Here is a 54,814-nt window from a genome sequence, read left to right as displayed (position 1 = left end):
AGACTGGTGAGGGACTCAGTACTGACCCGCGTATCGGCATGCACAAACCACAGGTACTCGCCACGGGCCACCGCCGCGCCGGCATTCATCTGCAGCGCACGGCCAGGGGCCGTTCTCAGCAACTGATCAACCCGCCCCAGCGCCAGTTCGCAGGTGCTATCACTGCTGCCGCCGTCGACCAGGATCAACTCGGCACCGATGGCACGCAAATCCGTCAGATCATCCAACAAGTCCGGCAACGCCTGGGCCTCATTGCGCACCGGGATCACCACGCTAAGCAGCGGCGTCATCCGCGCGACTCTGACTGAGCGGGCGGTTCCGCTGCAGGTTCGCCACCAGATTCTTGCACAACGCTGTTGTCGTGCATCTGCTCATGCACCACCTGTTCATCGACACGCGGATCGAGGGCGGCCGTCAGTGGCGAACTGGTGGTGCTGTCGGGCATGGGGATGTGGTGCAGCGGCGCATCGTCGACCTGATGCAGATGGGTAACGCGCTCCGGCCGGATACGCAGCACCAGAATCAAGGCGCAGGCGCAGACGAAGGCGTAGAGCATGTTGGCGCCGAGAAAGCGCATCAGCACGCCCGCCAGCAACGGCCCGATACTGGCGCCGACACCAAAGGTCACCAGCAGCATGGCCGTCAGCGATACCCGCCGCTCGGCTTCGACATGGTCATTGGCCAGCGCCACCGCCAGCGGATAGAGACTGAATTGCAAGGCGCACACGGCAAAGCCGCCGGCAAACAACAGCGGCAAGCTGGCTTGCGACAGAATCGCCAGGGGCAGCGCAGCCAGTGCCAGCAACGCGGCACAACCACGAATCAGCTGCACGCGGTCATGCCGATCAGACAACCAGCCCAACGGCCACTGCACCACCAGGCCGGCGATGATGCAGCACCCCATAAACAGACCAATCTGCTCGGTGGACAAACCCATGCGCGTGCCATACAGCGGGGCCAGGCCGTAGAACGAACCGATCAGCAGCCCCGCGACCAAGATAGTGGTCAGCGACAACGGCACGCGGTCGATAAAGAAGCGCATTTCCAGCGGCGCAGGATGCAAGGGCGCCGGGTGCAGTTTGCGGGTCAAGGCCACCGGCACCAGGCATAGGGCAAAGCACAGCGCCACCAGCATCAGCAGTTCAAGGCCCAGCGCCGGGTGCACCACCAGCACCAGCTGACCGAGGATCAAGCCCAGGTAGGAAGCCCCCATATAGCCGGCAAACACCTGGCCGCGCTGGCTGGTTTCCGCCTGCTCATTGAGCCAGCTCTCGATCACCATGTACTGGCACATCATGCCCAGACCAACCAGCATCCGCAGCAGCAACCAGCTGGGCAACCAATCGCTTAAGCCATGGCCAAGCACCGCTGCCGTCACCACACCAGCGCAGGCGACATAGGCGCGGATATGGCCAACTCGGGCAATCAACCGATGCCCGATCTTGCCGCCTAGCACCAAGCCCAGGTAGTTGGCCGCCATCAGCGCACCGACCCACAAGCCATCGGCCGTTTGCGCCAGCCGCAGCGCCAGGTAAGTGCTCAACAGACCCGAGCCCAACAGCATCAACAGGGTGGCGAAATACAGCGAACTAAATGACTTGAGGATCACAGACATGGGGCGGCGCATGGCTCCATAAAGGCCGCCGAACGCATGCTCGGCGGTAAGACTCTAAGCGTGGGCCGCCAATACACGGCGCTCCCACGGGGTAATTTCGTCAAAGAAGCTGGTGAGCTCCAACGTCTTGCTGGCAATGTAGCCTTCGATGAACTCTTTGCCGAACAGTTCCAGCGCCAACGTACTGCGCTTGAGACGCTCAATCGCAGCATGCATGGTACAGGGTAGCGCCAATTCATCCGGCACTTCGAACTCACCCTGGATCGGCGCGCTGGGCTGCAGCTGCTGCTCAATCCCATACAGACCGGCCGCAAGGCTGGCCGCCAACGCCAGATAAGGGTTGGCATCGGCGCCCGGCAAACGGTTCTCCACCCGCCGCGCAACCGGCGCGCTGGCCGGAATACGCAGGCCAGCGGCGCGGTTATCCTCGGACCAGCAGGCGTTGTTCGGCGACGCATAAGGGTGGCAAAGGCGCTGATAGGAATTTACATGCGGGGCAAATAGCAGGGTGAAATCGGCCATGGCCGCCTGCTGACCGGCAATAAATTGATAGAACGCCGGCGTTGCCTGGCCATCGGCCGCGCTGAAGATATTCTGCCCACTGCCCTGCTCCACCACGCTCTGATGAATGTGCATGGAGCTACCCGGCGTATGCGCCAATGGTTTGGCCATGCACACCACAGTAAGCCCATGCTTGAGCGCGACTTCCTTGAGCAGATGTTTGAACAGAAAAGTCTGGTCGGCCAGCAGCAGCGGATCACCGTGCAGCAAATTGATTTCGAACTGGCTGACGCCCATTTCATGCATAAAGGTATCGCGCGGCAGACCCAGGGCCGCCATGCACTGATAGACCTCTTGGAAGAACGGGCGCAGGCCGTTGTTGGAACTCACGCTAAAGGCCGAACCGCCATCTTCACGCCGGCCATCCAGGCCCAGCGGCGGCTGAAACGGCTGCAATGGGTCGGCATTGCGGGCAAACACGAAAAACTCCAGCTCGGTTGCCACCACCGGCTGCCAGCCATGGCTGGCGTAACGCGCAAGCACCTGCTTGAGCAGGCCGCGGGTCGACAACCCGGAGCTGCGTCCATCGAACTCATCGGCATCACAGATGGCCAGCGCGCGCGGCGTTTCACTCCAGGGCAGGCGATGAATCTGCGTCGGCTCGGCATTCAAGGCCAGGTCACCATCATCACTGCCGTAATAACACGGCGCCGGATAGCCACCCATGATGCATTGCAGCAACACCCCGCGCGCCAACTGCAAGCGCCGCCCCTCGAGAAACCCCTCAGCCGTCATCACCTTGCCACGCGGCACGCCATTGAGATCGGGCGTCACGCATTCGATTTCATCAACACCACGCAGCAGTTCAGCCAGGGCGGTGCGGTCGAGGGTACTCATTTGCTGTTGTCCTTATTGATGCAAGAGGCCGTAGTCGAACGGCGAGGCGTACAAAATACGCACCAGCCGTTCGATATTTCAAGCAAAGCCACATCTGACCTTAAAGTGCAGGCTATTGCGTTAAATACATCGATAAATTAGATATTAATGATCATGCACACTCGCTCCAAAAACCATCCTTAAAGTGTCAGAAAAATAAAATAACTACATGATTTATAAATAATTAATCAGACTATCGATAGCATCGATGATTACCATGCCCAGCCTGCACTTCTTCATCAAATTTTCACCCGTATCATTGGCTCCGTACTCACTTACTACCCGCCCTTACGAGGAGCCTGAACATGAAAAAGCAAATTCTTACCGCCCTGATCCTGAGCAGCCTGTCCATCAGCGCCTTTGCCCTGCCACAGAACAACCCGCAGCCATTGCTGGGTGAAAAGCAGGACAGTAGCGTCAAAACCCTGATGGGCTTTGGTAGCAACCTGCAAACTGAAGGTGGCGCTGAGCGCACTGGTGCAAACCGTGTCGCTGAAGGTGGCGCTGATCGTCTGCAAGAGCGTCTGCGTGTAGCCGAAGACGGTGCCGACCGCACTGGCGCTAACCGCGTCGCCGAAGGTGGTGCTGATCGCCTGCAAGAGCGTCTGCGTGTAGCCGAAGACGGTGCCGACCGCACTGGCGCTAACCGTATCGCTGAAGGTGGCGCTGATCGTCTGCAAGAGCGCCTGCGTGTAGCCGAAGACGGTGCTGACCGTACTGGCGCAAACCGCGTTGCTGAAGGCGGTGCTGAACGTACGCCAGGCCTGCGCTTTAGCTGATCACAGCTAATAGGCAACACAAAAAAGGTGCTCAATCGAGCACCTTTTTTGTTTATTGCGCAGGCGATTCCAACTGCGCCAAGCGCTCTTCCAGCGCGGCAATGCGCGCCTCCAGAGCCTCCAGGCGCTCATCCTGCTGACCACCCGCCGTCGCGCGCTGCGGCTCATTGGCCCTGGCCGCCAATGCCGCCTGCAAATCCGCCGGGTCACCCAGCAGGTGCATATAACGGTCTTCACGCTGTCCGGACTGACGCGGCAACAGGCAAGCCAGTTCGCGACTGATCAAACGTTCGAGGTGATGCTGCACCTGCTCGGCATCATCAAAATCATGCATGCGGCTGCTGCGAGTCAGCAGTTCGTTGATGGTCTGCGGGCCACGCAGCAGCAATAGGCCCAACAACACCACCTGCGCCGCCACCAGTTCCAGCGCCTTGTCGGCGCGGTGTTCCCAGCGATCCGCCCGACTGCCCATCACCAGGCGCGCCATTTCGCGCCCTTCCAGGCTACGCAGGGCCTGACCGACCTGGCCGGCCGTCAGATTCAGCACCGGCTCGCGGCTGGTTTTCTGATTGCAGGCCAGCACCAGGGCATTCAGCGTCAGGGGGTAGGCTTCCGGGGTGGTCAGCTGCTTTTCAATCAGGCAACCCAGCACCCGCGCCTCGATAATCGTCAGGATTTCAATCGTCGGTGCGCTCGTATCTTCGTTGGACATAACCACCTCATGGCCTCGCAAAGGCCCTAGCCTAGCCCGCCTGACGGTCGGTTGATAGGCATAAGCGCCGCTGGACGGGGCTCGCACTGCGCCAGCGCGTAACAGCGGGTCACTGTGATAGAGTCGCGCGCTATTTTTCAGCGTGGCCTTGTTTTATCCCCCGCGAAAAGCCTCATAACGCGCACCGCAGCTATGCATCCAGCCCCCGGCGCCCCAAGCCCGGCAGGCAATAGGAAGAGATCGCAGGCCTGCCCGCCAAGTAGAGATGCATGTCATGACCACTGCCCAACACCCGCTTGTCCAACTGCTCAACCGCACCAGCCTGGTGCTGCAAATTGCCATCGGCCTGATGGCCGGTATTGCCCTGGCGCTGTTCCTGCCTGAAGCCGCGGCGAGCGTCAGCTTCCTCGGCACGGTGTTTGTATCGGCGCTGAAGGCCGTGGCACCGGTGCTGGTATTCGTACTGGTGGCGGCGTCGATTGCCAACCATCAGCAAGGCCAGCAGACCCATATCAAACCGATTCTGCTGCTGTACCTGATCGGCACCTTTAGCGCGGCGCTGATCGCGGTAGCCGCCAGCTTTGCCTTCCCATCCAGCCTGACCCTGGTGAGCAACAGCGCCGAGCTGTCGCCACCCGGCGGTATCAGCGAAGTGCTGAAAACCCTGCTGCTGAATGTGGTGGATAACCCGGTCAATGCCCTGCTCAAAGGTAACTTTATCGGCATCCTGGCCTGGGCCATCGCCTTGGGCTTTGCCTTTCGCCACGCCAGCCCGAGCAGCAAGCAAATGCTCGCCGACCTCTCCGGCGCAGTCACCAGCATCGTCAAACTGGTAATCCGCCTGGCACCACTGGGGGTTTTCGGCCTGGTTGCGGCCACCCTGGCCGAGTCGGGCATGTCCGCCCTGCTCGATTACCTGCACCTGTTGCTGGTACTGGTGGGTTGCATGCTGTTTGTCGCGCTGGTGACTAACCCGGCGATTGTCTACTTCAAGACCCGCCGCAACCCCTACCCGCTGGTGCTGACCTGCCTGCGCGAAAGTGGCCTGACGGCGTTCTTTACCCGTAGTTCGGCAGCCAATATTCCGGTCAACCTGCAGCTTTGCCAGCGCCTGGGCCTGCATGAGGAAACCTACTCGGTGTCGATCCCACTGGGCGCGACCATCAACATGGCCGGCGCAGCGATCACCATCACCGTGCTGACCCTGGCCGCCGTGCACACCCTGGGCATCGCCGTCGATCTGCCGACAGCCTTGCTGCTCAGCCTGCTCGCCTCGATCAGCGCTTGCGGCGCATCGGGCGTCGCCGGCGGCTCGCTGCTGCTGATTCCATTGGCGTGCAGCCTGTTCGGCATCCCCAATGATGTGGCCATGCAGGTGGTCGCCGTCGGCTTTATCATCGGCATCGTCCAGGACTCGGCGGAAACCGCGCTGAACTCCTCCACCGACGTGCTGTTCACCGCCGCCGCTTGCCAGGCCGAACAACGCGGCTAAGCACCTGCCGAAACACGAAAAGGCTTACCTCATGGGTAAGCCTTTTTTATGCACACCACTTCTGGCAGCTACCTGCGGATCAGCACTCCAGGCTGTTTTTTATGACTCAACCGATAAACGTCACATGCACGGCGTTTGAATAGCCCAACGATTCCGGTAGGCTTTGCCGCTTCTTTATTAAGGAGTAACTCCCATGGCCCGCGCCACTGCCCGTCACATCCTGGTTGCCAGCGAAGACAAGTGCAACGAACTGAAAGCCGCAATCGAAGGCGGTGCCGACTTCGCCCAGGTCGCCAAAGACAACTCCAGCTGCCCGTCCAGCCGCAGCGGCGGTGACCTTGGCTCGTTCGGCCCAGGCCAGATGGTCAAGGAATTCGACACCGTAGTATTCAGCGCCCCGATCAACGTGGTGCAAGGCCCGGTGAAGACCCAGTTCGGTTATCACCTGCTGGAAGTGACCAGCCGCCAGGACTAATCCTGCTTGTTCGCTGGGCTGCCCAGGCCCGGCGAATCCCTTCGTTGCACGCAGCGCCGCCAGGCACAGCGTCACTGACCAACAACCGCAAACCTCGGGCAATAGCCAGGTATACTCGCCGGCCTTTTCTTCTCGCACCCGCGGACCTCGCCATGACCCAGACTCCAGCAGCTGAACCCACCCTCGCCGTTCAGCCTGTCGACAGCGCAGTGCCACTCACTGGCCAGGCTGCGCCTGTAAGTCCGCCTAAAGCCACTGGTTTTGCCTCACTGTTCGGCGCTGCCAAGGCAGCTTCCGGCAAACAGGACGATCAGCCCTGGCACCAGAAGGGCAACAAGTCGAGCCACGAAAAGAAGATTGGCCCAGCGCCAAGTGGTACCCGCCGTGCCATGGGCAAACGCTAAAAGCCTAGGCCCAGCGCGCGCGCAAACGCTCCTGCAACCAGCCGCCGCAAAAATTCAGCAGCAAGCCGAGCATCACCAGCAGCGCACCGACTAGCTGCAGGCTGCTCAGGCGCTCATCGAGCAGCAATGCCGAAGAGGTCAACCCGACCACTGGCACCAGCAGTGAGAAGGGCGCCACCTGGCTAGCCGGATAACGCGACAGCAAGCGGCTCCACAGGCCATAGCCAAGAATGGTCGCTCCGAATGCCAGGTAGACCAGCACCAGCAGCGTATCGAGGCTGAATCCACGCAGCGCTGACTCGATCACCTCGGGGCCTTCCATCAGCCAGGACAGCGCAAAGAACGGCAGCGGCGGCACCAGGCTGCCCCACACCACCAAGCCCACCAGATTCACCTTACCCAGTTTGCGCGTGACGATATTGCCCAGCGCCCACATGGCGGCAGCGCACAAGGTCAGCAGAAAACCAGCCAAGGTCATCAGGCCATTACCCTGCGAACCAATCAGCAGCAACCCTCCGGCCGCCACCAGCAGGCCGAACAGGTTGGCCAGGCGAAACCGCTCACCCAGCAACAGCACGGCAAACAGCAGGGTAAACATCGCCTGTGACTGCAGCACCAGCGACGCCAGGCCGGCCGGCATGCCAACGGACATGGCGGAGAAGAGAAAGGCGAACTGCCCCAGCGAGATGGTCACGCCATAGGCCAGCAGCCAGCGCAGCGGAATCTGCGGGCGCTTGATAAACAGCACCGCAGGAAAGGCTGCCAGCAGAAAACGCAACGCACCCAACAGCATCGGCGGCATCTCGTGCAGGCCGATCTTGATCACCACAAAGTTCATGCCCCAGACGATGATTACCACCAGGGCCAGCAGTAAATCTTTGGGTTGCATGGGCGCTCCAGATTGATCAATCAACGCCTATTAAAGCGGCCAGCCGCGCCATAACGCCCATACAGAAACCCGGCAAATAAGCCGTACAGCGCATCACTGATCGGCAGATTGCAGCGCCACAGGTGCCGCAAACGTCTCGAAGGGCTAGAATCGCAGCCCTTAGAATTTGTTTCGGATCTTGCGCAGCTCGAACGAGGCCATTTTTATCGCGGTAGCGCCGACACGCAGCAGGTCCGAGACCCACCTATTAACCCGCAACGACGAGATACCCCATGGGCGCCCAGTGGAAAGCCAAACCTAAAGAAGCCGCGGCCAACGCCAGAGGCAAGATCTTCGGCCGCTTGGTCAAGGAAATCATGATCGCCGCCCGCAACGGCGCCGACCCGGACCTGAACCCCAAGCTGCGTCTGGCGATTCATCAGGCGAAAAAAGCCTCGATGCCCAAGGAAACCCTCGACCGGGCGATCAAGAAAGGCGCCGGCCTATTGGGCGACACCGTGACCTTTCACTCCGCCACCTACGAGGGTTTCGCCCCCCATCAGGTGCCAGTGATCATCGAGTGCCTGACCGACAACATCAACCGTACAGTGGCCGAAGTCCGCGTGCTGTTCCGCAAGGGCCAGATGGGCGCTTCCGGCTCGGTAACCTGGGACTTCGACCATGTGGGCATGATCGAGGCCAGCACCGAGAACGGCGCTGACCCGGAAATGGCCGCCATCGAAGCCGGCGCCCAGGATTTCGAGCCAGCCGAAGACGGCAACACCCTGTTTATCACCGAGCCGACTGACCTGGACGCCGTATGCCGCGCGCTGCCGGAGCAGGGTTTCAGCGTCAACTCGGCGAAAATCGGCTATATCCCGAAAAACCCGGTGAGCAGCCTGACCGCCGAGCAACTGGAAGAAGTCGAAGCCTTCCTCGAAGCCCTCGACGCGCACGATGACGTGCAGAACGTCTACGTTGGGCTTTCCGGCTAAACAGAGGCCGACCAGGCCCGCAGCGTAGGATGCGCCGCGGGCCCACCAACTGCCCCCATCAATGTGCGCAGTTCGTCGAATCGGCCGATTAACCACTGCCCGCGCCTCACAAAGCGGGTAGAATCGCCGCCCGCCGCGCCACCAGTGCCCGGCGTGTACACAAGGACGTTGTCACACAGGAGTTTTACCGTGCACAAGTTTCTGATTCTGGCCGCCAGCCTGCTGCTCGGCGCCTGCGCCAGTAACCCGCAGACGACCTACCAGCAAGAGGTCAAGGCGGGCAAAAGCCCAATGGCCAAGAGCGCCCTTGAGGCCATCCACAACACCCAGGCCATCCCGTTGCCGCTCAATCCTGGCCTGCTGGCGCCGCAATGGCCGATCAGCGCCGATGAGCCGCGCCTGGACTTCGGCAGCTCGATCTCCAACTACCGGATCTTTTCCCTGCAGCTGAAAAAGGGCGAGCGTTACACCCTCAACGTGCATTCACTGTGCAACGAGCCGTGCATGGGCGTCAGCAAGTACGCCCTGAAACCACGCGCCATGCTGCTGGACGCCTACGGCGCAGTGATTGCCGACAAGCCTTCGCGTGCCGAAGCCGTGGTCGGGCAGATCAGCCTGAGCTGGGATGGTGAAGCCGCCGAAGACGGCACCTACTACCTGTTGGTGGCCGCCGACAACGACGACATCGGCGAAACCATCGTGATCGACGATGTCTGGGTCAACAATTCGCCGCTGATGGCAGTCAAGGTTGATATGCAAAGCGCACCGTTCGGCAAGATCAGCGCATTTTCCAGTACTCGCACCAAGTAACTATTCAGCACACTCGACAACTCAACACCCCGCTTCCCTCGCCACGCCAGGTCCCCATCTCAAGGTGCCTGGCGTGTCGTATCTCTGTGCAACACCTGATCAAGGATGAGCCATGAAAACTCTGCATTACCTTGTAGCCGCACTGTTCAGCCTGAGCCTGACCGGCTGTGTATCTTTCACCCCGGCCGGCCCGATTGGCGACCCTAAACAGCGCGCCAGTTACACCCAGCCCCGCGCAGTCATGGTCGATGACGTGCAGATCTCCGACAGCAAGCTCAACGACAACCTGCGCAAGACCTTGAGTAGCCAATTCACCGAACAGCTGAGCAACCGCATCGAACGCGGGGAGTACTTCGCGAAAGTCATCAGCTTCCCGGCCACCCTCGGCGAGCAGGATGTAACGCTCAAACTCAACCTCACCTCGCTCAAAGGCAAGCGCACACCTCACCCGGCTTATTTTCCCGGTGCCCTGCTGACACTGACCATGTGGATCTGGGTCAACGGTCCCATCTATGTCGACAAATATGACCTGGCCGGCGAGCTGTCGATTACCGATGCCCAGGGCAAGCTGCTCGCCAGCAGCCGCCAGCAGGTCAAGCTCGACCAGAACACCGGTCTCTGGGACAACGACTACTTCAACATGTCGCTCGGCTCAGACCAGCTCAACCAACTGGTCGAACAACTGCTGCAAGACAGCACCCGTCAACTCGCTCGCCCCTAACAAGGACGTTACACATGAAAGCACTGTTTGCAGCTCTACTCGCCACCGCCCTCCTCTCACTAACGGGCTGCCTGTCCTACTCGCACAAGGATCTGGCCCAAGTTGAGCAGTGGCCACTGACAGCGACCGAGCAACCTAAGCAGTCGGTCTACCTCAAGGTTGATAGCCAATACCTGTTCAATGACCAAACCCGCGCCGGCGGTTTCAACCAGGCAAACCTGGAGAAACTGATCGTCAAGCAGTATCAGGACAGCAAGCGTTTCAGCAACGTCACCACGGCCAAGCAGAACTCCGACCTGTATATCAGCGTACGAGTGAGCAACCATGAGCGCGGCAGTATTGCCAGCGCAGTCATCACGGGTGCCACGCTGTTTGTCATACCGGGCAAGTTCAGCAATGAGCTGAGCATGGAAACCACCTTCAAGGACGGTTCCGGCAAGGTATTGGGGCGTATCGAGAAGAGTGAAACCATTACCACCTGGATGCAGCTGCTGCTGATATTCGCCCTGCCGTTCAACGAGTCGATCGACCCAATCCTCGACCAGCTGACCCAGAGCAGCTTGGAAGAAGCCGCACGACAGAAGTTGATCTAGTCACACAGCACCCGGAACCACGGCCGCAATGGTCGTGGTTGCAAACAGCCCATCCGTCCACTTATTGATCCATCGCAAGATGCTCTGCCCCTGGCGCCTTAGCCTATGTCGATGACTTCCACTGCCATCGACGAGGTTTCCATGAGCATCACCTCTACCAGCATCTGCGCGGCGGCCGACCAACTGCAGGGTTTTGTCGGTTTCAATGCCAAGACCGGGCGCTATATCGTGCGTTTCTCCGAAGACTCCTTCGGCCTCGATGTGCTCGAACAGAGCATCACCCCCACCTGCGAATTTGTCTGGCGCGCCTTTGACGGCGAGCTGATGAACCTCGACCGCGCGCGCCTGCAACTGCTGCTGGAACAGAATATCGATGACCGCCTGGCTATCAGCGAGCCGCTGCGGGTCTACGTGCGGCGCAGCGATTTGCCGGAGATCAGCGCCGAGCGCAGGCGACTTAACGTCTGAGTGGTTAGCCGGTTTACGCGCCCATGGCCGAATAGACCCCAGCTTGTTCACTTACGCCCTCACAGCCGCCGCCGGCAGCAGACTAAGCTCGATTGGCCGAATTCATTCGCCCAGGAGCCTGCCGATGTTCGATGTGCTGATCAAAAACGCGCTGTTTTTCGATGGCAGTGGCGCGCCCGGCGTCGTGCGCCACCTCGGCATCCGTGACGGCAAACTGGCCTGCATCAGCGCCAGCGCCCTGGATGAAAGTGGCTGCGGCCAGGTGATTGATGCGCAAAACCGCTGGGTGACGCCCGGCTTTATCGACATGCACACCCACTACGACGCCGAACTGGTGGCCGCCCCAGCACTGAAGGAGTCGGTACGCCATGGCGTGACCACGGTGATGATCGGCAGCTGCTCGATCAGCATGGTGCTGTCCAGCCCCGAGGATTGCTCCGACCTGTTTACCCGCGTCGAGTCGGTGCCGCGTGAACATGTGCTGCCGCTGCTGCAGGCGCGTAAGACCTGGAACAGCGCGAGCGAATTCGCTGCCTTTCTCGATCAGCATGCGCTGGGGCCGAATATCTGCTCGTTCCTCGGCCACTCCGATTTACGCGTTGCCGTGCTCGGCCTTGCGCGCGCCGTAGACGCCAAGGTACGCCCCAGCGAACACGAGCTGCAGCAGATGGAGCGCCTGCTCGAAGAGGCGCTTGACGCCGGCCTGCTCGGCCTGTCGAGCATGACCAACCCCTGGGACAAGCTGGATGGCGACCGCCAGCGCTCGAAATCCCTGCCCTCGGTGTATGCGCCCTGGGCCGAGTACGCGCGGCTGAACAAAATCCTGCGCCGGCGCGGACGCATTCATCAGGGCGCCCCGAACCTGGTGACCAAGCTCAATGTGCTGGCCTTTCTCTGGGACAGCATCGGCGGTTGGTGGCGCAAGCCGCTGAAGACCACCCTGATCACCCTGATGGATGTCAAAGCCGACCCTTGGCTGGCGCCGATTCTCGGCCCACTGACGCGCTGGATCAATCGCCTGACCCGCGCCGACTTCCGCTGGCAAACCCTGCCGGTGCCGTTCGAAACCTATGCCGACGGCATGGAGTTCGTGGTCTTCGAGGAATTTCCCGCCGGCCAGGCCGCGCTGCACCTGGCCAACCACGATATGCGCAGCCAGCTGTTTCAGGACCCGTCCTACCGCCTGCGCTTTCGCCAGGACGTGGAGAAGAAATTCGGCCCACGGGTCTGGCACCGCGACTTTGACGACGCCTGGATTGTCGACTGCCCGGACGCCAGCGTGGTCGGCAAAAGCGTCGGCGAACTGGCCAAGGCCCGTAATGAACACCCAGCCGATCTGTTTCTCGACCTGCTGGTGGCCCACGGCCCGCGTCTGCGCTGGCGCACCCTGATCGCCAACCATCGCCCCGAGGTGGTGGAGAAACTGGTGTGCGAGCCCAGCACCCTGATTGGCTTTGCCGACTCCGGCGCGCATATCCGTAATATGGCCTTCTACAACTTCGGCGTGCGCCTGCTCAAACTGGTGCGCGACGCCGAGCTGCGCGGCCAACCGGTGATGCCAGTTGAGACGGCGATCTGGCGCCTGACCGGCGAGTTGGGCGAATGGTTCGATATCGATGCCGGCCGACTGTATGAAGGCGCGCGTGCCGATCTGGTGATCATCGACCCCAGCGCACTGGATGAATCCTTGGCCAGCTATCAGGAAGCGCCGATGGAGGCCTTCGGCGGCCTGCAGCGCATGGTCAACCGTGGCGCGGCGGTGGATGCCGTGCTGATCAACGGGCGCATCGCCTTTCAGCACGGCGAGTTTGCCAGCGACCTGGGGCATGCGCGCGGCTACGGGCAGTTTCTCCGTAGCAACGCCTAGCTCAGTTGCAGGGCATGCGACCTACGGCATAACGGCGGCGCGCCAGGCTGGCATAATGCGCGCCGCACAGCCCGGTCACATAACGCCGGGCCGGTATTGAAAGGACTCTAACCGAAATGCCCCGCACACTTTGGCAGGCGGCCTGGCGCTGGCTTTGCGGCCTGCTGCTAGTGAGCCTGCTAACCCCACCACTGCAGGCCGATGACAGCGGCACCCTGCGCTACCCCCGCAGGGCCGATGGCGATGAATTTCGCTCCATCTACGCCCTGGCGCAGCTACAACTGGCGCTGGATAAAGCCGGCAGTGCACTGCGTCTGGAGCCTTCGTACTACAGCATGGAGCAGGAGCGTGCCCTGGTTAACCTGGAGCACAACGCACACCTCGACATAGCCTGGAGCATGACCAGCGTTGAGCGCGAACAACGCCTGCTGCCAGTACGTATTCCGCTGGACAAGGGGCTGTTTGGCTGGCGTATCGCCCTGCTGCCAAAAAACCGCGCGCAGCTGCTAAAGGATGTGCGCAACCTGGCGGACCTGCGCCAGTTTTCCGCAGGCCAGGGCCACGACTGGCCGGACAGGGAAATCCTCCGCGCCCAGGGTTTGCCGGTCAGGGTTTCATCCAGTTACGGCAGCCTGTTTCGCATGCTGCAGGCGCAGCGCTTCGACTACTTTCCGCGCTCGGTGATCGAGATATGGGATGAGCTGGAGCACCCGCGCGGCAAACAACTGGTTGCCGATCCGCATGTGCTGCTGCACTACCCCACGGCGATGTATTTCTTCTTCTCGCCCAAGCGCCCGGAGCTGGCGGAAACCGTGCGCATCGGCATGGAGAAAGCGATTGCCGATGGCTCCTTCGAGCGGCTGTTTCAGCAGCACTTCGCCGCCAGCCTGCAGCGCGCGCAACTCGACCAGCGTCAGTTGATCGAGCTGCATAACCCACTGTTGCCCAGCGCCACGCCCTTGCAGCGGCGCGAGCTGTGGTTCACGGCGCCGTCGGTACGCTAGGCGCAGGTTGCGCCAGGGTGGTTTGCACCACGTTGCGGGTGTGCGCACCGAAGCGCTTGAACAGCTCGACCAGCAACTGCTCCAGCAGTGGATCGGCTTGCGCCTGGGCCAGCTGATTACCACCGCTAAAACCCGGAGCCGCCGCCGGCTTGCGCGCCAGCCACTGGCCAATCAACTCATCAAAGGCATCGGCACTGGCATAGGACTCGGCCGCCACCACCTGCTGCGCGTAGTCCACCAAATAGGCCGGGTAGCTGTCCTGCGGGTTCTGCGTATAGGCCTGCAACAGGGGCGACTCCGCCTGTTCGGCCATCAGTTGCTGCATGCGCTGCAGCTGATATTCCTCGATGGCCGTGTGTCGATCCGCGACACGGGCAATCGCCGCCAGACGATCTTCGGGATAGCCGGCGGCACCTTTGAGGGCGATCAACATCAGCTCGGCCGTGGCAAAACCCGGCACGGTTTTGGCGTGGTAGGGCTGAGTCAGGTCCTGCATATAGTGCAGCGCCCAGCCGAGAAAACGGTAACCCCAGTAATCGTGGCCGCTTTCCAGGGCCAGCCGTGCCAGACCGCTGTACTGGTAAATGCGCCAGTGCGGCAAGGTGCGACGCAGATAGGGCGCGGCCTGCAACACCAGCGCCGGTTCGTGGTAGTAGCCGATATGGAACGGCGCCTGGGAGGAATACTCGAAGCGCGCATCGCCAAAGGGCTGCGCGCCGAAGTTGTAGTGCGCGCCAACGTCGCCTGGGTTGTCGCTGAACAGGTTGATGTCGTGGCCATAATCCGGCTCATCGGCCGCACTGCTCAGCACCTGCACCGCACTCACTGCCTCACCGGGCTGCAAGGCCAGATAACGCCAATGGCTCCAGGGGCCGATCTTGCGAAACACCAACACCTGCTCAGCAGCCAAACGCGACCGGCCATCATCGGCCTGCCCCGGCAACTGCTGCACAAAGCCAGCCAGGCGAATCTGCGGATTGACCCGCAGCGCCTGCAGAAACGCACCGCGTCTGTCGGCTGCAAGGGTAGTCGCGGCACTAAAGCGCAAGGCATCCGGACGCGCCGGGTAATCGGCAAAATGCGCGCGGGCAAAGGCTTCCTGCTGATCCAACAATTGCTCGATGGCCGGGGCCTGAGCATCGAGGAAAGCCTCCAGCGGCTCGTAGCGCAAGGTGCGCTGCAGCTCCGGTACGGCCTGTAATGCCAACTGGCTGCCCAGCGAATGATTGGACCAGGCCAGCGCGCTTAACGGCTGACACGCCAGGCAACAGGCAGATAACAACAGGAGCAATGGCTTCACGGAGACTCCAACAACGGATGGCAGGGCAAAGAGGCGTAGCCTAACGCCAAAGCCGCCATCTGGCACTGTCGTATCAAGTCAGCCCATTCACTAATCGAGCAGCACGCTGCCTGCCCAGCCAGATTGAGCTAAAGCGCAAACAGCGCAGCCGCCACCAGCAATCCAGTCACCAGCAACAACCCCAGTGCCAGCAAGGGCTTATTCAGGCCGCTGGGCGCACTGGCGGGCGCAGCCGCGCGCATCGGATTGGCCTGCGCAGCCGTGCGCAGCGGGTTGGTCTGGCTGCTCGGCGAGCTGGACAGCGGCGCCGGCTTGAGTGGTTTGGGTAGATCCACGGCGCGCATAAACAGCGTGGCATCTTCATCTTCGCTGGGCGCCACAGTGCTTTTCGGGCCAATCACCAGCAGGCTGACCGAGCCCATCTTCAACTGGTCGCCCGGTTGCAGCACTGCGGTGCTGACCTTCTGTTGATTGACCAGCAGGCCATTGGCCGAGGCCAGATCCTTGACCTCCAGCACGTCATCCTTGAGGTAGAACTCGCAGTGCCGGCGCGACAATTCCTGATCGCTGAAGCACAGCTCGCACTTCACCGAGCGGCCAAAGGTCATGGAACCATTGATATGGAATTTCTTGCCTTCGTGCTCGCCCTGAATCACCTGCAGATACCAGCGTGCAGCCTGCTCGGCCTTGGTTTTGCTGCGCGCCGGGTCGACCAGCAGCAGCTCCACCGAACCCAGGCGCACACGGTCGTCGGCGCGCAGCTGGAAGCGCGTATTGATGCGCTCGTCATTGACGAACGAGCCGCTCGGGCTGCCAACATCGGTCAGGTAATAGAAGCCATGGTCCTGACGGATCTCCGCATGGAATGGGCCAATGCTCGGATCGACCAGCACCAGGCTGTTGCGGCTGTCCTGGCCAATGGTGAAACGCTCGTCGACCAGCCAGATCGGCGCCTGACGATTATCACTGAAGTGAATTTTGAGCATCTGCGCACTCCGCCAACATCCGTTAAACAGCCATCAGTAACCCGCCGCACCTTGCCATCAACAACCGGCACCATGGGCAAGGCGCGCATGCTGCCTGCCAATCAGGCCAGTAGCAATACGCCAGCACCGCGACTTAATCAAATAGGTTGTTCCACAGCCGCTTGACCGGGTTAACCGGTGCCGGCGGCTCAGCAGCTGCCGGCCGGCGCCGGGGCGTCTGGGCCAGGCGCACACGCTGTTCGTGGCCATCCAGCAGCTGCAACAACTGCTCGTTGGCCGGCTCCACTTCCAGACCCTGCTGCACCAGCGCCAGGGCCAGGGCAAACTCGCGGCGCTTGTAGGCGGCCTCGCTTTGCTCGATATAGCGCTGCGCCACCCGGTTGATCCCGGCCAGCGCCAGCAGGTTGTCCGGCTCCCAGGCCAGCACCTGGCGGAAGTAGTGGGTGGCACTGTCATCTTCTGGCAGCAGCAACTGCTGATCGGCCAGACGCTGTTCGGCCAGCTGCAGGTACTGATTGATCCGCGCCTGCAACACCCGCGCCAGGCCATCCAGAGCCTGGGGATTGTCCGCATCCAACGCCAGCACCTGGCGGAACAGGTAATCGGCGTTGTCCTGCGGCGGCTCCAGCAGGCTGCCGTTTTCCAGGTGCAGCTCGGCCCGTGCCAGGTATTCGCTGATCTGCTTCTGCTGATACAGGTAATAACCGCCGCCGGCCGCACCGGCCAGTAATAAAACGCCGGCGAGCAGCCAGACCCACAGCGCACTGTGCGCAGTTTTGCCTCTGGTTGGTTTGCTCAGGCTCAGCGCTGGGGCGATGCGCGTGCTGTCCGGGTCATCACGGGTCAGCTCATCGAGGCTCGCCAGCAGCACCTTGCAGTCGGCAAATCGCTCATCCGGGTCTTTTGCCAGCATGCGCTCAAGCAGCCACTGGTAGCTCTGCAAATGCGCCGGCAGTTGCGGCACGTCCATCTGCAGGTGGTTCATCACGGTCTGGGTGTAGTTGGCGGCGCGGTAGGGATTACTGCCCGTGAGCATCTCCAGCAGGATCACCCCCAGGCTGTAGATATCACTGCGCGCATCCAGGGCCTGGCACTGCGCCTGCTCAGGGCTGCTGTAGGGCGGGCTGCCGACGGCGATACCGAACTGGGTCAGGTCATGGTCCAGCTCGACTTCCTTGGCCACACCGAAATCGGTGATCACCGCCGTACCGTCGCTGCGAAAGAGGATGTTGGCCGGTTTGATATCGCGGTGTACCAGGCCTTTGTCATGCACCACGGCCAGACCGCTGGCCACCTGCTGAACGATACGCAGCGCGCGCGGCAGGTCGAACACTTCGCCCTTGTGCTGCGCCAGATCACCGCCAGGGACGAATTCCATGGTCAGGTAGTGGCGCCCATCGGCGAGCTGGTCGATGTCATAGATGGTAATGATCGAAGGGTGATGCAGGGACGCCACGATGTGGCCTTCCTTGAGAAAGCGCTGGCTGAACGCCTGGTCATCCGCGCTCAGCAGCACCTTGATCGCCACCTTGCGCTGCAGGGACGCCTGCGTGGCCAGGTACACCTCGGCCATGCCGCCTTTACCCAGGCGGCCATGCACCTGATAACCGGGAATCTCGAGCAATTGTTCAGTCATGGGAGTCAGTGCACACCGGCGAATTAGGGCTTGCGGGAGGTAAACAGACGGCTGAGCAAACCGCGCGGTTTGGCCGGGGCGCTGGGCGCAGCCGCATCACGGCCGAGCACGATACAGGAGATATTATCCTTGCCGCCCATTTCGTTGGCCTGCGCCAGCAGCTGTTCCACCAGCTCATCGAGGGTCTGGGCGTTGCTGCACAGCTGCTGGATCTGCGCGTCGTCCAGCTCGCCAGTCAGGCCGTCGCTGCACAGCAGCAGCAACTCATGCTCACCGAGCGAGCCTTGCAATATGCCGACTTCCAGCGGCTGATCATCACGGCCCAGGCACTGCAGAATGACATTGCGCTGCGGGTGGCTACGCGCCGCTTCGGCGCTCATCTGCCCGGCATCGATCATCGTCTGCACCCAGCTGTGGTCGTGGGTCAGGCGCTCGATATGCCCGGCACTGACCCGATAAGCCCGGCTGTCGCCGACCCAGGCAATGCTGAACGCGGCGCCAGCGAAGCGTACGGCCACCAAGGTCGTGCCCATGCCGCGCTGCTCATCGGCGCGCGCCACGCTGAGAATCTCACGGTTGGCTGCATGCACCGCTTCGACCAACGCCGCGCCTGAGGCGCAGGCCGCCTGCAGCGTCTGTAAGGCCAGGGCGCTGGCCACTTCGCCGCATTGATGGCCCCCCATGCCGTCGGCAATCGCCCACAGATTCAGCTGTGGGCAACACAACAGAGCATCTTCATTGTGCCCACGCACCCGCCCAGGCACGCTCTGGCCGGCATAAATCAGCGCTTGTTCCATCAACGTCTCGACCTAGGGTTCAACAGTCGCACAGCAAGCAGGCTGCACGCGGCGTAATACACCGCATGATGCGGCGGCAAACTCAGGCTGTCACCGCCAGCCGCCGATTTTGCCGGTGAACTGTTAACCAGTCGAACCCAGGTCTGCTACCTGGCTAGTCGATAACGCCCCAGCTATTCGCCCAGCATGGGCGTAGACTCGAATCACCAGCCTCGCCTCACCGCGAGGGGATGGCCCGCTCCAGAACATTCAACCACGACATTGTCAGAGGTGAAGATCATGAGCAAAGGTATGGATTCGAAGAAACAAGTGAAGAAAAAGCCGCTGAAAACCGCCAGCGAAAAGCGTCTGGACAAAAAAGACAAGCAAGGTGCGAAAACCCTGCTCGGCAGCCACGCCGCCAACGTCTGAGCCACCGGCCTGAGGCGAGCAGCCCGCTTGCGCTCAGGCATCCACTCACCGTAGCAACAGTACCTGCAATGCACTACCGCCTACTCCCCGCCCCGCTCAAACCACTTGCCGACAAGTTCTACCGCAACCAACGCTCAGCCATGCGCGTCACTGCCGGTGCCCAGCTGTGGGTGGCAGAAGACCGGCAAATCGTCGCAGCGCTTTGTCTGCATCAGGTCGCGCACGGCCACTGGCTAACCAGCCTGCTGGTCGATTGCGCGCGGCGCGAGCAAGGCATCGCGCGCCAATTGATCGAAACGGCGCTGGCCGATTGCGCCACACCGGTCTGGCTGTTCTGCCATCCGCAGCTCAGCGACTTCTACCTGCGCCTGGGCTTTGCCCCCAGCACCGACCTGCCTCAGCCGTTGGCTGAACGCCTGAGCCGCTATCAGCGCACTAAAAGCCTGCTGGCATTTTCCCGCATATCTTGCGCAGGCCTTACGGCACAAGGGCTGGAACCTTAGTACCAGATAACACCAACGCCATTCGGCAGATAGTGGCCCATGCTGGCACTTTGCTGGATTTTACTATTGCCATCGCCAGGGCAAGCTCTGCATGCTTAGCTCATAACAACGACAACAATGGCCTTTACCTATGCGCATATCGCGGTTGCTCAGGCGCCTGCGTAACGACTTCCAGTTGTCCATCATTACCTTGATGGGCCTGTTTGGCGTGATTGGCATTACCCCCTATGCCGTCTACCGGCTAGCCACCGGTAACTACCTGGTAGGCTCCGCCGACACCGTGATTGTGGTTTCCACCGTGCTCGCGGTGCTTTACGCCTGGCGCACCGGTGACACGATCAAACCCGGCATTTACCTGGCCACCATCTTCTCTGCCGGCGCAACGCTGATCGCCATCAATCTGGGCGTCAACGGCCTGTTCTGGATCTACCCGCTGATTCTCTTCAACTTCTTTATGGTGTCGCCCGCCAAGGCCTTGCTGGCCACTATTCTGGTGCTCATCACACTGGTTGGTTACGGCCAGTTAAAGCCCGGTTCGGTGTTTGAAAGCGACTACCAGATGGTTTCATTTCTGGTCACCAGCATGATGGCCAGCACCCTCAGTTTCGTGTTTGCCTACCGCACCAGCAGCCAGCGCGACCAGCTGCAACAACTGGCCATCCACGACCCGCTGACCGGTGCGCGCAACCGCCGGGCAATGAATGAAGAGTTGAAGATCGCCGCCTCCATTTACCGCCGCCACGGCAACAGCTACGGCGTACTGGTGATGGACCTGGATCATTTCAAACGGATCAACGACAGCCACGGCCACCAGGCCGGCGACCAGGTGCTGGTGGACTTTGTCGAACTGATCAAAAGCTCATCGCGCAAGGAGGACCGGTTGTTCCGCTTCGGCGGCGAAGAGTTCCTCCTGCTGCTGCCCAACACCGAACGCGCCGGCCTGCTGGCGGCCGCGCAACACCTGCAGCAGCAAGTGGCGCAGCACCTGCGCGGGCCCGGCGGAGCGGTGACCATGTCAGTCGGCGGGGCCATCCTGCGCCGCGACGAGCACTGGGAAAACATGCTGCAGCGCGCTGATGAACGCCTGTATCGCGCCAAGAACGCCGGGCGGGACTGCATTGTCATCGATGACGGCGTCGATAAAACCAGCAGCCTGCCTATCACCTGAGCGTGCGATTTATCTTTGCTTACAACTTGCGCGGGAAAATTCTCGCGCGCTGCCGGCAAGGCTGTAACAACTCGGCTTTGTCTCTGTCTATTGGCCACACCTCATACAGAGCACTGCCATGAAAAGACGCTCCCTGCTCAAGGGAATGGCCCTGTTGCCAGCCCTGCCCCTGCTCGGTCACGCCCCGCTCAGCCTGGCGCAAGCCATCGCCAGCAGCGTGACGCCACTGGATAAACCCCATGACGCCTGGCGTGCACTACTGACGCCCGAAGCCTATGCCGTGCTGTTTGAAGAAGACACTGAAGCCCCCGGTAGCAGCCCGCTGAATCAGGAAAAACGCGACGGCACCTACCTCTGCGCCGCCTGCTACCTGCCGCTGTTTGCCAGCCAGGACAAATATGAAAGCGGCACCGGCTGGCCCAGCTTTACCCAGCCGATTGCCGGCCATATGGGCACCAAGCGCGACTTCAAGCTGTTCTTCCCGCGCACCGAGTACCACTGCGCACGCTGTGGCGGGCATCAGGGTCATGTCTTCGATGACGGCCCGAAACCGCGCGGCGAACGTTGGTGCAACAACGGCGTGGCCCTGCGCTTTATCCCCCAAGGCGAAGCCTTACCTGAGCTGCGGAGCTGAACATGACTGCTACTACCTCTAGCTGGCGCAGCCGTCTGCTGGCCAGCAGCATCCTCGTTCTGGGCGGCCTGCTGGCCGCCTGTGAACCCAGCGCCGCCCAGGCGCCGCAGCCGCAAGCCAGTGCGCCAACGGTAGAAAACCCTGGCGTGGCGATCTTTGCCGGCGGTTGTTTCTGGTGTACCGAATCGGACTTCGACAAAGTGCCTGGCGTGATTGAAACCACCTCCGGCTATATCGGCGGGCATGTCGACAACCCCACCTACGAACAGGTGTCAGCCGGCAGCAGTGGGCATATCGAAGCGGTACGGGTGCGCTTCGACCCAAGCAAGACCAGCTACGCCAAACTGCTGGAAGCCTTCTGGCCCACCATTGACCCGGTGACCGCCAACGCCCAGTTCTGTGACCGCGGCCCGCAGTACCGCAGCGCGATCTTCTACAGCAACGCAGAAGAACAGCAACTGGCCGAAGCCTCCAAGGCCGCCCTGGATAAATCCGCGCGTTTGCCTGCGCCGGTGGTTACGGAAATCCTCGCCGCCAGCACCTTCTACCCCGCCGAGGACTATCACCAGGACTACTACCAACGTAATCCGCTGCGCTACAACTACTACCGCAACGGCTGCGGTCGTGATCAACGCCTGGAAAAACTCTGGGGCAAGAAGCAGTAAAGCGCGCCCATCAGCTGGCCCTCGCGCCAGCTGATGACGTTGTATTCAGCCGCTGATGCCTGGATGCGGCAACCGCCGTATCCGCTATGGTTGAGCCCACACCTTGCCCAGTGAGCACGCCATGGCCCCGTTGAAACCGCTGTTCAAACTCACCTCGCTAATCGCCCTGGGCGGCTGGCTGATGCTGGTCTGCCTGCCGTTCTGGTCCTATACCGATGAACTGGTGCTGGGCCTTAGCGTGGTTCTGTTGGCCATCGTCTACAGCTGGCTGCTGTTTGTCGCGATGCGCCAACGCCCCGAACCGGGTAGCGGCAGACCCGGTTTCTTCAGCCTCGGCGGGGTGCTCTCACTGCTGCGCCAACCCACGGCCGCGCTGGCAGCCTGGGTGCATATCCTGGCGTTCGATCTGATGGTCGGGCTGTATATCCGCCACGAAGGCGCCATCGCCGGCATCAGCCACTGGGCACTGTTGCCCTGCTATGTGCTGACCCTGATGTTCGGCCCGTTGGGTTTGCTGGCGTTTCTGGCACTGCGCTGGGGGCTGGTGATGGCGGCCTGAGCTAGCGGCTGCGCTCATAGTATTCAGTGCTTTGCCCAGGATACTGCTGCACCCGGTAGCCATTGGGGTATTCAATGGTTTGCTTGATCGTTCCGCGGTTTTCTATCGACTGGCTGCCGTAGCGCTGCTCGTGACGCTGCAGGCCGTCGGGTAGACGCTGCCCGCCATAGAGGTTATGGCTTTCGATAGTCTGCGAGCTGCCGATGCTGCCACTGGCACCAGGGCTGATATAGGTTTTCGGAATGACCCGCAGCGTCTGTGGCGCCTGCTGCTCGGCATACAGCGGAGTAACCAGCAGCAACCCCACAAGACCGAGCACATATCTGCACATCGTCATCACAACCTCTGCGCCACCGGCGCGCAACGAACCTGAAGGTTTGGCAACACCAGCACGCCTGCGGTTCCGACCATTGATCCAGACAGCGCATTCGCACGCTGCTTAGTTACTCAATTAATGAGCAATCATCCTCGGTTTGTGGGAAAGCACAAGCAACCCCAGCGTTCAACGCAAGCTAAGCACTTCGCACAACCCGCAGTGCTGTTTCGCGATACCCGTCCCGCTTAATCTGCTGAGCATTTATTACTATCAACGACTATGCATTCGCCTGAGCATTGCCAATCAGATGACTATCCGTATCACACTACTGCTTCTCGCCTGCCTGCCCAGCTTGGCGCTTGCTGAGCAATTCATCTGCCGGGTAATGACCATCAGCGAAGGCGACACCTTCAGCTGCCTGACCACGGAAAACAAACGGCTGCGTGTGCGCCTTGCGGAAATCGACGCACCGGAAAGAAAGCAGCCCTATGGCGCCGAAGCCAAGCAGGCCCTGTCTGATCTGGTATTGGAAAAGCAGGTGGTCCTGCATGTGCAAGAGGTGGATCGCTACGGCAGAACGCTGGCTCGGGCCTATGTCGGCAGCCTTGATGTGAATCACACCCTGGTCGCCCAGGGCGCTGCCTGGGCCTATACCAAACAGCTGAAAGACCACCGGCTCAAAGATGCCGAGACCCTGGCCAGAAACATGGGCAAAGGCCTCTGGCAGCTTCCGGCCGAAGACATAGTCGCACCCTGGGACTGGCGCTACGCCGGCAAAATTGCCGCACCGCAAAAAACCAAGCCCAGCCGAACGGCGTCGTTCTCCCAGTTTGGTGGCGGTTAACGGATTGGCTTAGATGGTGCCGGTGATAGGAATTGAACCTACGACCTTCGCGTTACGAGTGCGCTGCTCTACCGACTGAGCTACACCGGCAAGATGTTGCTTAAATCGCGCAGCACACCAGCAGCAACGCGACTCAAGCTGTCACTCAAGCCTAGCAAGCCAATTGCAGCACGTACGGTTCACTGCTGGTGCAATGCAGTGAACCGCAAACGCAGAGCGCGGCTTACTTGCTCGGCAGTTCAATACGGTCTTCGTGGATCACGATGCGCCCCTGCTTGTACAAGCCGCCGATGGCTTTCTTGAAGTTGCCCTTGCTGACCCGAAACAGCCCGGCAATTTCTTCAGGCGAACTTTTATCATTCACCTTGAGCACGCCATCGTGCTCGCGCAGCTTGGCCAGAATCTGCTCACCCAGGCTGCTGGCGGCTTCCTGACCAACCGGCTGCAGGCTCAGGCTGATCTTGCCGTCGGCGCGCACTTCCTTGATAAAGCCTTTTTCCTGCATGCCGCTGCGCACAAACTTGAACAGCTCGTTCTTGTGGATCAGGCCCCAGTGCTTGCCATTGATAATGGCCTTGAAACCCATATCAGTGGATTCGGCCACCAACAGGTCGACTTCCTCGCCCGCCGTGTAGTTGGCCGGCACATTGTCCAGGTAACGATCCAGGCGTGCGGTGGCAGTGATGCGTTTGCTGCGCTTGTCGAGAAACACATGCACCACGCAGTAATCACCGATCTGCAAGGGGCGTTTTTCTTCGGAGTGCGGCAGCAATAAATCTTTCGGCAAACCCCAATTAAGGAATAAGCCCACCCGGTTTATATCCACAACTTTCAAACTGGCAAATTCGCCCACCTGAACTTTTGGCTTTTCCGTGGTGGCAATCAATTTGTCTTCACTGTCCAAGTAAATAAAGACGTTCAACCAGTCTTCCACTTCACTTGGGGTATCGCTCGGGATATAGCGTTTGGGCAATAGAATCTCGCCATCCGCGCCGCCATCCAGATACAGGCCGAAGTCGGTGTGCTTCACGACCTGCAAACTATTCATTCGTCCAATTACCGCCATGATGCCCTACCCTCATTACCAGGCCGGCATTCTAGCCGACTCGCCTGTTAATTTCTCGGCCTACCGGCCATCGCACGGTGCCAGCCGGACGACCTTGCGGGGCAATCCGACCGATGGCCCAGGTCGCGAGATGCAGCCTCAACATGAATTATCTATTCGTATTAAAACAACCACTTACTGGTATATCCGCTAATTACCGGGACTATTTACAGAATAATCTCTCTGCATATCGCCACATCCGAGCTTTATTTATCAAGCAATTGTCAAGCATTTCGAGTATTATGCGCGGCCAAATTAATTTTTGAGTAGGTTAATGGCCGTCATGCGCGTAAAAGCATCCAACAGCAAACCCAAGCCGGCTCCAGCCGTGGAAACCAGCGCCTCGATCGACGCACAGATCGAAGCCTTCCTGAAATCCGGCGGGGAAATTCAGCAAATTGCCAAAGGCGTCAGCGGTCAGGTGTACGGCACCACCAAGCAGATCACCATCGGCAAAAAGTAACGCTTTCTGGCCATGCAGCGCTTTGCTCGCAATGACAAGGCGCTGGCCAGTGCATAACCCCTCCCCATCCCCCGCGCCTTTTCCCATCCCGACATCAGTTGTTTTGCCCTTTTGCGCCCCAGCCTCTGGCGCTTAGCACAACCTTGTTTCAGAATCATGTCAGCCCGCATCTTGCGGCTGTTTCGGCATTGCCACTGCTGAACGATGGCAATCGCCCCAGGAGTACCCGTGCGCGTTACCTGCAATTGGCTGCGACAGCCTTCCAGCACCCTGCTTACCCTCGGTTTGTTATTACTCGCCCTGCCGTTGCTCAGCCGCTACACGCTGGGCTGGTCGCACGCCTATGGCTACCTGTCTGACCTGGCAGTCGGCAGCTTGCTGGTGGTGCTTTTGTACCAACGCTCCTGGCTGCTGAGCATTCCTCTGCTGCTGGTCTGGTGCATTTTTACCCTGAGCACCGCCGAGTTGGTCAATGCCGTTGGCCGCATGCCGGAGCCGGCCGACCTGCAATACCTGGGCGACGCACAATTCGTCAGCCATTCGACCCAGGGCAGCGGCTTGAGCCAACCGCTACTGGCCTTTGCCATGGCCGTGCTGGTGGCGCTCTACCTGGGGCTGCGCAGCTTACAAACACCCCGCCACGCCGCCGCGCTATCGCGCACCTGGCTGCTGCTACCGCTGGCCCTGTTTGCCGTACACACAGTTGGCCAGCAACTCAAACCCAGCGAAGCGGCCCAATGGCTGCAGTTCAACCTGCCGCACAAGCTGCTGGCGGAAAGTAGCAATAGCGGCCAGCAACACCTGGCCGACTGGCTGGCGGGTAACGAGCCGAGCAGCCCACCCGATATCAGCGGCCTGAACCAACTCGACCTGCATGGCACGCCGCTGCTCAAACAGGCCGGTAGCGCCCGCAACGTGCTGATCATCACCCTCGAAGGCGTCACCGGCGCTTATCTGCAAGCCAGTCGCCAAGCCATCGGCAGCAGCTATAAGCAGGACCCGATGCCGCGCCTGAGCCAGTGGGCCGAGCGCGGCATGCTCACCACTGACTATGTGCTGCATGGCCATCAGACCATCCGCGGCCTCTATGCCATGCTCTGCGGCGATTACAACAAACTCGACTCCGGCACCCCGAAAGGCGTTGAGCTGCTCAACAACCCGGCGCGCAGCGAGCAATGCCTGCCCGCACAGCTGCGCGAACGCGGCCTTAGCACGCATTTTTTGCAAGGTGCCGGGCTGCGCTTTATGGCCAAGGACCAGATCATGCCGCAGATGGGTTTTGACAAGACCCTGGGCCGCGACTGGTTCAAGAACAAACCCTATATCGAATTCCCCTGGGGCATGGACGACAAAGCCTACTTCGAAGGCGCCCTGGGTTACGTGCAGCAACTGCGCAAGAAGCGCCAGCCCTGGATGCTGACCCTGCTGACCGTAGGCACTCACCAACCCTACTCCGCTCCGCAGGACTACCTCGACCGTCACCCCAACGCCAAGCTGGCGGCGATTGCCTACTTGGATGACGCCATCGCCGACTTCCTCAACGCCTTGGAAAAACAGGGGGTGATGAAAGACACCCTGGTAATCGTCACCTCGGATGAATCCCACGGTGTGGAGAACGTACGCCTGGCTTCGGCCTGGGGCTTCAACCTGCTGCTGGCTCCTGAGCAGGCGCAGCTGCCGGCGCTCAAGCAAGGCGTGTATGGCCATGTCGACCTGACCGCTTCGGTGCTCGACTACTTCGCCTTCCCGGTGCCAGCCAATATTGCCGGGCGCTCATTGCTGCGTGACTACGCTACTGGCCGCGAGATCATCTCCTACACCAATGGCCTGCTGCGCCGGCATGACGGCAACGGCACGCTGACCGAGTGCGACTTCCAGAATGTCTGTCGGCGCTACGCCAGCCCTGGTTTTATTGCCGACAGCGCACGCTACCTGGGCCGTTTCAGCGGCAAACCGGCGCGCCTAATCAGCCAGCAAGCGGCCCTGCTTGACCAATCACTGAGCCTCGGCGACCAGGCCGAACAGCGCTACCAGTTCGCCAACCAGCAGCCAATCAAGCTCAAACCCAGCGTCAGTGATGACTGGGCAGACAACCTGGTGGGCGCGCAGTACCTGACCTTGGGTGCAGCTACGCAAACCACCGTGACCCTGAAAATCCGCGCCCTACGCATGGATAAAAAGGGCGCCACGCTGCAATTGAAAACCAAGGAATACGACCGCAACGTCGACTTGGCGATCCCCGAGCTGCCGCTACTAACCCGTAACAAACCCGTTGAAGTCAGCTTCACCTTCGACAACCCGCAAGCGCGTAAGGCGTTCTCCTTCCATCTGTTGGGCCAGGGTCAGGGCGCTATCGAGATTGTCGATTTCAGCGTCAGCAGCACGCCGCTGCAAACCGAGGAAGAACTGCTGGCCGCACAAGAGGGCCTCGACGAGATCGCCCCATAAGCCGCCGATGCACCGGCGTGTCAGTGCATGGCATAACGGCGTTCGATGGTGGTGTACTCGCCACTTTCCCGAATCGCCGCCAAGCCCTGATTGAAACGCTCGCAATCAGCCTGTAGGCGGCACCCCAGCTTGTAATCGGTTGCCGCAAAAATCGGATACAGGGTCAGCGGCTGGGTCACATCGACCTGGGTGTACACCTCGCGGTTGAAGTAACGCAGGATGCGCATGTCCGTCACCACCACATCCACCCGGCCACTGTAGAGCATGCGATTGCGGGCAATCTGAAAGGCCTCTTCGCGGTAGCGCGGGTTGTTTTCAGCCATGGCCTGAAACTCGCTGCCGAGCAGAAAACGCGCGCGCTGGAAGGCATTCACCGAGTAACCCACCAGGTCGCTGATGCGCTGGATATCCAGGTTGCGCGAGCGCAAGGCCACCGCAACGTTCTGGTAGCGGATATAGGCATCCGAATAAAAAATAGAACCACCGCTGCGCTCGTTGGTGGTGGCAATAACGTCGATCTGGCCCTTGCTCAGCATCAGGTTCAAGCGCTCCATCGGCGCGTAGTACGCCACCGGCTCCAGCCCGCCGCGTTGCGCGGCAGTCATCACAATATCGTGCTCCAGGCCACGGGCCTCATTCTCGAAGATATACGGCGGTTTATGCGTGCCAAAGCCCACGCGCAAGGCTTGCGCCGACACGTTCAGGCTGCACGACAACAAACAACAGACCCACACCCACTTCATGGCGATACTCGAGTTGAACCAGGGCCCAGCATAGCCGGCTATGACCTGACTCTGCATTGTTCTATCACTGAGATCGATTAATCCGAATTAGTCGCCCAGGGCACATACAGGACTAGACTCTTGCCACCCGAGTCAGTCGCTGCCCACTGGAGAACCTTCATGCTTAAAGCCGAATACCAACAACGCGGCCCGCAACCTCACGAAGTGATTGCCGCCGTAGCACTGCAACTGCCAGAGCCAGGCGCCGGCCAGGTGCGCATCAAGGTGCTGGCTGCGCCAATCAACCCATCCGATGTGCTGACCCTCACCGGCGAATACGGCATGCTGCCGCCGCTGCCAGCCATTGGCGGCAACGAAGGGGTTGGCCGCGTGGAAGCGCTGGGCGCCGAGGTCGGCAACCTGAAGGTCGGCCAGATGGTGCTGTTGCCAGTGGGTTGCGGTACCTGGGTCAGCCATTTGAACGCACCGGCCAATAAACTTATTCCCCTGCCGGAAGCCGACCCACAGCAACTGGCGATGATGACGGTTAACCCACCGACTGCATCCTTGATGCTCAGTGAATTCGTCGAGCTCAAGCCCGGTGATTGGGTGATCCAGAACGCCGCCAACTCTGGCGTCGGCAGCTACCTGATCCAGCTGGCCAAGCTGCGCGGCTTCAAGACCATCAACGTGGTGCGCCGCGAATCAGCGGTAGCCGGCGTTGAGGCCGAAGGTGGTGATGTGGTGCTGGTCGATGGCCCGGATCTGGCCAAGCGCGTACGCGCAGCCACTGGCGGTGCAGGCGTGCGTTTGGGTATCGATGCTGTAGGCGGCGAGTCGACCGATCACCTGGCTGCCAGCCTCTGCGAAGGCGGCGTGCTGGTTAACTACGGCATGATGAGCCGCCAACCGTGCCAAGTATCGCCAGCGTCCTTCGTGTTTCGCGATGTCAGCCTGCGCGGCTTCTGGCTGGCCAAATGGTTCCAGAACGCCAGCCAGGCCGAGCAGATGAAGGTATTTGGTGAGTTGGTACAGCTGATCGCCAGCGGCAAGCTACACACCCGGGTTGCTGCCACCTATGACGTCAGCGAGATCAAACAGGCCGTAGCAGCCGCCGCCAGTGGCGAACGCGATGGCAAGATCCTGATCGTACCGAAGTAACGATTAAGCGGTGGACGGCGGAAAGCCCGCCGTCTTCAGCCGTCTGCAGGCGTATTGATCAGCCACAGCACCAGCGCCGCCAGGGACACGTGCAGCAAGACGATCAACCAGAACAGCAGCTGATAACTCAGCTTGCGGTTCTTGTGCCGAATCAGCCGCTGCGCCAGCAACCCGCCAGGCCAGCCGCCCAACAACTCATACAGATGCAGGCGCGCCTCGGGCGTGCGCTGCTGACCCTTGATGGCGAACTGTTTGTCGCGGTAGTAGGCGATAAAGCAGATCAGGCTCATCAGCCCGTAAACCAGCACTAGCACAGACAGAACATCGACCCCGACCAGCAGCGGTTGAACCCGTTCGTGCCAGAGCTGCGCAACACCCTGCAGTAACGGTGGGTAGCTGGCGTAATCACTGACACTCAAGGCCAGGTTGCTGTGCGCGATGCTGCAGGGCTGATCGGTGTAGAGCACCACACCGTCAGGCTGCACGCATTTGTGCACCGCGCCCTGCGCCTGCGCGGCAACAGCCAGCGCGGCGAACAGGCCCATCCGCCAGGCCATTGGCTTACTCGGCGGCTGGAGCGCGGCGCTTCAGCGGGGCCAGGCCGTCCTGGCTGACCAGCACCGGCGCATCGGGTTTCGGCCGATTGATGGTGTTGCGCTTCGGCGCCTTGGCGGCTGGCTTTTTCGTGGCGAGCTTCTTGCCGGTTTTCGGATCGACCTTTTTCTTCTTCGGGCCAACCGCTTTGCCGGACGCCTTGAGGTTTTTCGGGCCCTGGTAGATGCCCTTGAGGTCCTTGATATTGCGGCGCTCGAAACGCTGCTTGAGGTAGCGCTCGATGCTCGACATCAGCGCCCAGTCGTTGTGGCAGATCAGCGAGATCGCCAGACCTTCGGCCCCCGCACGGCCGGTACGGCCGATACGGTGCACGTATTCGTCGCCGGAGCGCGGCATATCGAAGTTGATCACCAGATCCAGGCCGTCAACATCCAGGCCACGGGCCGCCACATCGGTGGCCACCAGAATCTTCACCGCGCCTTGCTTGAGGCGGTCGATGGCCAGCTTGCGATCCTTCTGGTCCTTCTCGCCGTGCAATACAAAGGTCTTGAAGTCGTGGGCAACCAACTTGCCGTACAGGCGGTCGGCTTGAACCCGGGTATTGGTGAAGATGATCGCCTTGTCGTAGGTCTCGTTCTTCAGCAACCACTCGACCAGACGCTCTTTGTGATGGTTGTGGTCAGCGGTGATGATCTGCTGACGGGTGCCTTCGTTAAGCTGGCTGACGCGGTTGAGCTGCAGGTGCTCAGGCTCTTTCAGCACCTTGCCAACCACTTCGCGCAGCACTGCGCCGCCACTGGTGGCGGAGAACAGCAGGGTCTGACGGTCGGCGTTGCACAGCTCGGACAAACGCTGCACGTCCTCGGCAAAGCCCATGTCGAGCATGCGGTCGGCTTCATCGAGCACCAGCACTTCGACTTCATCGAGCAGCAGGTTGCCGGCGTTGGCGTGTTCGATCAGACGGCCAGGCGTACCGATCAGGATGTCGACCTTGCGCAGCATGGCGGCCTGCACCTTGAAGTCTTCACCACCGGTGATCAGCCCGCCCTTGAGGAAGGTGAACTGAGCGAAGCGCTCGACTTCCTTGAGGGTCTGCTGCGCCAGCTCGCGGGTCGGCAGCAGGATCATCGCGCGTACGCTCATGCGCGGCGAGGAAGCGCCATCACCGAGCAGGCGATTGAGCATCGGCAGCACGAACGCTGCGGTCTTGCCGCTACCGGTTTGCGCGGTAACCCGCAGGTCTTTTCCTTGCAGCGCCAGCGGAATGGCCGCCAACTGCACCGGGGTGGGCTCGACAAATTTAAGCTCGGCCACGGCTTTGAGCAGGCGTTCATGCAGGGCGAATTGGGAAAACACGGGTATACCTCGACAAAAAATCAGCAATACAGCGGCATAGATTACCGGTTCTGCCGGCTAAAAGCCCGAACGGCCTGGCCAACGGCGTCTGTAGCCCAGTTGGCTGCCCTGCAGCAGGACGCTAAAACAGCGCTGCTCCTAGTGCGAATCAACGCCTCCCGTCAGGCCACTACGCAAGCGCCGCGTCGCGCCGGTAGAATGCGCGCCGCCGTTCAATCCCGGATGGCATGGGTTCCCTAACCCCATTCAGCAAAAAGGTTCCGTCATGCTTATTACCGCCCCTCAGCGCCTGCGCAATGCGCTTATTGCCCTGGTGCTGTTCCATATCCTGATCATCATCGCCAGCAACTACCTGGTGCAGCTGCCGATCACCCTGTTCGGCTGGCACACCACCTGGGGCGCATTCAGTTTCCCGTTTATTTTCCTGGCTACCGACTTGACCGTCCGCCTGCTCGGCAAACAGGCGGCGCGCCGGGTGATCGCCCAGGTGATGCTGCCGGCGCTGCTGATTTCCTACATCGTTTCGGTGCTGTTTCAGGAAGCCAGCTTTCGCGGCTTCGGCGCATTGCTGGAATTCAACGAGTTCGTCCTGCGCATATCCATCGCCAGCTTCCTCGCCTACGTGCTGGGGCAGTTCCTCGATATTCAGGTATTCGACCGCCTGCGCCAGCTGTCGCTGTGGTGGGTAGCGCCAACCGTATCAACCATCTTCGGCAACCTGCTGGACACCTACGCGTTCTTCTCGGTGGCGTTCTGGAACAGCAGCAACCCGTTTATGGCCGAGCACTGGGTGGAGATCGCCACGGTCGATTACGGGGTCAAGCTGGTGGTCAGCCTGCTGCTGTTCGTGCCGCTCTACGGCATGTTGCTCAATGCCATACTCCGCGTCATGACCGCCACCAAGGCGAAGACGGCCTGAGGAACCTTAGCTTCAGGACGACCTCCAAGGTTCATCCCCCGCTACGGAGTTCTGCCATGTCCCGTTCGCTGCCCCTGTTATTCGCCGGCCTTGGCCTGGCGCTAACACTCGCCAACGCCGAAGCCGCGCCCAAACATGACAAAGCCCACAAACATGGCGATGACAGCGATGTGCGCGTCGACATCCGTGGCCCGAGCATCGACATTGGCCAGGTGCGCATCATCCTTGGCGATAACCGCGACCTGATCGGCCCAGCCCAGTCTCTGCCACCGGGTATCCGCAAGAACCTGGCGCGCGGCAAGCCGCTGCCGCCGGGCATTGCCAAGCGCTTCGACAATCGCCTGCTCGGCCAACTGCCGCGCTACGAAGGCTACGAATGGCAGCAAGTGGGCACCGACGTGGTGCTCGTCACCCTGGCTACGGGACTGATCTACGAGATTTTGCAGAACGTGCTGGACTGAGCCCGCCAGGAAACTTTGTCCCCTATTGCCACTCCACTGACCAGGGGCTTCAACCGAGGCCTGCGTTTGTGACTGGGGACTCGCCATGAAACCCACCCTGATCTACTACGTAGCCGCCAGCCTAGACGGCTATATCGCTCGCCCGGATGGCCGAGTCGATTGGCTGGAAGCCATCCAGACCCCTGGCGACGACCACGGTTACCACGCCTTTTATGACGGCATCGACGCCCTGATGATGGGCCGCATGACTTTCGATGCACTGATGGACTGCGAGGGGCCCTGGCCCTACCCCAACAAACCCTGCCTGGTATTGACCCGCTACCCGCACCAGCACTTGCCGCCGGGCGTGAGCATGCGCCACTGCACGCCAAGCGAAGCCCTGACTGAGCTGGCCGCCCTGGGCCATCAACGTATCTGGCTGGTAGGTGGCGGCTCGCTGGCGGGCAACTGCTTCGCCGCCGGCCTGCTCGATGAGCTAGTGGTGAGCCTGGAGCCCTATCTGCTGGGCGCCGGTATTCCGATGTTTTCCAGCGGTCTGGAACGCAGCCTGAGGCTGCACGAACAACGCAGCTTCAGCAGCGGCGTGGTGCAACTGCACTATCAGGTGCTGCCGGAAAACCCTGCGGATGTCGTTCTATAACCCTTGCCGAGCCTGCTTGATCAACAGCCGCGCGCTGTCCCAGCCGACCAGCAGCACCGCCAGCCAGATCGGCAGATAGGTCAGCCATTGCGCGCTATCGAACTGCTCGCCGAGAAACAGCAGCGCCACCAGAAACAGCAGCACCGGCTCGACATAACTAAGGATACCGAACAGGCCCATCGGCAGCAGACGACTGGCAGCCATCATCGCGGCAAACGCCAGAGAACTGAGGATCGCCAGCCCCGGCAGCAGCCACCACAGCTGTGGCGCCTGGCTAAACAGCTGCGGCGGGCTCCACTGCAGCACCAGCCAGATTGCCACCGGAGCCATAAACAGCATCTCGAAGGCAAAGCCGGACAAGGCGTCCAGGCGCATCCAGCGGCGCAGCATAAAATACGGCGGGTAGCCCAGCACCGTGACCATCACCACCCAGGAGAACGCCTGGGTCAGCCACAATTCATGGGCCACCCCAAGCAAGGCGCAGAACACCGCCAGACGCTGCAACGGCCGCAACCGCTCGCCATAGAACACCCGCCCGGCCAGCACCATGGCCAGCGGCAGGAGGAAATAGCCCAAAGACACTTCCAGCATGCGCCCAGCCAGTGGCGCCCAGACAAACAGCGCCCATTGAATACCCATCAACAACGCGGCCAACGGCAGGCTGGCGAGCAGCAAAGGCTCGCGCCGCACACGACCGCAGGCAGCCAGCAGCACCGGCCATTGCCGCGACAAGGTAATCAGCAGCAACACCGCCGGCATCGACCAGAGCACCCGCTGGGCAAATACCTGCAAGCCATCCAGTGGCGCCAGCAGCCGCACATAGCCGGGCACCAGGGCAAACAACACCGAGGCAATAATCGACAGCGCCACACCGCGCCCAGACAGCTGCATCACATCACCCTGCTCAATCAGACCCCAGCATCTTGCCTGGCTTGTAGTTAAGACCACAGCCACAAAGCGACACAGCCAGGTACTTAAACAGCCGTACAGCGCAAAAATGCAGCGCATAAAAAAGCCCGCACGGCATCAGCCGAGCGGGCAGAGACGTCCAGGAGCACCGGACGCCAGGAGAGCAGGTAGTAGCGGAAAACTAGATGGCCTGGGCCAGTTGCGCCTTGGCCTGGTTCAGGCCCTTTTCGAGAAAGTCGCCGCCCAGATTGAGGCCTTCGGCGTGGATAAAGCTGACATCGTGGATACCGACAAAGGCCAGCGCCTGACGCAGGTAGGGTTCCTGGTGATCCTGAGTACCGCCGGCGTAGATGCCACCCCGAGCGGTCAGGACGAAAGCGCGCTTGCCGCTGAGCAGGCCTTGCGGGCCGGTTTCGCTGTACTTGAAGGTCACCCCGGCGCGCAGCACGTGATCGAGCCAAGCCTTCAGGGTGCTGGGGATGGCGAAGTTGTACATCGGCGCGGCCAGCACCAGCACATCGGCGGCCAGCAGCTCGTCGGTCAGCAGATTAGACAGCGCCAGCGCGGCCTGCTCGGCCTCACTCTGCTGCCCGGCCGGTGTCATCCAGCCACCCAGCAAGTTGGCGTCCAGATGCGGCACCTGATCAACCGCAAGGTCACGCACCTTGATCTGATCGGCCGGGTTGGCAGCCGACCAGTTGGCGATAAATTGCGCAGTCAGCTGACGAGAAACCGAACCTTGCTGACGGGCGCTGCTTTCAATTACCAGAACATTTGCCATGTTATTTGCTCCATCGAAAGGGTTGTTGAACTCGATGGGCAAAGAATAGGAGCGCACAATCCGATTAAAAAGCGCAAATACCTGCGCCAAACAATCTAATAATTTGATTTATAGCCAGCCCAGGCTTAGTCTCTGGGCTGTTGCGGCCAAGGACTGTCTAGCTCAGCTCGCAGGTCAGCTTGACCCGTAACTTGATAATGCTGCGGCTGAACTTCACCGCCAGGTTGCTGCTTTCACCGGCGGCCAGGCTGACCTTACGAGTGCGCGGCGCTTCAGGGCCGTTGCGGAACAGCGCCGTGCACTTGGCGTCGCTGCGGCCATAGTTGTACAGCTGCAGGGCGCCCATGTTGTGGTCGATTTCCTGGGTGGAGGCCGAGACTTCAGCGCCATTGAGCTGTTTCTCCACCTCAATCGGGTAGGCCATTACAGTCAGTGGCAAGCAGGCCAGCAGCGCACAACAAAGCTTTTTCATCAGGGCAGTCTCCGGCAAAAGACGGCCAGTTTAGGTTGATTGCGTCGGCATTTGCACCCTAGAACCTGTAGACGGGAAAACACCATGAAAGCCCCCCGCGTAACCCTCGACCAATGGCGCACCCTGCAGGCGGTGGTCGATCACGGCGGCTTTGCCCAGGCTGCCGAGGTGCTGCACCGTTCGCAATCCTCGGTCAGCTACACCGTGGCGCGTATGCAAGAGCAGCTCGGTGTACCGTTGCTGCGTATCGATGGGCGCAAGGCGGTGCTGACCGAAGCCGGTGACGTGCTGCTGCGCCGCTCGCGACAATTGGTCAAACAGGCCAGCCAACTGGAAGACCTCGCTCACCATATGGAACAGGGCTGGGAAGCCGAAGTGCGCCTGGTGGTCGACGCGGCCTACCCCAATGCGCGCCTGGTTCGCGCGCTGACCGCGTTTATGCCGCAAAGCCGTGGCTGCCGCGTGCGCCTGCGCGAGGAAGTGCTGTCCGGGGTGGAAGAAGTGCTCAAGGACGGCATCGCCGACCTGGCCATCAGCGCGCTGAATATTCCCGGCTTTCTCGGCGCGGAAATGAGCACTGTGGAGTTTGTCGCCGTGGCTCACCCCGAGCATGCACTGCACCGCCTGCAGCGGGTGGTGACCTTTCAGGATCTGGAAAGCCAGATGCAGGTGGTGATCCGCGACTCCGGTCGCCAGCAGCCGCGCGATGTCGGCTGGCTTGGCGCGGAGCATCGCTGGACGGTCGGCAGCCTGGCCACCGCCGCTACCTTTGTCAGCAACGGCCTGGGCTTTGCGTGGTTGCCGCGTCACCTGATCGAACGCGAACTCAAGGACGGGCTGCTCAAACCCCTGCCTCTGGATCAGGGCGGCAGCCGCAATCCGCTGTTCTTCCTCTATTCGAACAAGGACAAGCCCCTGGGCCCGGCCACGCAGATTCTCGTCGAGCTGATCCAGCGTTTCGACGCCGCCCCTTTACATGCAGCCTTTGCTGCGCCCCTGCCCTCGGCCTGATTAAGGAGTCCAGCAGATGTCCTATTTCACTAACGACGACTGCCAGCTGCACTACGAGGAATACGGCCACGGCGCGCCCGTGCTGCTGGTCCACGGTCTCGGTTCGAGCACTCGCGACTGGGAATACCAGATTCCCGAGCTGGCCCGCCATTACCGGGTCATCGCCCTCGATGTGCGCGGCCACGGCCGCTCGGACAAACCCCACGAACGCTACAGCATTCAGGGCTTTGCCGAGGATGTGGCAGCGCTGATCGAGCACCTGCAGCTGCCGCAGGTGCATCTGGTGGGCATCTCCATGGGCGGCATGATCGGCTTCCAGCTGGGCGTGGATCGCCCCGAATTGCTGAAGAGCCTGTGCATCGTCAACAGCGGCCCGGAAGTGAAGGCGAAAAGCCCGCGCGACTACATCGAGATTGCCAAACGCTGGAGCCTGTCGCGCCTGCTCAGCCTCGACACCATTGCCAAAGCCTTGGGCAAACTGCTGTTCCCCAAGCCGGAGCAGGAAGAGCTGCGGCAGAAAATCCTGCAACGCTGGCCGCAGAACAACAAGCGTGCTTACCTTGCCAGCCTGGATGCGATTATCGGCTGGGGCGTGCGGGAACGCCTGGCGCGAATCAGCTGTCCGACCCTGGTAGTCACGGCCGACCGCGATTACACCCCGGTGGCGCAGAAGCAGGCCTACGTTGATGAAATGGCCAATGCACGCCTGCTGGTGATCGAGGATTCGCGTCACGCCACACCGCTGGACCAACCCGAACAATTCAACAGCAGCCTGCTAGCCTTCCTTGCCGAAGTCGAACAGACCGCCCCCACTGCCAAGCAACAATAAGGACTACTACGCATGTTCAAGACCCTCACCCTCGCCGCCTGCTCCATCCTGTTTGCCGGCAGCCTGCTGGCCGCCGAAAACCCGAAAGTGCTGCTGACCACCAGCCTCGGTGAAATCGAGATCGAACTGGATGCCGAGAAGGCGCCGATCAGCACCGCCAACTTCCTCGCCTACGTCGACAGCGGCTATTACGCCGGCACCCAGTTCCACCGGGTAATTCCGGGCTTTATGGTGCAAGGCGGCGGTTTCGATGCCGACATGCAGCAGAAAAACACCCAGGCGCCGATCAAGAACGAAGCCGACAACGGCCTGCACAACGTACGCGGCACCCTGGCCATGGCCCGTACCCAGGTACGCGACTCGGCCACCAGCCAGTTCTTTATCAACCACAAGGACAACGCCTTCCTCGACCATGGCTCGCGCGACTTCGGTTACGCGGTGTTCGGCAAGGTGGTGAAGGGCATGGACGTGGTCGACAAGATCGCTCAGGTGCCGACCGCCAACCGTGGCGGCCATCAGAATGTGCCGCGTGAGCCGGTGCTGATCACCGAAGCCAAGCGTCTCTGATAACACCGCGCGGGGTGAGCCTGCTCACCCCGCGCGCTTTAACCCTGCTTTTCTGCGCGACACCCTCCCCGGCAAACTCGTTAGAATCGGGCGCTATTCCCTGATCTAGGCAGGATGCCTGACATGTTGTTTCGCCGTTTCGAACACCTTATCGACGTTTTCAAAGCCAGCCCGGATGTCGAGCCACCGGCCGGCATGCTGGCGTTTTATGCCTACTATTTGCGCCAGGTCTGGCCGTTGATGATCGCCGTGCTGGTGGTCGGCTTTGTCGCTGCACTGATCGAAGTGGCGCTGTTCAGCTTCCTCGGTCAGCTGATCGACATGACGCAGAACACCCCGAGTGGCGAGTTCTTCGAGCAACATCAAGGCACCCTGCTGTGGATGCTGCTGGTGGCGCTGGTCATCCGCCCGCTGGTCTTCGGTCTGCACAACTTGCTGACGCATCAGACCATCAACCCCGGCCTGACCAACCTGATCCGCTGGCAGAACCATCGCTATGTGCTCAAGCAGAGCCTGAGCTTTTTCCAGCACGACTTCGCCGGGCGCATCGCCCAACGCATCATGCAAACCGGCCCTTCGCTGCGTGACTCGGCGATGCAGGTGGTTGACGCGCTCTGGCATGTGCTGGTGTACGCCGTCAGCGCGCTGTACTTGTTTGCCGCCGCCGACCTGAGCCTGATTGCCCCGCTGCTGCTGTGGATAGTCGGTTACTGCGCGGCGCTCTGGTACTTCGTGCCACGTATCAAGGAACGCTCTGCGGCGGCCTCGGCGGCGCGCTCGAAAGTCATGGGTCGGGTGGTCGACGGCTACAGCAACGTCACCACGCTCAAGCTGTTCGCCCACACCCAGGTCGAGGAACACTACGCCCGCGAAGCCATGCAGGAATTGCTCGGCAAGGTGCGTTTGCAGTCGCGCATCATCACCACCCTGGATTTCCTGATCACCTGCCTCAACGGCATGCTGATCGTCGGTACCGGTGCGCTGGCCCTGTGGTTGTGGGATCAGCAACTGATCAGCACCGGTGCCATCGCCCTGGCGTTGGGCCTGGTAATCCGCATCAACGGCATGGCCGAATGGATCATGTGGGTGGTCAACGGCATTTTCGAGAACGTCGGCACCGTGCAGGACGGCATGAAAACCATCGTCCAGCCGCGCCAGGTACTTGACCAGGCGCAGGCCAAACCGCTGCACGTTAGCCAGGGCGCCGTGCAGTTCGACAACATCCACTTCCACTACGGCAAACGCAACGGCGTGATCGCCGGCCTCAGCCTGACAGTGGCGCCCGGCGAAAAAATCGGTCTGATCGGCCCTTCCGGCGCGGGCAAATCAACCCTGGCCAACCTGCTGCTGCGCCTCTACGACCTGGAGAGCGGGCGCATCCTGATCGACGGCCAGAATATCGCCGACGTGGCCCAGGAGAGCCTGCGCGCGCAGATCGGCATGGTCACCCAGGACACCTCGCTGCTGCATCGCTCGATCCGCGACAACCTGCTCTACGGCAAACCCGACGCCAGCGAAGCACAGCTGCTCGACGCCGTACGCAAGGCCCGCGCCGACAGCTTTATCCCGCTACTGGACGACGGCATGGGCGGCCATGGTTTCGACGCGCAGATCGGCGAGCGCGGAGTAAAACTCTCTGGAGGCCAGCGCCAACGCATCGCCATCGCCCGCGTACTGCTCAAGGACGCACCGATTCTGGTGCTGGACGAAGCCACCTCGGCACTGGACTCGGAAATCGAAGCAGCAATCCAGGAAAGCCTGGATACCCTGATGCAGGGCAAAACGGTGATCGCCATCGCCCACCGCCTGTCGACCATCGCCCGTATGGACCGCCTGGTGGTGATCGATCAGGGGCGCATTGTCGAAACCGGCAGTCACAGTGAACTGATCGCCGCAGGCGGCCTCTATGCCCGCCTTTGGCAGCACCAGACGGGTGGGTTTGTCGGCGTCGACTGAAGGGTGAGCTGACACTTGGCGAAGCTCAGTTGCGCGCATGGGCCATCTGAAACTTCGCCACACCTTCCAGCTTGGCTAGCTCATCGGCCATATCACTGATCCGCGCACTCTTCTGCCCGTCCACCGCCACGGCGACAAAGCGCCACTCCAGCTGGCCCTGATCAAAGCTCACGGTGAACGAGCCGCCGGCAATCACGTAGCCGCGCTCGCGGGCGATCTCACGTAAACGCGCTTCATGCGGGCGGACAAAACCGGGGGCGAAGCGCAGCACAATGGCCAGCGCCGGGCGCGATGGCAGCCGTGCTTCCAGCTTGGCGCCCCACATCATCAACCCGGCGGAAATCAAGCTGAGCAGCACCGCCGCGCCATAGAAGCCGACGCCCACCAGCACGCCAATCGCCGAAGAGGCCCAGATCGACGCCGCCGTGGTCAGGCCGCTGATGCTCATGCCGTCCTTCATGATCAGCCCGGCGCCAAGAAAACCGATGCCGGTGACCACGCCCTGAATCACTCGCGTTGGGTCAACACTGGCCAAGGAGTGATCGCCCAGCCAGTGCTGCGGGTACACGCAGAGCACCGTCAGCGCACAGGAGGCCATGCAGACCATGCCATAGGTACGCATGCCCGCCGCCCGGCCATGGTAGGAGCGCTCGTAACCGACCAGCAGGCCGAGCAACAGTGCGCCAAGCATATTCAGAAACAGGGTCAGATTGACCGCCACGCCCGGCAGCAGCCAGAACTCATCGACCAGGGCAAATGCACTCACAACACACCTCGCGCAACAGCGAACATGCTCTGAGCGTAGTTGCCGCCCCCGCAAACTGCGCACCGAAGCGAATGCCCCTGTAGTAGCGGGGGGGACGCCCAGTCACATGCCCGCGAAAAGATATTGGATACACCACCGTCGCGCAGGCCAGATCAAAGCCAGATGGCATTCCAGAACGGATAATCCCCGATCCGCTTGACCAGGCCCGCCCGCAGAGGATTGGCCACGATATAACGGGCGACTGCTTGCAGGTCTTGCTCTTCGCGCAGGGCGTGATCATGAAAAGCTTTCGACCAGAGCGACCCCGTTCGATTCAGGGTGCGATTGCTGTGGCGGGAGCTGGCGGACTTGAGCCGACTAACAACATCACAGAGGTTGTCGGTCTCTCCAAGCTGAAGCAACCAGTGCACATGATCCGGCATCAACACCCAGGCCAGCATGCGGCTAGTTCTGAGCAAGGCGGCATCTTCAAAACAGCGCGCGGCTACGCAGGCCGCAGGAAAGTGGAGAAACAACGGTTCGCGGTTTTGAGTTGTTGTAGTGATCAGATAAGCCGTATTGCAGATAGATGCTCGGCCATTGCGTAATGCTGCGTGCCCCGGTTTTCGGTAGCTGTAACGCTCATCCATAAGCGCTCTCCTTAAGAAGTTCGCGGGCATGGCCCGCTCCTACGTCGAGAATAGACTGACAACACGCTGTTTCTGTAGGAGCGGCCCATGGCCGCGAAAAATCTCAGCTATGGCGGTACGGCAGCAGCTCGCGTGCCTGCTCGGCATAACCGCGTACGCCGTGCTGTTCCTCGGCGAGAAAGTTCGCCACGGCATTGCGCAGGCCGGGGTGGCAGAGGTAGTGCCAGGAGTGGGTGATGACCGGCTCGAAGCCGCGAATCAGTTTGTGTTCGCCCTGGGCGCCGGCGTCGAAGCGTTGCAGGCCAGCGCCAATGGCAAAGTCCATCCCCTGATAGAAACAGGTCTCGAAGTGCAGCCGGTCAAACTCCGCCAGGCAACCCCAGTAACGCCCATACAGGCTGTCACCACCAACCAGGCTAAAGGCCATGGCCACCGGTTTGCCGGCCTGATGGGCGAGCACCACGCGGATCATCGCCGGCATGCGCTCGGCCAGCAGGCTGAAGAAAGCGCGCGTCAAGTAGGGGGATTGGCCGCGCACGCGGTAGGTGTTGGCGTAACACAGATAGACGAAATCCCACTCCAGCTCACTAAGCTGATGGCCTTCTCGCCAGTCAAACTCGATGCCCTGCCCCGCCACCTGCTCGCGCTCTTTGCGCATCTGCTTGCGTTTGCGCGAGCTGAGCGCATCGAGAAAGTCCTGAAAATCCCGGTAGCCGCGGTTGCACCAATGGAACTGACAACCCAAGCGCTGCAACCAACCGTCGCGGCCCTGTAGCAGAGTGTTTTCAGTCTCGGTAGTGAAGTTGATATGCAGGCTCGACAGGCCCTGCTGCTCCAGCCCAGCGCTTAGCTCATCAAGCAATTGCCCAGCCGCCTGCGGTGCGCCCAGCAGGCGCTGACCGGAAACCGGGGAGAAGGGAATTGCGCCGAGCAGCTTGGGGTAATAGTCGATGCCGGCGCGGTGACAGGCATCCGCCCAACCATGGTCGAACACATACTCACCATAGGAATGGCTTTTCACATAGCCCGGCATGGCCGCCAGCAGCTGGCCCTGCGCGCCCAGCAACGCGGCGTGAGCAGGCTGCCAGCCGGTGCGGCCGCCCACACTGCCACTGTCCTCCAGAGCCGAGAGAAAAGCGTGGCGCAAGAAAGGCTGCGCATCAGTCAGCAGAGCATCCCACTGACTGGCGGCAATTTCATGGATGGAGTTCAGTTGGCTCAGCAACATCGACGACTCGGCGAATCAGACAAGGCCGCACTATAGCGCCAAGCCCGGCGCCAGACACCTTGCCTGGCGCGATATGACCGTGTCAGCGCGTGGCTTTGTAAGCAACCATATATGGCAGCTTCTTACTGGCCATCTTGCCCATTTCCTTGCGGTCGACGGAGGAATAGCCGCCCAGCTCAGCCGCCTTGAAGCCGCTGTCACCCACCATGCTGTCCGCCTCCAGGGCGACCATCAGTTTGGCCGCTGCGCCAATCGCGTTGCGGTAGTCGCCCTTGTCGCGTAGGTCGTACTCGCTCAGGTTGAGTTGGCCGCGCAGCCAGTTGCCCCAGTAGAACTCGAGAAACTCCGGGGCCACGTCGCCCGAACGCGGTTTGTCGTAGGCCACTTCACGGGTGAAATACACCAGCGCGCGGTAGGGATCATCCGCCAGACTGCCCAGGCCAAGCTGCGCCGGAATCTGCTCCGCGGTGATCGCGTTGCCCTGGCCATCCCTGAGCCAGACCTTGCGTGCATCCTGCATGCGCTGCCAGAAACTGGCCAGGTCAGGGCTGTCGCTGAAGTTGTCAGTCACCTTGACCCACATCGGCAGCGTTGCGCCGCCTTCGGGCTGCTCCCACAGGGTGGTAAAGGTGTGGTGCCCATCGGTCAGGTACAGCTGGCCCTCGGGGCCGACCACTACGGTTTTCATTTCACTGCTGTTTGCAGCCACTGCGCCCTGGCAACTGAAGCTGTCCGGCTGATGCAGCTTGGCGCCCTTCGGCACCTCACGGCTTTCACCCTGGCCATTGGCCTCGCAGTACTCATCAAAGAGCTTGTTCGGCTCCTTGGCAAAGCGCCCGAGCTTGTAATAGATCTGGTCATACCCAACCACTGCCTGAGTCGGGTGCAACTGCTCAAGGCGGACCTGCAACAACTCACCGGGCTTGGCCGCACGGTAATCCTCAGCCACGGCCGCAGCGCTCAAACCCGTCATCAATAACAACACAGCACAGATGCGCATCAGGCTTTTCCTCACACAAAAAACTCGAAAAAAAGCCCCGCACTAGGCGGGGCTCAAAGATAGGAGCAGCGGTTAAGCGGTGTTACTTAGAATACGTACTGCAGACGGCCGACGATGGCTTTGCCGTCGTCCTGGACATTCTTGCCACCAACCTGATTGTTGGTGTTGATGTTGTCCACTTCGTAGTCGATGTAGTTCAGGCTGACACGTACTGCAGGAGTCGCGAAGTAGTTGACACCGACCACCATGGCGCTGGCTTCGAACTCGTCCGAAGTATCTGCGGCAACGATGTTGGCCAGCCCCAAGTTGGCAGGGATGGCGGTGGCATCGGAATCCACAGTGGTGCTTTCGTAGCGAGCGAATACTTCCCAGGTGCCTTTCATGTCAACCGGCTTGTCCCAACGACCGTCACTGCCCTTGTAACCACGGGAAGTACCGAACATGTAGGAAACTTGAGCGTGGTAGCCGCTCAGATCAACGTCAGAATTGGCACCTACAAGGTTCTCGCCGGAAATATTGCGCTGGAAGTATTCAGCCTGGGCACGCAGGCCACCGAACTGAGCACCGGACTCCAGTACCCATTCGCTGTCCTTATCGGCCACACGTACATCACCGAAGGTCAGGCGGAAATCCTTGTCGCTACGGATACCCATACGGGTACGGGCACGGGCACGGCTGTCGTCAGGGCTGCTGTTGTGGTAGTTGGCGGCCAGGTGCACAACATCGGTGCCATTCAGGTACGGAGCCCAATGTGCACGCAGGGTGTAGCCGAAGTTTTCGTCGTTGCCCTTGTCGTTGGCGGTGCCGTCTTTTTCCTTGTCACCGTAGTGGGCGGCCTGGGCCATCAGGCCGTAGTTGTCGCCCGAGTGTTTGGCCATGGCACCGAACTTGGTGTCTTCATCGCCATTGAGGAAATCGTACATGAACGGACGTTCGATGCCGGTGATCCAGGACGAGCTGGTGGTGTTTTCCAGACCGTATTCGCCGCCGTAACGACCCACGGTGATGGTGGCCAAGTCAAAGCCGCTGTAGGAAACAAACGCGCGGTCGACTTCAGTTTTGGTTTCGTCGTTGTTGGCACCGGCGTCGCCACCATTGTAGCTCAGACGCAGACCCCAACCCCAATCGGTGTAGGCGGTGCCTTCCAGGCCGAACTCGCCACGACGGATAAAGGTGTTGAAAGTGTCATCGAATGGGCGGTTCTGATCGGCAGCCTGCAGACCATCAAAGTTGGTAGCATCCCACTGCAGTTTGCCGTTGATCTTGAAGCTGAAGGCTTTGTCGGTGGTAGCGACTTCCAGACCGCCTTTGGTCTTGATCACGATATCGGCGCCGTCAGATGTGACAGTACCGGCGAAAGCCTGGGCGGAAACGGCCAGGGCCAGAGCGCTGGTTGCGAAGCCGGCCATTACTCCACGAAAGCTGTGCTTACGGATCATCGAAGATTCCTCTAAATGGACTTTTAAGTGTTGAAAACACCCGAGCGCTGGGGCTCGTTCGTGCTGGAGGGAATCTTGGCGGCGGGATATTTCAGGGCAGTTGCTGATATATAAATATTTGATTACAACGGAACTTTTTACTTCCTTTACCTATAAGTCATAAAAACCGCTCTAGCCCGCTGCTTTGCCAACGGCCCGCCGCCATTGCAGCGACGGGCCCTGTTCGGCTCAAGGTTGCCGACGCAATGCCCGGCTAAACCAATAATCCAGACTTAGCCAACGCCCAGCGCCGCTGAAGAACAGCGCCACCAGCATCACCAGGTAGGTGGCGGCAAACTCGATACCGTTGTTCAGCACCACCAGCTTGCCGCTGCTGGTCAGCCAGTCGTAATTGCCGTGTTCTTTAAGCAGTTCGCGGGCACGTTCAAGCTTGCCCACCGAGTCCATGACCCGCTCATTGGCGAACGGCGCGCTGGCATCGGCAATCGCCTGCCAGCCATAGGGCAGGTGCACGGCGAAGATCGCCACCAGCATGGTGACGATCAGCGGAATGCTGACCCAGCGCACTGCCAGGCCGAACAACAGCAGCAGCGCCCCGCCCGCCTCGGTGAGCGCCGCCGCCCAGGCCAGCAGCTCGGGGAATGGCAGCCCTAGGCCCCAATCCGGGTTGCCGAACCAGGCGGCGGTGGCGTCGATATCGGCCAGCTTGTGCATGCCCGCCATCCAGAACACAGGCACCAGATACAGGCGCAACAAAAGCGGGCCAATAAAGTCCAGGCGACGAGAAGCATCCAGGGCGTCCTGGAGACGATTGAAAAAGCTCAGCATGATAAATCTCCACAAGCCGGCGCTTGGCGCCGAGGGTCAGGTACTGCGAGGGGTCAAGGGCACCAGATGCCCTGCTTATGCCACTCCTCCAGCAGAGTTTGGGCGTTGTTGAAATAGGCGTTATCGGCGTTGAGACCGTGCTGCTGTGCCAGCTGCAGCAGGGCCGGTTCGCTAGCCTCACCAGCCTGCAGACGCGCCGCCAACTGGTAGGCAAAGGGGCTGATTTGCATAAAGCGCACCTTGTCCTGCGCATCACGCCAGACCAGCAGACAGGTCGGATCGGCATCAGGCGCACAAGGCTGAAAGTCCACACCAATGCGCTGCACCGGCCACTGATACGCCAGCGGCCAGGCCAGTGGCGACCAACCCTGCGCAGGCAGTTCGGCCTCGCTGACATCCAGCGCCAGCTCGACCCATTCGTAATGCGCCAGCTCCAGAATAAACGGCGGGTCACCCGCTTCGGCGACGTAGCCCTGCTGTAACCAGGCAAGAAACTCCTGGCTGATCTGCAAGAAATACGGCGTGCGCGCCTGATGCTCGGCAATAAAACTGCGCACCAGGCGCTGCCAGCGATCAGCCTCAATCAGCCGGTGCAGCACCGGGAAGGCGCCGCTGATAAAGCCTTCGATATTGTTGAAGAACAGCGCTTCATACACCGCCATCCGCTCGGCCGTAACACCCTCAAGCAATGACTGCTCTGCCGGCTGGCGAATACGTGCAGCAAACGCGCGTTGTGCGTCAACGCCGCTCATGTGCCGTAACTCCGCAGGGGCGTCGCTGCCGCCTGAAACTGACGAATCTGCGCCACCTCGGCATACAGCTCGGCAATCGGCGGGAAGTTGAAATCCCGTTCCAGCAAGGTCGGTCGCACGCCGTGCACGGCGTAGGCCTGCTCCAGCAGCGCCCAGACCGGGTCGATCACCGCCGCGCCGTGGGTGTCGATTTTCAGATCGCTGGCCTGGTCGTAATGTCCGGCCACATGCAGATAGGCGATGCGCGCACTGGGCATGGCTGCGATATAGGCCGCCGCATCGAAGTTGAAATTGATGCTGTTGACGAAGACGTTATTCACGTCGAGCAACAGCTGGCAGTCGGCCTGTTCCAGCACCGCGCTGACAAACGCCGCTTCATCCAGCTCGCCCGGCAACTGCGCGTAGGCCGAAACGTTCTCGATGATCAGCGGACGCTCCAGCACGTCCTGCACGATACGCACGCGCTCGGCGATACGCAGCACCGACTCCTCGGAAAAGGGCAGCGGCATCAGGTCATAGAGCTGGCCATGGTCGGCGCAGGCCGACAGATGCTCGCTGTAACCGCGCACACCGTGCTGCTCGAGAAAGCCCTTGATGGCCTTGAGCAGCTCGATATCCAGCGGGGCAAAACCACCGAGATTGAGGGACAGACCATGGCAGAGCAATGGCAGGCGCTCGCTTAAGGCACGCAACTGCTTGCCCAAACGCCCGCCCACGCCGATCCAGTTCTCCGGCGCCACTTCGAGGAAATCCACCTCGCCTGCGCTGCAGTCCTGCAGCGCGCCGAGCAGGCCGCGACGCAGGCCCAGCCCGGCACCGTTAACGAAATCCATCTGCATGTTCTGCCCCTGCACTCAGTCCGTTACTCGGTTTTCTGCTCGCCGCCGCACTTGCCTTCACCGCATTTGCCTTCGCCTTCGGCCTTGGCTTCGCCACCGCATTTACCCTCGCCACACTTGCCTTCGCCTTCGGCTTTTTTCATCTCGCCGCCGCATTTGCCTTCACCGCAGCTGCCTTCGGCGGATTTCTCGCCAGCAGCCAGGCTGTAGCCGCTGCTCAATTCCTGCGCGGCAAACGGGTTGCTCGCGGCCTGCACGCTAAATGCAGCGCTGCTCAGCAGCACGGCGCCCAGGGATGCAACAACAGTGTTCAGATGGTTCATGGCAACGCTCCAATGGTGGTTTACAGTGGCGGCCGATTGGCTGCCTCGGCCCAATAGACGCGGCAGACACGCGGCTGTTACAGACAACCCGTAAAAAGAATTCTGCGCTGGCTAAACCCTAGAAGATTTTTGCCGCCAGCCAAGCGATCCGGCACACTACGCCCCCCGAGCAAATGCTCGTTTTCAGCCTGCAGACTCCGTATGACCCGATCTCCGCTCCGCCGTCTCGTTTTTGGCACCCTGCGCCGCGTGCTGTACCTCTGGGTGCGCTCGGAAACCATCAACCAGTCCGCCTTTACCCTCAAGCTCGACCGCAGCAAGCCGGTGTTTTACGTGCTGCAGCAGCCGTCGCTGAGTGATCTGGCTGTGGTCGATACCGAGTGCCGCAAGGCCGGCCTGCCGCGCCCGGTGCTGCCGGTGGCCGTGGGTGAACTGCTGGAGCCTGCCGCCTTCTTCTACCTGACCCCGGAGCCCGATTGGCTCGGCCGGCAGGACAAACGCGGCATCTCGCCCACCCTGCAACGCCTGGTCAGCGCGCTGAGCCAGCATGCGGTGGACGATGCGCAGATCATCCCAGTCAGCGTGTTCTGGGGCCAGTCGCCGGACCGTGAAACCAGCCCGTGGAAGCTGCTGTTCGCCGACAGCTGGGCGGTTACCGGGCGTCTGCGCCGGCTAGTCAGCATCCTGATTCTCGGTCGCAAGACCCGGGTGCAATTCTCCACGCCTATTCATATGCGCGAGCTGATCGAGCAGGACAAAGGCCACGAGCGCACCCTGCGCATGGTCCAGCGCATCCTGCGCGTGCACTTCCGCAACCAGAAGGCCGCCGTGATCGGCCCGGACGTCTCGCACCGACGCAACCTGGTCAAAGGCCTGGTGCACGGCCCGCAGGTGCGCCAGGCGATCATCGAAGAAGCCGAACGCGAGAACATCAGCCTGGAGAAGGCCGAAAGCCAGGCGCTGCGCTATGGCAACGAGATCGCCTCGGACTACACCTACACCGCCATTCGCTTCCTCGAACTGGTGCTGAGCTGGTTCTGGAACAAGATCTACGACGGCATCAAGGTCAACCATATCGAGGGCGTGCAGGAAGTCGCCCAGGGCCACGAGGTGATCTATGTGCCCTGCCACCGCAGCCATATCGACTACCTGCTGCTGTCCTATCTGCTGTTCCGCAATGGCCTGACGCCGCCGCATATCGCCGCCGGCATCAACCTGAATATGCCGGTGATCGGCAGCCTGCTACGGCGTGGCGGCGCGTTCTTTATGCGCCGCACCTTCAAGGGCAACCCGCTCTATACCGCAGTGTTCAACGAATACCTGCACACCCTGTTCAGCAAGGGCTTCCCGGTCGAGTACTTCGTCGAAGGCGGCCGTTCGCGCACCGGGCGCATGCTGCAGCCGAAAACCGGCATGCTGGCCATCACCATGCGCAGCTTCCTGCGCAGCAACCGCCTGCCGGTGGTGTTCGTGCCGGTGTATATCGGCTATGAGCGCGTGCTGGAAGGCCGCACCTACCTGGGCGAGCTGCGCGGCGCGAGCAAGAAGAAAGAGTCGATCTTCGACATCTTCAAGGTCATTGGCGCGCTCAAGCAGCGCTTTGGCCATGTCTGGGTCAACTTCGGCGAGCCGATCAAACTGGCGGAATTCCTCGACAGTGAGCAACCGGACTGGCGCGAGCAGGATTACGGCACGCAGTACCGCCCGGCATGGCTCAATGAAGCCACCAACAACCTCGGCGAGCGCGTAGCCCAACACCTCAACGAGGCGGCGGCGATCAACCCGGTGAACCTGGTAGCCCTGGCGCTGCTCTCCACCAGCAAGCTGGCCCTGGATGAACGCGCCCTGTCGCGGGTGCTCGACCTCTATCTGGCCCTGCTGCGCAGCGTGCCCTACTCGCCGCATACCACCCTGCCGGACGGCAACGGCCAGGCGCTGATCGAATACGTACAGAAGATGAACCTGCTCGCCGAACAGAAGGATGCCCTCGGCAAGATCCTCTATCTGGATGAGCAGAACGCCGTTCTGATGACCTACTACCGCAACAACGTGCTGCATATCTTCGCCCTGCCGGCGCTGCTGGCGAGCTTCTTCCAGAGCAGCTCACGGATGAGCCGCGAGCAGATCCTGCGCTTTACCCGCGCGCTCTACCCCTACCTGCAAGCCGAGCTGTTTATCCGCTGGGATATGGACGAGCTGGACGGCGTGGTCGATCAGTGGCTGGCCGCCTTTGTCGAACAGGGCCTGCTCAAGCTTGATGGCGACATGTATGTGCGCCCCGCGCCAAGCTCGCGCGAGTTCGTCCTGCTCACCCTGCTGGCCCGCGCCATCGTGCAGACCCTGCAGCGCTTCTATATGGCCACTGCCCTGCTGCTGAATGCCGGCCAGAACGCCATCAGCGCCGAAGAGCTGGAAGACCTCTGCACCGTGATGGCCCAGCGCCTGTCGATCCTGCATGGCCTCAACGCCCCGGAGTTCTTCGACAAAAGCCTGTTCCGCCACTTTATCCAGAGCCTGCTGGAGCATGGCGTGCTGCGTCAGGACGAAGCCGGCAAGCTCAGCCATCACCCGCTGCTCAGCGAACTGGCCGAAGGCGCCGCCAAGCGCGTACTGCCGGCAGAGCTGCGCCTGTCGATTCGCCAGGTGGCCATGGATCGCAACGAGGATGTCGCCGAGCCGGTGTAAACCGGCCTGGTCATGGCTCTACGGAATCTGTAGGAGCGGCCCATGGCCGCGAATAAGGTATATGCCTAGCGTGGTCATCGCGGGCATGGCCCGCTCCTACAGTTTGCGAGATATGCATAACCCCAGGATCGATCACAACCGCCCGCCGCCATGCCCCCAGACAACGACCCAACCAACAAACCCTCACGCGCCGAGTTTCACCAGGCCAACCAGGCTCGCGCCGAAGCTGAAGCGCAGCGCCTGCTGGCGGCCAAGGCCGAGCTGGGCGCACGCTGGCTCAGCTGGGTTGCTGCCGAGTTGTACGCCTTAAAACCCGCCGCCTACGCGCAGATGGTGCGCCGCGAGCTGCAGCGCTTAAACGCCTAACAACCTGTAGCCCGGATGCAATCCGAGGAAGCCTCGCGCCCTGCATGTCCGCTCCCGGATTGCATCCGGGCTACGAAGCTGGCTGCTAGCCGCGGCTTAACCCGGTCAAGCGTGACGACAACGCCTGCATGGCGCTGCTGACCTGATCCAGCGCCTGGGCGTCGCGGGCGTTTTCTTCGCTGATGCTATGGATGCGCACCGCCAGTTCGTTGATCTCCTGAGTCACATGGCTTTGCTGCTGCGCCGCCACGGCGATCTGCTGAGCGCGTTGGGAAATATCATCGAAGCTCTGCACCGTACTGGACAGCGCCGTGGCCGCGCCTTCGGCCTCGACCACCGCGTGTTCGGTACGCGCCTCGCCGGCTTGCATCGCTTGCACCGCCTGGCGTGAAGCCTGCTGCAGCGCGCTGATCATGGTGCTGATCTCATTGGCCGAGGCCTGGGTTTTACCCGCCAGGGTGCGCACCTCATCGGCCACCACGGCAAAACCACGGCCCTGCTCACCGGCCCGTGCGGCCTCGATGGCGGCATTCAGCGCCAGCAGGTTGGTTTGTTCGGAAATCGCCTTGATCACATCCAGCACCGCGCCGACCTGCTGGCTGTCTTTCTCCAGCCGGCTGATCACCATGGCCGCACCGGCCATTTCCGCCGACAGCGCCTGAATTGCCGAGCTGTTGGAGGCCACCTTCTGCTGCCCCTGCTGCACCACCAGCAGTGAACTCTGCGCGGTATTGGCGCAGTCGTTGGTGTTCTGCGCCACTTCCTGGGCACTCGACGACATCTCGGTAATCGCCGCCGCCAGCTGGGTGTTCTCCTGCCGCTGCTGCTCGGCGCGCCCGGCCAGGGTGCTGCTCAGGCCGCCCAGTTGCGCGGCTTCGGCCTGCAGATGATCGGCCTCCTCGGCAATACGCTGAAGCATGGTGCGCAACTGCCCGGCATAGCGATTGACCGCGTGACGCAGCGCGCCGATTTCATCCTCGCGCTCCACGCTCAACTCGACATCGCGGCTGGTCGAACCACGGCCCAGAGAGTCGATCTGCGCGGTGGTTTCTTCCAGTTGACCGATCAGCTTGCGCCCAGCCAACCAGGCCAGCGCCAGCAACACCGCCAGCAGCGGCAGAAGAAACAGCAGAATCTCCCAGGTCAGCGCCTTTGCCAGACCGGTAACCCGCTCCTGCGGGGTGACCAGGCCGATTACCCAGCCGGTGTCGGGCATCACAAACAGGCTGACGCGGCTGGCCTGCTTGAGCTGTTCATCGTGTTGCAGATCAAGGTTGCGAATCGCCCCTGAGCTGCTGCTGGTCAGCGCCGCCTGCACCGGCTTGAGCCAACCGTGCTGCTGCGCCAGGTCGGCGAACTTGAGCATGTCGCCGCCTTTACCCCCGGTCATACCAGGGAAATGCAGCACGTTACCGGCCTGATCGAGGGCGAAGGCGTAGCCATCGGTGACCTTGCCCTGCTCGGTGAGAAAGCGCGCCAGATCGTCCAGCAGCAGGTCCAGGGTGGCGACGCCCGCAAAGCGTCCCTCAAGCTGGTAAGGCACGCTGCAGGTCACCATCGGCACGCCGGTAAACACATCCTTATAGGCCTCCGACCACAGGCACTGACCGGCCGGGCTGCTGCGCGCGCCGGTATACCAGCCATCGTTGTGGTAACCGGGGCCATCGGCGGCGTTGTAATCATCGGAATAAGCCAGGCGACCATCCGCGCCGCGCGCCCAGAAGAAACTGCGCCGCGCCGTGCCCTCGCTGAAGGCATTTGGCTCGGGCCACACACCGCCGCCGGCAATTGCTTTATCACCCTGGCTGTCGATCAGATTGGGCAGGCTGTTGAGGTACAGCGGCTCTTCACGCGGCAGCACCTCGGCCAGGTGCGCCAGGCTGGCCGTCACCCCCTCAATGCGCGCCAACTGCAACGCCAGCTGACGCACGATGGCGCTGCCAGTCTGCTCAATCAGCTCGCCACTGGCCGCCACCACACGCGGCTGGCCACGCAGGGCCATCACGGCAAACACCGCCAGCGCGGTCAGAATCAGAAGGACGATGCAACCCAGGGTCAAACGCTGCGACAGCCGAACGGGGACAAAAGCCATGCCATTACTCCTGCTTGGAAAGGACGCTCAGAGGGACTACCAGAACTGCTTACGAACCGCTCCTAGTTCCACCAGCAAGATCAGGTACTGCAAATACAGCGTTGCCTATGCAATTTGCGTACGCGCGCTGACGCCGAATACGTCAGACGCATGCAGTGAGTTATAGATGAATAAGCGCCGGGCCGTAGCACTTAACGTGCGCCATGGCCGCTCGGCTAGTGCTCAGCCTTGTGCGTCAGCCCGCGCCGCGTGCGGTTTTTCGTCTCGGCCAGTTTGTAGGCCACGTAGTACTTGTAGATATTGCCGACGTAATCGACCGTCTCGCGGCCGACCACCCGCGCCGCCGAGTGCTCGACATTGCCGAACCAGACGTTCTGATCCAGCCCTGACTTCTCCGCTAGGCGGCGAAACTTGCGCAGGTTGCCGGGCCCGGCGTTGTAGGCGGCAAAGCTCAGCAGGGTCTTGTTCATCGGCGTCAGCTCGGGGTCGTCCAGGTACTTGTCGGCCAGCACGCGCATGTACTTGCTGCCCGCCTCAATATTCTTGTCGGCGCTCTTGTCGATACCCCTGATGCCCACCACCGGGTCCGCCGCCGTGGTCGGCAGCAACTGCATAATACCCACCGCCCCACGCGGGCTGCGCGCCGCCTGATTGAGCTGCGACTCCTGATACCCCTGCGCCATCAGCATCAGGTAGTCGAACTCATAGGTGCCGGCGTGCTTCTCAAACAAACCGACCAACTCGTTGAATTTCTTCAGCTCCGCCTCGCTGGCGGCATTCAGCACACGCTTGCTGTTTTTCACGTACTTGTTGCGCAGGCTATTGCCAAACGCCGTGCCGGCCTTGTGCTTGTCCACAAAGGCCGCCAGCTCCTGCTTGAGCAGCGGACTGCTCTTGCGGATCGCCCAGGCAAACTCGGCCCCTCATGGATATAGAACTCATCGTGAATCTGCAGCTTGCTATACAGCGGGCTCCAGGCCTCGGCGATATAGCGGTCGACCACAATGGCGTTAAGCAGCCCGGCATTGAGCATTTCCAGCAGGTCTTCGGACTCCAGGTTCTCATCGGCCGCGATGATCTTGATCGGCTTTAAGCCGCGCGCCTTGAACTGCCGATTGATCGCGACCAGGTGCTCGAAATAACTGCTTGAAGCGCGCACCGTGACCTCCTGCCCGGCGAGATCCTCCAGCGTGCTCAGCGCAGCACTGGACGGCCCGGTAATCACCGCCTCACGGATATTGCTGGAGAACGGCGCGGCAAAATCCACAGTCTGCAGCCGCCCCTCGGTAATCGTCAGGCCACCGGCGGCGATATCGCCACCGCCGCTGAGCAACCTGGGCATCAGCTCGTTGCGCGCCACCGGAATAAACATCACCTGCCAGCGCAACGACTTCTGCGCATACGGATGCCGGGCGTTAAGCCACGCCTCCAGCGCCTTGCCCAGCTCATAGCT

Annotated in this window: 57 protein-coding genes, 1 tRNA gene and 4 pseudogenes (2 of these 62 running past the window's edge); 30 read left to right on the top strand and 32 right to left on the bottom strand. The window is 61.2% G+C overall.

Annotated elements, in window-relative coordinates; translation table 11 throughout:
• The 3 genes in view from Q8O69_RS07555 to Q8O69_RS07545 are tightly spaced (at most 54 nt apart) and all read right to left on the bottom strand, a layout consistent with a single transcriptional unit that may run on beyond the window.
• A protein-coding gene (locus Q8O69_RS07555) for a TIGR04283 family arsenosugar biosynthesis glycosyltransferase (RefSeq protein WP_305590903.1) crosses the window boundary here: on the bottom strand, positions 1-290 show its beginning. 403 nt of this gene lie to the left of the window's left edge; only the first 290 of its 693 coding nucleotides appear in the window; the start codon lies at positions 288-290; its stop codon lies off the left edge, out of view.
• The gene (locus Q8O69_RS07550) at positions 287-1,615 is read right to left on the bottom strand and encodes an MFS transporter (RefSeq protein ID WP_305590901.1); all 1,329 of its coding nucleotides are present in this window, start codon (positions 1,613-1,615) and stop codon (positions 287-289) included. The genes Q8O69_RS07555 and Q8O69_RS07550 overlap by 4 nt, the downstream gene beginning before the upstream one ends.
• A 54-nt stretch (positions 1,616-1,669) precedes the next feature.
• A complete protein-coding gene (locus Q8O69_RS07545) occupies positions 1,670-2,911 on the bottom strand; it encodes a glutamine synthetase family protein (RefSeq protein ID WP_305590953.1) in 1,242 nt (413 codons plus the stop codon).
• A 446-nt stretch (positions 2,912-3,357) separates the two neighbouring features.
• Here Q8O69_RS07545 and Q8O69_RS07540 point away from each other — a divergent pair, with 446 nt between their 5' ends.
• Positions 3,358-3,831: a phage infection protein gene (locus tag Q8O69_RS07540; protein ID WP_305590899.1), complete on the top strand. Its 474-nt coding sequence runs from the start codon at positions 3,358-3,360 to the stop codon at positions 3,829-3,831.
• A 52-nt stretch (positions 3,832-3,883) separates the two neighbouring features.
• On the opposite strand, the gene Q8O69_RS07535 is transcribed toward Q8O69_RS07540, so the two are convergent.
• Entirely contained in the window at positions 3,884-4,543 is a 660-nt protein-coding gene (locus Q8O69_RS07535; protein WP_305590897.1) for a YceH family protein, read from the bottom strand.
• A 274-nt stretch (positions 4,544-4,817) separates the two neighbouring features.
• Between Q8O69_RS07535 and sstT the strand changes: the two genes are divergently transcribed.
• The 3 genes from sstT to Q8O69_RS07520 all read left to right on the top strand — a co-directional run bounded on the left by sstT (position 4,818) and on the right by Q8O69_RS07520 (position 6,914).
• Positions 4,818-6,035, top strand: coding sequence for a serine/threonine transporter SstT (gene sstT / locus Q8O69_RS07530; protein WP_305590895.1), 1,218 nt, complete (start codon positions 4,818-4,820; stop codon positions 6,033-6,035).
• Positions 6,036-6,228: 193 nt separating this feature from the next.
• Positions 6,229-6,510 (top strand): peptidylprolyl isomerase, encoded by a 282-nt coding sequence (locus Q8O69_RS07525; protein WP_090248458.1) that lies wholly within the window; start codon positions 6,229-6,231, stop codon positions 6,508-6,510.
• 152 nt (positions 6,511-6,662) lie between these two features.
• Positions 6,663-6,914: a hypothetical protein gene (locus tag Q8O69_RS07520; protein ID WP_305590893.1), complete on the top strand. Its 252-nt coding sequence runs from the start codon at positions 6,663-6,665 to the stop codon at positions 6,912-6,914.
• A gap of 4 nt (positions 6,915-6,918) precedes the next feature.
• On the opposite strand, the gene Q8O69_RS07515 is transcribed toward Q8O69_RS07520, so the two are convergent.
• Positions 6,919-7,803 carry an EamA family transporter gene (locus Q8O69_RS07515; RefSeq protein WP_305590891.1) on the bottom strand — a complete coding sequence of 295 codons (885 nt, stop codon included), beginning with the start codon at positions 7,801-7,803 and terminating at the stop codon, positions 6,919-6,921.
• Positions 7,804-8,075: 272 nt separating this feature from the next.
• Here Q8O69_RS07515 and Q8O69_RS07510 point away from each other — a divergent pair, with 272 nt between their 5' ends.
• The 7 genes from Q8O69_RS07510 to Q8O69_RS07480 all read left to right on the top strand — a co-directional run bounded on the left by Q8O69_RS07510 (position 8,076) and on the right by Q8O69_RS07480 (position 14,240).
• Positions 8,076-8,777, top strand: coding sequence for a YebC/PmpR family DNA-binding transcriptional regulator (locus tag Q8O69_RS07510; RefSeq protein WP_305590889.1), 702 nt, complete (start codon positions 8,076-8,078; stop codon positions 8,775-8,777).
• Between the two features lie 189 nt (positions 8,778-8,966).
• A complete protein-coding gene (locus tag Q8O69_RS07505) occupies positions 8,967-9,587 on the top strand; it encodes a hypothetical protein (RefSeq protein ID WP_305590887.1) in 621 nt (206 codons plus the stop codon).
• Between the two features lie 112 nt (positions 9,588-9,699).
• On the top strand, positions 9,700-10,308 hold the full coding sequence (locus Q8O69_RS07500) for a hypothetical protein (protein WP_305590885.1): 609 nt from the start codon (positions 9,700-9,702) through the stop codon (positions 10,306-10,308).
• Between the two features lie 14 nt (positions 10,309-10,322).
• Positions 10,323-10,901: a hypothetical protein gene (locus Q8O69_RS07495; RefSeq protein WP_305590883.1), complete on the top strand. Its 579-nt coding sequence runs from the start codon at positions 10,323-10,325 to the stop codon at positions 10,899-10,901.
• A 141-nt stretch (positions 10,902-11,042) separates the two neighbouring features.
• On the top strand, positions 11,043-11,369 hold the full coding sequence (locus Q8O69_RS07490; protein WP_305590951.1) for a DUF2025 family protein: 327 nt from the start codon (positions 11,043-11,045) through the stop codon (positions 11,367-11,369).
• A gap of 124 nt (positions 11,370-11,493) precedes the next feature.
• Positions 11,494-13,236, top strand: a complete 1,743-nt coding sequence (locus Q8O69_RS07485; protein ID WP_305590881.1) for an amidohydrolase family protein — start codon at positions 11,494-11,496, stop codon at positions 13,234-13,236.
• A 116-nt stretch (positions 13,237-13,352) separates the two neighbouring features.
• Positions 13,353-14,240, top strand: a complete 888-nt coding sequence (locus Q8O69_RS07480) for a hypothetical protein (protein ID WP_305590879.1) — start codon at positions 13,353-13,355, stop codon at positions 14,238-14,240.
• Here the strand turns inward: Q8O69_RS07480 and Q8O69_RS07475 are convergent.
• From Q8O69_RS07475 to Q8O69_RS07460, 4 genes are all read right to left on the bottom strand, one after another.
• Positions 14,218-15,540: a phospholipase gene (locus Q8O69_RS07475; protein ID WP_371136067.1), complete on the bottom strand. Its 1,323-nt coding sequence runs from the start codon at positions 15,538-15,540 to the stop codon at positions 14,218-14,220. The genes Q8O69_RS07480 and Q8O69_RS07475 overlap by 23 nt on opposite strands.
• 128 nt (positions 15,541-15,668) lie before the next feature.
• Positions 15,669-16,526, bottom strand: coding sequence for an FHA domain-containing protein (locus Q8O69_RS07470; RefSeq protein WP_305590877.1), 858 nt, complete (start codon positions 16,524-16,526; stop codon positions 15,669-15,671).
• A gap of 133 nt (positions 16,527-16,659) precedes the next feature.
• Positions 16,660-18,162 carry a serine/threonine-protein kinase gene (locus tag Q8O69_RS07465; RefSeq protein ID WP_305590875.1) on the bottom strand — a complete coding sequence of 501 codons (1,503 nt, stop codon included), beginning with the start codon at positions 18,160-18,162 and terminating at the stop codon, positions 16,660-16,662.
• A 23-nt stretch (positions 18,163-18,185) separates the two neighbouring features.
• The gene (locus Q8O69_RS07460) at positions 18,186-18,959 is read right to left on the bottom strand and encodes a PP2C family serine/threonine-protein phosphatase (RefSeq protein ID WP_305590873.1); all 774 of its coding nucleotides are present in this window, start codon (positions 18,957-18,959) and stop codon (positions 18,186-18,188) included.
• A gap of 279 nt (positions 18,960-19,238) precedes the next feature.
• Here Q8O69_RS07460 and Q8O69_RS07455 point away from each other — a divergent pair, with 279 nt between their 5' ends.
• The 6 genes from Q8O69_RS07455 to Q8O69_RS07430 all read left to right on the top strand — a co-directional run bounded on the left by Q8O69_RS07455 (position 19,239) and on the right by Q8O69_RS07430 (position 22,899).
• Positions 19,239-19,370, top strand: a complete 132-nt coding sequence (locus tag Q8O69_RS07455) for a hypothetical protein (RefSeq protein ID WP_305590871.1) — start codon at positions 19,239-19,241, stop codon at positions 19,368-19,370.
• A 68-nt stretch (positions 19,371-19,438) separates the two neighbouring features.
• Positions 19,439-19,873 (top strand): GNAT family N-acetyltransferase, encoded by a 435-nt coding sequence (locus tag Q8O69_RS07450; protein WP_305590869.1) that lies wholly within the window; start codon positions 19,439-19,441, stop codon positions 19,871-19,873.
• Positions 19,874-20,003: 130 nt separating this feature from the next.
• The gene (locus Q8O69_RS07445) at positions 20,004-21,041 is read left to right on the top strand and encodes a GGDEF domain-containing protein (RefSeq protein ID WP_371136066.1); all 1,038 of its coding nucleotides are present in this window, start codon (positions 20,004-20,006) and stop codon (positions 21,039-21,041) included.
• A gap of 118 nt (positions 21,042-21,159) precedes the next feature.
• Entirely contained in the window at positions 21,160-21,675 is a 516-nt protein-coding gene (msrB, locus tag Q8O69_RS07440) for a peptide-methionine (R)-S-oxide reductase MsrB (RefSeq protein ID WP_275961130.1), read from the top strand.
• A gap of 2 nt (positions 21,676-21,677) precedes the next feature.
• On the top strand, positions 21,678-22,340 hold the full coding sequence (gene msrA, locus Q8O69_RS07435; protein WP_305590865.1) for a peptide-methionine (S)-S-oxide reductase MsrA: 663 nt from the start codon (positions 21,678-21,680) through the stop codon (positions 22,338-22,340).
• Positions 22,341-22,461: 121 nt separating this feature from the next.
• On the top strand, positions 22,462-22,899 hold the full coding sequence (locus Q8O69_RS07430) for an ABA4-like family protein (RefSeq protein ID WP_305590863.1): 438 nt from the start codon (positions 22,462-22,464) through the stop codon (positions 22,897-22,899).
• Position 22,900: 1 nt separating this feature from the next.
• Here the strand turns inward: Q8O69_RS07430 and Q8O69_RS07425 are convergent, their stop codons facing one another.
• Positions 22,901-23,236 (bottom strand): hypothetical protein, encoded by a 336-nt coding sequence (locus Q8O69_RS07425; protein WP_305590861.1) that lies wholly within the window; start codon positions 23,234-23,236, stop codon positions 22,901-22,903.
• Between the two features lie 286 nt (positions 23,237-23,522).
• On the opposite strand from Q8O69_RS07425, the gene Q8O69_RS07420 reads away from it, so the two are divergent.
• Positions 23,523-24,059, top strand: coding sequence for a thermonuclease family protein (locus tag Q8O69_RS07420; RefSeq protein ID WP_305590859.1), 537 nt, complete (start codon positions 23,523-23,525; stop codon positions 24,057-24,059).
• Between the two features lie 14 nt (positions 24,060-24,073).
• On the opposite strand, the gene Q8O69_RS07415 is transcribed toward Q8O69_RS07420, so the two are convergent.
• A tRNA-Thr gene (locus Q8O69_RS07415) sits at positions 24,074-24,149 on the bottom strand.
• 133 nt (positions 24,150-24,282) lie between these two features.
• Entirely contained in the window at positions 24,283-25,125 is an 843-nt protein-coding gene (locus tag Q8O69_RS07410) for a S1 RNA-binding domain-containing protein (protein ID WP_275961125.1), read from the bottom strand.
• A gap of 313 nt (positions 25,126-25,438) precedes the next feature.
• Here Q8O69_RS07410 and Q8O69_RS07405 point away from each other — a divergent pair, with 313 nt between their 5' ends.
• Positions 25,439-25,627 (top strand): hypothetical protein, encoded by a 189-nt coding sequence (locus Q8O69_RS07405; RefSeq protein WP_169852821.1) that lies wholly within the window; start codon positions 25,439-25,441, stop codon positions 25,625-25,627.
• 228 nt (positions 25,628-25,855) lie between these two features.
• Positions 25,856-28,075, top strand: a complete 2,220-nt coding sequence (locus Q8O69_RS07400; RefSeq protein ID WP_305590856.1) for an LTA synthase family protein — start codon at positions 25,856-25,858, stop codon at positions 28,073-28,075.
• Positions 28,076-28,095: 20 nt separating this feature from the next.
• On the opposite strand, the gene Q8O69_RS07395 is transcribed toward Q8O69_RS07400, so the two are convergent.
• A complete protein-coding gene (locus tag Q8O69_RS07395; protein WP_275961123.1) occupies positions 28,096-28,818 on the bottom strand; it encodes an ABC transporter substrate-binding protein in 723 nt (240 codons plus the stop codon).
• A 159-nt stretch (positions 28,819-28,977) separates the two neighbouring features.
• On the opposite strand from Q8O69_RS07395, the gene Q8O69_RS07390 reads away from it, so the two are divergent.
• Positions 28,978-29,958: a zinc-dependent alcohol dehydrogenase family protein gene (locus tag Q8O69_RS07390; RefSeq protein WP_305590854.1), complete on the top strand. Its 981-nt coding sequence runs from the start codon at positions 28,978-28,980 to the stop codon at positions 29,956-29,958.
• A 35-nt stretch (positions 29,959-29,993) separates the two neighbouring features.
• Here the strand turns inward: Q8O69_RS07390 and Q8O69_RS07385 are convergent.
• The 3 genes and pseudogenes from Q8O69_RS07385 to Q8O69_RS07375 form a co-directional block, all read right to left on the bottom strand.
• A pseudogene (locus Q8O69_RS07385) lies at positions 29,994-30,266 on the bottom strand (DUF1294 domain-containing protein); the annotation flags it as partial.
• 147 nt (positions 30,267-30,413) lie between these two features.
• A pseudogene (locus tag Q8O69_RS07380) lies at positions 30,414-30,503 on the bottom strand (hypothetical protein); the annotation flags it as partial.
• A gap of 16 nt (positions 30,504-30,519) precedes the next feature.
• A complete protein-coding gene (locus Q8O69_RS07375) occupies positions 30,520-31,869 on the bottom strand; it encodes a DEAD/DEAH box helicase (protein ID WP_305590852.1) in 1,350 nt (449 codons plus the stop codon).
• A 265-nt stretch (positions 31,870-32,134) separates the two neighbouring features.
• Here Q8O69_RS07375 and Q8O69_RS07370 point away from each other — a divergent pair, with 265 nt between their 5' ends.
• From Q8O69_RS07370 to Q8O69_RS07360, 3 genes are all read left to right on the top strand, one after another.
• Positions 32,135-32,788: a 7-cyano-7-deazaguanine/7-aminomethyl-7-deazaguanine transporter gene (locus tag Q8O69_RS07370; RefSeq protein ID WP_305590850.1), complete on the top strand. Its 654-nt coding sequence runs from the start codon at positions 32,135-32,137 to the stop codon at positions 32,786-32,788.
• A gap of 56 nt (positions 32,789-32,844) precedes the next feature.
• Positions 32,845-33,249, top strand: a complete 405-nt coding sequence (locus tag Q8O69_RS07365; protein WP_275961119.1) for an anti-virulence regulator CigR family protein — start codon at positions 32,845-32,847, stop codon at positions 33,247-33,249.
• An 85-nt stretch (positions 33,250-33,334) separates the two neighbouring features.
• Positions 33,335-33,889 (top strand): dihydrofolate reductase family protein, encoded by a 555-nt coding sequence (locus Q8O69_RS07360; protein WP_305590848.1) that lies wholly within the window; start codon positions 33,335-33,337, stop codon positions 33,887-33,889.
• Here the strand turns inward: Q8O69_RS07360 and rarD are convergent.
• From rarD to Q8O69_RS07345, 3 genes are all read right to left on the bottom strand, one after another.
• A complete protein-coding gene (rarD, locus tag Q8O69_RS07355) occupies positions 33,884-34,780 on the bottom strand; it encodes an EamA family transporter RarD (protein WP_305590945.1) in 897 nt (298 codons plus the stop codon). The two genes, Q8O69_RS07360 and rarD, sit on opposite strands and share 6 nt — an antisense overlap.
• Before the next feature lie 199 nt (positions 34,781-34,979).
• Entirely contained in the window at positions 34,980-35,579 is a 600-nt protein-coding gene (locus tag Q8O69_RS07350) for an FMN-dependent NADH-azoreductase (RefSeq protein WP_305590846.1), read from the bottom strand.
• A 157-nt stretch (positions 35,580-35,736) separates the two neighbouring features.
• The gene (locus Q8O69_RS07345; protein WP_305590844.1) at positions 35,737-36,051 is read right to left on the bottom strand and encodes a 3-phosphoglycerate kinase; all 315 of its coding nucleotides are present in this window, start codon (positions 36,049-36,051) and stop codon (positions 35,737-35,739) included.
• Between the two features lie 84 nt (positions 36,052-36,135).
• On the opposite strand from Q8O69_RS07345, the gene Q8O69_RS07340 reads away from it, so the two are divergent.
• The 4 genes from Q8O69_RS07340 (at position 36,136) to Q8O69_RS07325 (ending at position 40,414) form a co-directional block, all read left to right on the top strand.
• Positions 36,136-37,062, top strand: coding sequence for a LysR family transcriptional regulator (locus Q8O69_RS07340; protein ID WP_305590842.1), 927 nt, complete (start codon positions 36,136-36,138; stop codon positions 37,060-37,062).
• Positions 37,063-37,078: 16 nt separating this feature from the next.
• On the top strand, positions 37,079-37,891 hold the full coding sequence (locus Q8O69_RS07335) for an alpha/beta fold hydrolase (protein WP_305590840.1): 813 nt from the start codon (positions 37,079-37,081) through the stop codon (positions 37,889-37,891).
• Between the two features lie 12 nt (positions 37,892-37,903).
• The gene (locus Q8O69_RS07330; protein WP_305590838.1) at positions 37,904-38,458 is read left to right on the top strand and encodes a peptidylprolyl isomerase; all 555 of its coding nucleotides are present in this window, start codon (positions 37,904-37,906) and stop codon (positions 38,456-38,458) included.
• 123 nt (positions 38,459-38,581) lie between these two features.
• The gene (locus Q8O69_RS07325) at positions 38,582-40,414 is read left to right on the top strand and encodes an ABC transporter ATP-binding protein (protein ID WP_305590836.1); all 1,833 of its coding nucleotides are present in this window, start codon (positions 38,582-38,584) and stop codon (positions 40,412-40,414) included.
• 25 nt (positions 40,415-40,439) lie between these two features.
• On the opposite strand, the gene Q8O69_RS07320 is transcribed toward Q8O69_RS07325, so the two are convergent.
• The 9 genes from Q8O69_RS07320 to Q8O69_RS07280 all read right to left on the bottom strand — a co-directional run bounded on the left by Q8O69_RS07320 (position 40,440) and on the right by Q8O69_RS07280 (position 48,218).
• The gene (locus Q8O69_RS07320) at positions 40,440-41,180 is read right to left on the bottom strand and encodes an MgtC/SapB family protein (RefSeq protein ID WP_305590834.1); all 741 of its coding nucleotides are present in this window, start codon (positions 41,178-41,180) and stop codon (positions 40,440-40,442) included.
• A 152-nt stretch (positions 41,181-41,332) separates the two neighbouring features.
• Positions 41,333-41,809, bottom strand: coding sequence for a transposase (locus Q8O69_RS07315; protein ID WP_305590832.1), 477 nt, complete (start codon positions 41,807-41,809; stop codon positions 41,333-41,335).
• 103 nt (positions 41,810-41,912) lie between these two features.
• Positions 41,913-43,037 (bottom strand): GNAT family N-acetyltransferase, encoded by a 1,125-nt coding sequence (locus tag Q8O69_RS07310; protein WP_305590830.1) that lies wholly within the window; start codon positions 43,035-43,037, stop codon positions 41,913-41,915.
• Between the two features lie 82 nt (positions 43,038-43,119).
• The gene (locus tag Q8O69_RS07305; protein WP_305590828.1) at positions 43,120-44,037 is read right to left on the bottom strand and encodes a ParB/Srx family N-terminal domain-containing protein; all 918 of its coding nucleotides are present in this window, start codon (positions 44,035-44,037) and stop codon (positions 43,120-43,122) included.
• Between the two features lie 86 nt (positions 44,038-44,123).
• Positions 44,124-45,476, bottom strand: a complete 1,353-nt coding sequence (locus Q8O69_RS07300) for an OprO/OprP family phosphate-selective porin (RefSeq protein WP_305590826.1) — start codon at positions 45,474-45,476, stop codon at positions 44,124-44,126.
• A 228-nt stretch (positions 45,477-45,704) separates the two neighbouring features.
• On the bottom strand, positions 45,705-46,304 hold the full coding sequence (locus Q8O69_RS07295; RefSeq protein WP_305590824.1) for a DoxX family protein: 600 nt from the start codon (positions 46,302-46,304) through the stop codon (positions 45,705-45,707).
• A gap of 53 nt (positions 46,305-46,357) precedes the next feature.
• Positions 46,358-47,056, bottom strand: a complete 699-nt coding sequence (locus tag Q8O69_RS07290; RefSeq protein ID WP_305590822.1) for a DUF2063 domain-containing protein — start codon at positions 47,054-47,056, stop codon at positions 46,358-46,360.
• A complete protein-coding gene (locus Q8O69_RS07285) occupies positions 47,053-47,895 on the bottom strand; it encodes a DUF692 domain-containing protein (RefSeq protein ID WP_305590820.1) in 843 nt (280 codons plus the stop codon). Before Q8O69_RS07285 ends, Q8O69_RS07290 begins: the two co-directional genes overlap by 4 nt.
• A gap of 23 nt (positions 47,896-47,918) precedes the next feature.
• Entirely contained in the window at positions 47,919-48,218 is a 300-nt protein-coding gene (locus Q8O69_RS07280; RefSeq protein ID WP_275961103.1) for a hypothetical protein, read from the bottom strand.
• A 201-nt stretch (positions 48,219-48,419) separates the two neighbouring features.
• Between Q8O69_RS07280 and plsB the strand changes: the two genes are divergently transcribed.
• Positions 48,420-50,903, top strand: a complete 2,484-nt coding sequence (gene plsB / locus Q8O69_RS07275) for a glycerol-3-phosphate 1-O-acyltransferase PlsB (RefSeq protein ID WP_305590817.1) — start codon at positions 48,420-48,422, stop codon at positions 50,901-50,903.
• A 150-nt stretch (positions 50,904-51,053) separates the two neighbouring features.
• A complete protein-coding gene (locus Q8O69_RS07270; protein ID WP_305590815.1) occupies positions 51,054-51,269 on the top strand; it encodes a hypothetical protein in 216 nt (71 codons plus the stop codon).
• 85 nt (positions 51,270-51,354) lie between these two features.
• On the opposite strand, the pseudogene Q8O69_RS22155 reads toward Q8O69_RS07270, so the two are convergent.
• From Q8O69_RS22155 to Q8O69_RS22140, 4 genes and pseudogenes are all read right to left on the bottom strand, one after another.
• Positions 51,355-51,879: pseudogene (locus Q8O69_RS22155) on the bottom strand (methyl-accepting chemotaxis protein); the annotation flags it as partial.
• A 591-nt stretch (positions 51,880-52,470) separates the two neighbouring features.
• Positions 52,471-53,271 (bottom strand): annotated as a pseudogene (locus tag Q8O69_RS22150) (cache domain-containing protein); the annotation flags it as partial.
• Positions 53,272-53,576: 305 nt separating this feature from the next.
• Positions 53,577-54,218, bottom strand: a complete 642-nt coding sequence (locus Q8O69_RS22145) for a transglycosylase SLT domain-containing protein (protein WP_371136063.1) — start codon at positions 54,216-54,218, stop codon at positions 53,577-53,579.
• Positions 54,161-54,814, bottom strand: partial view of a transporter substrate-binding domain-containing protein gene (locus Q8O69_RS22140; protein WP_371136062.1) — the 3' portion only. It continues 267 nt past the right edge of the window; 654 of the gene's 921 nt are visible here — the last part of the coding sequence; its start codon lies off the right edge, out of view; it ends in the stop codon at positions 54,161-54,163. The genes Q8O69_RS22145 and Q8O69_RS22140 overlap by 58 nt, the downstream gene beginning before the upstream one ends.

Origin of the sequence: Pseudomonas sp. (genome assembly GCF_030690725.1) — a bacterium.
GTDB lineage: Bacteria > Pseudomonadota > Gammaproteobacteria > Pseudomonadales > Pseudomonadaceae > Aquipseudomonas.
This window is presented reverse-complemented; position numbering and strand designations above follow the sequence as displayed.

Coding starts and splice junctions, on each gene's coding strand:
- Q8O69_RS07550 (WP_305590901.1), bottom strand. CDS start 1,615: ATGTCTGTGATCCTCAAGTCATTTAGTTCGCTGTATTTCGCCACCCTG.
- Q8O69_RS07545 (WP_305590953.1), bottom strand. CDS start 2,911: ATGACGGCTGAGGGGTTTCTCGAGGGGCGGCGCTTGCAGTTGGCGCGC.
- Q8O69_RS07540 (WP_305590899.1), top strand. CDS start 3,358: ATGAAAAAGCAAATTCTTACCGCCCTGATCCTGAGCAGCCTGTCCATC.
- Q8O69_RS07535 (WP_305590897.1), bottom strand. CDS start 4,543: ATGTCCAACGAAGATACGAGCGCACCGACGATTGAAATCCTGACGATT.
- sstT (WP_305590895.1), top strand. CDS start 4,818: ATGACCACTGCCCAACACCCGCTTGTCCAACTGCTCAACCGCACCAGC.
- Q8O69_RS07525 (WP_090248458.1), top strand. CDS start 6,229: ATGGCCCGCGCCACTGCCCGTCACATCCTGGTTGCCAGCGAAGACAAG.
- Q8O69_RS07520 (WP_305590893.1), top strand. CDS start 6,663: ATGACCCAGACTCCAGCAGCTGAACCCACCCTCGCCGTTCAGCCTGTC.
- Q8O69_RS07515 (WP_305590891.1), bottom strand. CDS start 7,803: ATGCAACCCAAAGATTTACTGCTGGCCCTGGTGGTAATCATCGTCTGG.
- Q8O69_RS07510 (WP_305590889.1), top strand. CDS start 8,076: ATGGGCGCCCAGTGGAAAGCCAAACCTAAAGAAGCCGCGGCCAACGCC.
- Q8O69_RS07500 (WP_305590885.1), top strand. CDS start 9,700: ATGAAAACTCTGCATTACCTTGTAGCCGCACTGTTCAGCCTGAGCCTG.
- Q8O69_RS07495 (WP_305590883.1), top strand. CDS start 10,323: ATGAAAGCACTGTTTGCAGCTCTACTCGCCACCGCCCTCCTCTCACTA.
- Q8O69_RS07490 (WP_305590951.1), top strand. CDS start 11,043: ATGAGCATCACCTCTACCAGCATCTGCGCGGCGGCCGACCAACTGCAG.
- Q8O69_RS07485 (WP_305590881.1), top strand. CDS start 11,494: ATGTTCGATGTGCTGATCAAAAACGCGCTGTTTTTCGATGGCAGTGGC.
- Q8O69_RS07480 (WP_305590879.1), top strand. CDS start 13,353: ATGCCCCGCACACTTTGGCAGGCGGCCTGGCGCTGGCTTTGCGGCCTG.
- Q8O69_RS07470 (WP_305590877.1), bottom strand. CDS start 16,526: ATGCTCAAAATTCACTTCAGTGATAATCGTCAGGCGCCGATCTGGCTG.
- Q8O69_RS07465 (WP_305590875.1), bottom strand. CDS start 18,162: ATGACTGAACAATTGCTCGAGATTCCCGGTTATCAGGTGCATGGCCGC.
- Q8O69_RS07460 (WP_305590873.1), bottom strand. CDS start 18,959: ATGGAACAAGCGCTGATTTATGCCGGCCAGAGCGTGCCTGGGCGGGTG.
- Q8O69_RS07455 (WP_305590871.1), top strand. CDS start 19,239: ATGAGCAAAGGTATGGATTCGAAGAAACAAGTGAAGAAAAAGCCGCTG.
- Q8O69_RS07450 (WP_305590869.1), top strand. CDS start 19,439: ATGCACTACCGCCTACTCCCCGCCCCGCTCAAACCACTTGCCGACAAG.
- Q8O69_RS07445 (WP_371136066.1), top strand. CDS start 20,004: ATGCGCATATCGCGGTTGCTCAGGCGCCTGCGTAACGACTTCCAGTTG.
- msrB (WP_275961130.1), top strand. CDS start 21,160: ATGAAAAGACGCTCCCTGCTCAAGGGAATGGCCCTGTTGCCAGCCCTG.
- msrA (WP_305590865.1), top strand. CDS start 21,678: ATGACTGCTACTACCTCTAGCTGGCGCAGCCGTCTGCTGGCCAGCAGC.
- Q8O69_RS07430 (WP_305590863.1), top strand. CDS start 22,462: ATGGCCCCGTTGAAACCGCTGTTCAAACTCACCTCGCTAATCGCCCTG.
- Q8O69_RS07425 (WP_305590861.1), bottom strand. CDS start 23,236: ATGACGATGTGCAGATATGTGCTCGGTCTTGTGGGGTTGCTGCTGGTT.
- Q8O69_RS07420 (WP_305590859.1), top strand. CDS start 23,523: ATGACTATCCGTATCACACTACTGCTTCTCGCCTGCCTGCCCAGCTTG.
- Q8O69_RS07410 (WP_275961125.1), bottom strand. CDS start 25,125: ATGGCGGTAATTGGACGAATGAATAGTTTGCAGGTCGTGAAGCACACC.
- Q8O69_RS07405 (WP_169852821.1), top strand. CDS start 25,439: ATGGCCGTCATGCGCGTAAAAGCATCCAACAGCAAACCCAAGCCGGCT.
- Q8O69_RS07395 (WP_275961123.1), bottom strand. CDS start 28,818: ATGAAGTGGGTGTGGGTCTGTTGTTTGTTGTCGTGCAGCCTGAACGTG.
- Q8O69_RS07390 (WP_305590854.1), top strand. CDS start 28,978: ATGCTTAAAGCCGAATACCAACAACGCGGCCCGCAACCTCACGAAGTG.
- Q8O69_RS07370 (WP_305590850.1), top strand. CDS start 32,135: ATGCTTATTACCGCCCCTCAGCGCCTGCGCAATGCGCTTATTGCCCTG.
- Q8O69_RS07365 (WP_275961119.1), top strand. CDS start 32,845: ATGTCCCGTTCGCTGCCCCTGTTATTCGCCGGCCTTGGCCTGGCGCTA.
- Q8O69_RS07360 (WP_305590848.1), top strand. CDS start 33,335: ATGAAACCCACCCTGATCTACTACGTAGCCGCCAGCCTAGACGGCTAT.
- rarD (WP_305590945.1), bottom strand. CDS start 34,780: ATGCAGCTGTCTGGGCGCGGTGTGGCGCTGTCGATTATTGCCTCGGTG.
- Q8O69_RS07350 (WP_305590846.1), bottom strand. CDS start 35,579: ATGGCAAATGTTCTGGTAATTGAAAGCAGCGCCCGTCAGCAAGGTTCG.
- Q8O69_RS07345 (WP_305590844.1), bottom strand. CDS start 36,051: ATGAAAAAGCTTTGTTGTGCGCTGCTGGCCTGCTTGCCACTGACTGTA.
- Q8O69_RS07340 (WP_305590842.1), top strand. CDS start 36,136: ATGAAAGCCCCCCGCGTAACCCTCGACCAATGGCGCACCCTGCAGGCG.
- Q8O69_RS07335 (WP_305590840.1), top strand. CDS start 37,079: ATGTCCTATTTCACTAACGACGACTGCCAGCTGCACTACGAGGAATAC.
- Q8O69_RS07330 (WP_305590838.1), top strand. CDS start 37,904: ATGTTCAAGACCCTCACCCTCGCCGCCTGCTCCATCCTGTTTGCCGGC.
- Q8O69_RS07325 (WP_305590836.1), top strand. CDS start 38,582: ATGTTGTTTCGCCGTTTCGAACACCTTATCGACGTTTTCAAAGCCAGC.
- Q8O69_RS07315 (WP_305590832.1), bottom strand. CDS start 41,809: ATGGATGAGCGTTACAGCTACCGAAAACCGGGGCACGCAGCATTACGC.
- Q8O69_RS07310 (WP_305590830.1), bottom strand. CDS start 43,037: ATGTTGCTGAGCCAACTGAACTCCATCCATGAAATTGCCGCCAGTCAG.
- Q8O69_RS07305 (WP_305590828.1), bottom strand. CDS start 44,037: ATGCGCATCTGTGCTGTGTTGTTATTGATGACGGGTTTGAGCGCTGCG.
- Q8O69_RS07300 (WP_305590826.1), bottom strand. CDS start 45,476: ATGATCCGTAAGCACAGCTTTCGTGGAGTAATGGCCGGCTTCGCAACC.
- Q8O69_RS07295 (WP_305590824.1), bottom strand. CDS start 46,304: ATGCTGAGCTTTTTCAATCGTCTCCAGGACGCCCTGGATGCTTCTCGT.
- Q8O69_RS07290 (WP_305590822.1), bottom strand. CDS start 47,056: ATGAGCGGCGTTGACGCACAACGCGCGTTTGCTGCACGTATTCGCCAG.
- Q8O69_RS07285 (WP_305590820.1), bottom strand. CDS start 47,895: ATGCAGATGGATTTCGTTAACGGTGCCGGGCTGGGCCTGCGTCGCGGC.
- Q8O69_RS07280 (WP_275961103.1), bottom strand. CDS start 48,218: ATGAACCATCTGAACACTGTTGTTGCATCCCTGGGCGCCGTGCTGCTG.
- plsB (WP_305590817.1), top strand. CDS start 48,420: ATGACCCGATCTCCGCTCCGCCGTCTCGTTTTTGGCACCCTGCGCCGC.
- Q8O69_RS07270 (WP_305590815.1), top strand. CDS start 51,054: ATGCCCCCAGACAACGACCCAACCAACAAACCCTCACGCGCCGAGTTT.